The organism is Rhizobium sp. M10, from assembly GCF_002531955.1.
GTDB classification, from domain to species: domain Bacteria; phylum Pseudomonadota; class Alphaproteobacteria; order Rhizobiales; family Rhizobiaceae; genus Rhizobium; species Rhizobium etli_C.
In genome coordinates this window covers 1-57,671 of the sequence record NZ_NWTA01000017.1, presented here as the reverse complement: position 1 = coordinate 57,671, position 57,671 = coordinate 1, and the positions used below count along the sequence as shown (strand labels likewise).

Genomic DNA, 57,671 nt, shown 5'->3' with positions numbered 1-57,671 from the left:
TCGATAACCATCACGGGCTCGCCAGCAAGCTCCCTTTCTTGGAAAAATTCGAAGGTTGTCGGGTTTTCGATCAGCGGCTGAAACCGATAATTGCTGCAACCCTGAGCGTAGCACACGTTCTCCTCACCCAGGGCGTCCGCCAGCCCCTGCCACGGACTGACGACATAGTGGGGGTTCAACTGCGCCGAGCCGCCTCCCATAACCTGCGCGATCTTGGCATTGGGTCCAATGATGGCGACCGTACCTTGCTGAGCCAATGGCAGGATGCCGTCATTCTGTAGCAGAACTGCGCTTTCCGCTCCCGCGCGCCTGATGAGTGCCCTATGTTCCGGCCGATTAATGGCGTACTCCTTAAACTCGCGATGATCGTTGATTGCGCCGGTGCGTTCCATCAGGGTCAGGATATTGTGCACACAGGCGCGGACGGTCTCGACACTTACCTCGCCCGCGTCGATCGCCGCCAGAAGCTTGGAGCCGCGGTCGCGGGTCGGGCCCGGCATCTCCAGATCCAGCCCAGCATTCACGGTGGGTGCGGTCGAACGCGAGCCGAACCAGTCCGACATCACCACGCCGTTAAAACCCCAGTCACCGCGCAGTACCTCGTTCAACAGCCAATGGCTTTCCGCCGTGTAAGTACCGTTTAGTTTGTTATATGAAGACATCACGGCCCAGACCTTTGCCCGCTTCACCGCAGCCTCAAAGGGTATTAGGTAGACTTCGCGCAGAGTGCGTTCGTCGATATCTGAAGAGATGGTTGTACGTTCGATCTCGGACTCGTTGCCGGCGAAATGTTTTATCGTGGCACCCACTTTCTTGGACTGCAGACCTTCGATATAGCCGACGGCAAGTTCCGCCGTCAGTATCGGATCCTCAGAGAAACACTCAAAGTTGCGGCCGTTTGTGACGCTGCGCTGGATGTTAACGGTCGGCGCCAACGAGACATGGGCCCCTTTGGAAAGAACCTCGTCACCTAGCGCACTGCCGATTTCCCTGGCTAGGTCCGGGTTCCAACTCGCTCCGATGGCAATGCCTACCGGGAAAGCCGCTGCAGTCACACCCCCGACAAAAGACCCGGCCCCGCGGGCGCCGTTGGGGCCGTCCGTCAAGCGCAATCTCCCTATCCCTAGGCGGTCGATGGGCGGTAAAGACCAGAACGTATCGCCGGAAAGTAGCGAGACCTGCTCGGCCAAGGTCATATTATCGAGCAATGCTCTCGTATCAGTCATCTTCTCTGCTTCCTCAATCTCAACACTTACCGTTCCCAGATCGGGCATCTCGATATGCATATTGGGAAAGCTGGTGAGGTCGGCGTCATCCGTGGAGCCGTCCATCCATGAGAAGGAAGGCCCGTTTGTTCACCAAGGCGCCGTCACCACGACGACGACATGTTCGCAGCCTTCACATGGCCGAGATGCCGTCACCGCTTTCCACTGAAAACAAAGACATCGCGGTTTGATCGATGTCAGCGGTGAAAGTTGTGCCGGCTGCGGCAGCGCCGGTTCTGGAGTTATTCCTCCGCAAGTTCGCGAGGCAATTTGATAAACCTGAACATGCTTTATCAGACAATCTGTTGACAGACAATCTTCAGTCGCGCAGCCTCGTGTCGTCATTGATGATTCGATGCTTCCATCGGAAGCGGATCCCGATTGATGAAGCTTCTTCACCGCCTATGGACAAGGATGGACCACAATGGACAGGCTGTTGTCCCGTTTCCGGCTACAGACAAAAGTAATCATTTTCGTACTGCCTTTCATAATCAGTATTTGCGCGGTGGGGTTTTTGGGGCACTACGCCGCGGGTCTCCTACAAAGCCGCCTGGAAACCTCAAGCCAGGTGATGCAGGTGCTCTCGGGTTTCCGTGACGTCTCCGCCTCGATGAGAGAGTTTCTCGACGAGGCGTCGGAAGAAAGGCGCGATCGCGTGAAGGCTGACCTGCTCGCGCAGCAATCGCATCTGCAGGCTTTGGTGACGAATGCCGGAGCTACGGCGGAAAGCGAAGGCCTCCAGTCGGCAAACGCGATTATGCTGGACGTGGTGAACAATTTTGGTTCCCTCTGGAGCATCCATGAAAGCGAAGAGAAACTGATAAGCTCGATCGCCAATCATTCTGAATCGCTGGTTTGGTCGCAGAATGAAATGCTCAGGCTAGCAGACGAGTTAAGGAAGTCCGGCGAGCAGTCCGAGGGCATCGCCAAATCGATGTTGCGCGATGCCGACAGGGTGACAGGCTATGCAACCTTCTTCCTTGATCTTGCCGCGGGCTACCAATCCGCCGGAACGACCGAGCTGAAACTCAAATATTTGGGCGGCAAAGTGGGCGAGTTGCGTCGGAGCGCCCGAAATCTGCGGGCTTCCTTGCCATCGGACGCCACAAAACTGTCGAGCTCGGTCGATGGCGCGGTGAAAAGCGTAACACAACTTCTGTCGCAGGGCGCTTCATCGGACAACACCGTAGGCCTCGACACCGCAATGTCCGCGTTCAAGGAAATCTCCGTCGCGATTAACGCGGTAGCGAACCAGCAAACAAAGAAAGCAATCGTCGAGTTCGCAGGTCTCGACCAACATTTGGCGAAGATCAGCAGCGCCTTGGACGGCAGCCGAAGACTTTCGGACTCCAGCTATCTCATCAGGATAAACCTTGCGCGCTTCATAGCCGACCCTACCGAACAAAACCGTGCGCAGCTCGTCCAGAACTTTGACAGAACGAAGAAGGAGATATTGGACATCTGGAGTGCCGCTTCCGACCTCGACCTTTTCAAGGCAGTCCAGAATACGGTGCCGCCGGCGGTAGAGGGTATGACGCAGGACAGTGCGAAGCTCGTCGAGATCTCGGAAGTGAGGCGTGCGCAATATAGGCAAACGACAGACCAGTTGAACACCATATGGGGCCACCTCACGACGTTTGCCGACGCCCAGCGCGCAAGAGCCATTGAAGAGACGGCTTACGCGAATGGCATTGGCCTCATCACGACATTTGCTGGCGTCCTCGTCGCACTTCTCGCTGGCTTCGGGATGATTGCGACTTTCAAAAAACCTGTCGTCCAGTTGACCGACGACATGCGGCGTTTGGCGGAAGGGGACCTTGACATTGAGATCGGCGGTTCTGAGCGCGCTGATGAGCTCGGAGAAATGGCCCGGGCGCTCTGTGTCTTCAGGAAGAATGCCGCGAGGAAGATCGAGATCGAGAACGACGCGGATCGTCAACGATCGGCTTCCGAAGCTGAACGTCGGCACAACGAGGCGGAGAAAGCCGAGATCGACAAACAGATCGGCGACGCCGTCGACAGTCTTGCCGCTGGGCTGGAGAGGTTATCCAACGGTGATGTTTCGAGCACGATCGATCAACCGTTCTCCGGGCGGCTGGAACAATTGCGACGGGACTTCAACAATTCGTTGCTGCGTTTGCAGGCGACGATGTCGGAACTTCGCGGCAACATCGTGCTCATTCGGCAAAATGCAGACAACCTCAGCAGTGGCGCCGATGATCTCTCCCGCCGCAGCGAGCGTCAAGCCGCGTCGTTGGAGGAGACCGCGGCCGCTGTTCATCAACTCACCGCGACGGTGCGTTCCTCGACAGAGCAGGCACAAGCCGCAGCCCAGCTGGTAAAAGAAACCAAGCAGGCCGCGGATGCGTCTGCTTCAGTGGTCACGAACGCGGTTGACGCTATGGGACGAATAGAAGCGGCTTCCGGGCGCATTTCGCAAATCATCGGCGTCATCGACGAGATTGCCTTCCAGACCAATCTCCTGGCACTCAATGCCGGTGTCGAGGCCGCGAGAGCTGGAGAAGCGGGGCAGGGCTTCGCTGTCGTGGCCCAGGAAGTCAGGGAACTTGCCCAGCGGTCGGCTCTAGCCGCCCAGGAAATCAAGGAACTCATAGCAAGATCAAGCGAGGAAGTCGCCTCGGGATCGCGATTGGTGAACGAGGCGGGCAAGGTGCTGTTTGCGATATCGTCGAATGTTGCCGGAATTTCCGAAAGGGTTGAGCTTATCGCTGCGGCGAGCAGGGACCAGGCGGCTTCGCTTATCGAAGTGAACCAGGCCGTTGGCGAGATCGATGACAGCACCCAGCGAAACGCTGCCATCGCCGAGCAAGCCCACGCCGCCACCCAGGAACTCACAAAAGAGACCCAGCGGCTGATGCAGCAGATCGAACAGTTCAACATCGGCAGGCCAAGGGGTCACGTGCTTTCGATCGTTTCCTGACTTCGTAGACAATCACCACTATTGTGTTGACAGATTTTCATACAATCTGTCAAATGGTGCAGCCAATCTGGGAGGATAAGCGGCGTGCTCAATGACCAAGCGCATCAGACTAAGTTGCCCTATTTCTATCCGTTCAAGTTCGGAAGCGGCGAAATAACGGTACTTTCGGACGGACCGTTGGAATTGGGCGACCCACGGGAGAATTTCCTCGGGGTCGACGCAGCCACGGTGACGGAAATGCTCGACAGGAACTTCCTGTCCAGTTCGTCGGTGACCCTCGAGCAGAACATCCCGCTGGTCAAAATCAACGGAAAGACCATCCTGTTCGACACCGGGATGGGGACGTCGAAGATTTTCGGGCCGACGACCGGTCGCCTGCTGAAGAGCATGCAGGAGGCAGGGATCGACACTTTGGAAGTCGATGCCGTGGTGTTGTCCCACGCACACATCGACCACACCGGCGGACTTTGCGATCAGGACGGCAAGCTTAATTTTCCCAACGCGGAGATCTTCATAAGCGAAAGCGACTTCGATGACTGGACCGACGGAGGCAAGCTTGATGACGCTTTCAAGGCCCAGGTGGAAAATGCCCGGAGGAACCTTCTTCCACACCGTGATCGGATAACGCATTTCGTGGACGGTCAGGAGTTTCTGCCGGGCGTGCAGGCAGTGCACGCTCCAGGCCACACCTTGGGCCACTTCTGCTTCCTCATGCAGTCGGGCAACGATCGGCTCTGCTTCCTCGGCGATCTGACCCATCATCATATCCTGCTGATGGAACGCCCGTGGATGGAGTTCAAGTACGACACCGATCCCAAGCTCTCGGCGCGGTCGCGCACACGGGTGCTGGATATGCTCGCGACAGACCGCATACCAGTGATGTCCTATCACTTTGCGTGGCCCGGGCTCGGCAACGTCGCCCGGGAGGGGGAAGGCTTCCGCTACGTACCCGCCGCCATGCAGATGCTCTCGAGATAGGAATACGCGACAATGCAGATGAAATCAGTCATTCTCCGAGAGTCAGGGCTTCCCAAGCCGTATGCAAGTTCGCGGCCTCTCAGTGTCGAGACCGTCGACCTGGGGCCTCCGGGCAATCTTGAGGTCCTGGTCAAAATCAAGGCCGCTGGTGTGTGCCACTCCGACCTGTCGGCGATAAATGGCGACCGCCCCCGTCCATTGCCTGTCGCGTTGGGGCATGAAGCGTCCGGCATTGTCGAAGAAATCGGACCCGGTGTGGATACAGTGAAGGTTGGCGATCACGTCGTGATGTCGTTCCTGCCCATCTGCGGACACTGCGATTACTGCGCGGGAGGACGCGCAAGCCTCTGTGAGCCGGGCTATCGCGCAAACGCCGCCGGGACATTGTTGAACGGCAGCAAGCATATCCGTCTTCGGGGCTACGATATCAACCATCACAGCGGCGTATCGGCGTTTTCGGAATACGCGGTCGTGTCGGCGCACTCGGTCGTCAAGATCACCAAAGACGTGGACGTCACCATGGCGGCCTTGTTCGGATGCGCCGTGATGACAGGCGTCGGTGCCGTCGTAAATACATGTGGCGTGAAGCCGGGGCAGTCGGTCGCCGTCATCGGCCTGGGAGGCGTGGGGTTGTCGGCCGTCCTCGGAGCGGTGGCTAGCGGGGCAAGCGAGATCGTCGCCATCGATTTGATGCCGGAGAAGCTTGAGTTGGCTAAGGCGCTGGGCGCGACGCGTACCTTCCTGGCAACCACGCCTGATGTCATCGGCGAGGTCAAGGAAGCGACCCGCGGGGGAGTGGACTACGCCATCGAGATGGCAGGGTCGAGCAAAGCGTTCGAAACCGCGTATGGCATTACGCGGCGCGGCGGCACGACGGCCACAGCGGGTCTGGCGAACGTGAACACCAAATTCGAGATCTCGCCGCTTCCTCTTGTCGGGGAAGAACGCGTCATCAAAGGCAGCTACATGGGGTCCTGCGTACCTTCGCGCGATGTTCCCCGCTATATCGACCTGTTCCTCAAGGGTAGGTTGCCCGTGGAGAGACTGTTGTCCAGCACTGGCCCGCTTGAGGAAATCAACGAGGCCTTCGACCGGTTAGACCGTGGCGAGGTGATCCGGCATCTGCTGGTTCCTTGAGCCTGCGGAAGGAGCGAGAATTTGACCGACTGGAAAGTCCTGGCGATACATTACGGCACTGCGGTTCGGCCCGTTGGCGAACTCGGCCTGGAAGCAGGAGATCCCCACGACGCCCCGGGCAGGATCGAGTATTTCGTTTGGTTGATCCGCCATGGTGAACGTCTGATCCTGGTTGACACCGGGTTTAGCCCGCAGGAGGCTGAAAGGCGCGGGAGGACCATGTTGATCCATCCGGTCGAGGCGCTTCGCCAGCTCGGGATTTCCGCATCGTCCATTACCGACGTCGTCATCACGCATCTTCACTATGATCACGCGGGAAACCTTGCGGACTTCCCCGAAGCCCGGTTCCACTTGCAGGATCGGGAGATGGCCTACGGTACAGGACGATGCATGTGCCATGATCGTCTTCGGCGTCCCTTTGCAGTGGACGCCGTAGTCGATGCGGTCCGCCTGACGTTTTCCGGCAGGGTGTGCTTCCACGACGGGAACGGCGAGATTATGGAGGGGCTCACTATCCATCTCGTCGGCGGTCATTCTAGGGGCCTTCAGGTCGTGAGGCTGGACGATGGCAATGACGTCGTCGTTATCGCATCGGACGCACTCCATTTTCAACGCTATCTGGAGCATGACGACGTCTTTCCGCTTTTCGCCGATTACGCCGATGTACTGGAGGGATACCGAACTCTCCGTGAGCTTTCGGGACCGTCCGGAGTACTCGTTCCAGGCCACGATCCCGCAGTCCTGACGAGTTTCCCATCGCTGTCACCGGATCTCGCATTTGCAAAGGTTCTACGGTAATGGGGACGCATGGAATGTCCGGTAAGAGGCCAGGCTAGGGTGTTCTTCGCTTTCGTCAGACAATCGGGTTGTCTCATCGGGATAACCCACCATATAGTACCATGACTTGCGCGGCCGGTTCCGGCCTTGGTAAAACGGACTTTTGGATCCCATGGGTGATATGGATTTACAGATTGCACGGCAGAGTGCCACTTTGCGCACTCAGGTAGAAGATAAACTGCGGCAGGCGATATCCAGCGGCCGTTTCAAGCCGGGTCAGCGCCTCGTTGAGCGAGAACTCTGCGAGTCGATCGGTGTCGGACGAACATCAATCCGCGAGGCGCTTCGACAACTCGAGGCCGAGGGCCTCATTACCAGCTATCCGCACCGCGGCCCCGTCGTCAGCACTATCACTTACGAAGAAGCCGCTCAGCTTTACAGCGTCAGGGCTTTGCTCGAGAGCTATGCTGGAAAGGAATTCGCTGAAAACGGAACCGCCCAGGATATCCATACACTCAATGAGGCGGTTGCTGAGTTTGCGGAAGCCGCGGCAAACGGCGGCGGTAGCAGGCTCATCAAGGCGAAAACCGCGTTTTACGACTGCCTGATGCAAGGGAGCGGAAACGTCTTCGTCAAGCAAATGCTGACATCGCTCCACAATCGGGTGACGCTCCTGCGCATGACGTCGATGACGCAGCCGGGGCGCTTGAACCACAGTGTGGAAGAGATAAAGGAGATCGCTGCGGCCATTACCGACCGAAACGGACCGAAAGCCGCCGCAGCCTGCAAGTACCACATCGATATGGCGGCCAAGGTCGCGTTGGACTACCTGCGTAAAACCTCTGAAAACGACGGCGATTGAAGAAGCGGCATTAGCCGGTATTGACAGATTGTCTGATAATCTGCTTATTCGAAGTCATGGCGCTGCCGACGCGTGCGGCCTGGCGCTCGTTCGAACAGGGAGGTTGCTTTGGGCATTTTTAATGAATTGCGGTCCCGCATGTCGGAGGCTCTTGGGGATCAGGAATTGCCCCGGCTCACTCCGGACCTGACGATAAAGATCGCCTTCTACGTCGGCGATCAGGTGATCGCCCTCGATTTCGCTGAAGGCGGCGCGGAGATCTCGGGGGAAAGCAGTGACCCCCAGGTGACAGTGAGGGCCACCACGGACGCCTGGGATCAGGTTCTGATGACGCCGCCGCCGGCTACCTTTCACTCCTTCACGGCGTTGCAGCTTGCAAACCCTCTCTTCGAGATCGCCGGCTCACCGCTCGACCTCGCGAAAGCACGCCCGGCTCTCGAACGGGTGTTCGAGCTCGTCGTCACGTCCCCCGAGATGAAAGCGGAGCGTGCGCAACGCGACCTGCGTCAAATTCGGGGGCAGTATGCCGTCGTCAATATCGATGACGTCCCCCATGAAATATATTACGAAGAAGCAGGTGAGGGGGTGCCGGTCCTGTTTCTTCACACCGCCGGAGCAGATAGCCGCCAATTCATGCCTCAGCTGGCGGACACCGAGCTTGCGAAAAGCTACAGGCTGATCGCGGTTGACCTACCATTCCACGGTCGGTCCATGCCGCCGCTGACGTGGGACGGAGCACTCTACAAGCTCACGGCATCGCTCTACCTGAAATGGTGCACGGCCATTCTCGAACAGGTGGTTCGCGAAAAGGCGATTGTCGCGGGTGGGTCCATGGGCGCGGCAATGTCGCTGGTTCTCGCGGCGGAACGGCCGGAGCATATCCTCGGGATCGTGGCGATCGAGCCACCTTTCCGCTCCAAGGGACGACGGAACCCCTACCAGCACAACGTAAACGTACACGGCTCACTTCATAACTCGGCATATGTCAGAGGGATCATGAGCCCACTGAGCCCCGCGGGGGAGCGCAGGAGGTCAAGCTGGATCTATTCGCAGGGAGCACCCGGAGTTTACCCAGGCGATCTTTCCTTCTACAGCGACGAGTTCGACGGAGCAGTGACAGCTCCCCGCATTGACCCGTCACGCACCCCGGTGGCGCTGCTCTCGGGCGACTATGACTACTCAGCCACGCCGGCCGACGGTGCCAAGCTCGCCGAACTTATTCCAGGATGCCTCCACCTCGTTATGGGCGGACTAGGTCACTTTCCAATGTGCGAACACCCGAACTTCTTCCGGAGCTATCTTATCAAAGGGCTCGATTTCGTACGGCACGCCGCTCGCTGAGCGGTTGGATTGACTCTCGTCGCCCGGTGCAGCCGCCGGGCGATCGCATGCGAAAGCGGGCGGGCGCATACCGAGGCTTTGCAATTGGCGTCCCGGCGATGACACGGCCGGCATCGCAGGCGGCATCCCTCACGCGCTCCCGAGAAGTTCCGGTGTGGAATTGGGAAAATTCCCGCTATCTGGGGGAAGGATCAGGCGCGGCGATGCGCCTATAAAGCGCCGTAGCGACGTCTCATCGCAGGGTCTTGATCACGCAGCTTTGCGCGTGATCTCTATCTTTCCCCACCGCGGGTCTCTGTGTTTCCGACACGTAGTACCACAGTAAAAATGCCTCCCGTGGTCAAGTAGGAGGCACCCGCCAGCACCTATGTGCTTCAGCGCACCAAGTGGTTCCCGATCGACGATCCTCCGTCGACTGTGAGAATGCTTCCGGTCGCAAACCGCGAGCGGTCCGAAGCGAGAAAGAGCATCGCCTCGGCGATCTCTTCCGGGTTGCCCATCCGGTGCAAGGCTGCACGGGCGTTGAAGTCTTCCCGCAGGGCTTGTGGGTCCGCCGCTTCCGCAAAAATCTTGGTGAAATAGGGCGAGTCGATCGTCCCGGGGGCGACAGCGTTGACGCGGATCCCGTCTTTTGCGTGGTCCAGTGCCATGGCTCTCGTGAGTGCCGAGATCGCGCCTTTCGACGCTACGTAGGCCGTGCGGTTGGCGATGGCTGACACGGCGGTGTATGAGGTCGTGTTAATAATCGATCCGTTGCCCTGTTCCGCCATAATCGGAACCACGTATTTCGAGCAGAGGAAGATCCCCTTCACATTCACCGCCATGATCCGGTCCCAGTCGGATTCGGCGATGGTGGTGACGTTTCCCGTCATTCCGAACCCCGCGTTGTTGACGAGAACGTCAATACGCCCCCATTTTTCCTTAACTGACCTGACCAACGCCTCGACTTCGGCGGAGGAAGACACATCGGCTTTTAACGCGATCGCATCCGTCCCAATTTCTCGGGCGACGTCTCGTGCTGCATCGATGTTGACGTCGACGACGCCAACCTTAGCGCCCTGGCGCGCAAACAGTTCAGCTGTTGCGCGCCCGATCCCGCTGCCAGCCCCGGTCACCACACAGACTTTCGATTCCAGATCCATAATCGTCTCCTCTTTCAGTGCCCCGAGAAAACATTTTCGCAGACAATCTGTCAATGACCAATAAAACGTGTTGACAGATTGTCTGCCAATCTGCTTATCTTGGGTCACGAATGACTTGGGGGAGGTAACCATGGCTGGTGCTGAGATAGCAGCGCAAGCGGCGTTCAAGACCGCTTTACGCCGGTTCACATCGACAATTTGCCTGATCACAACGGAATGGGAAGGTGCCCGTTACGGCATGGCTGCAACCGCCGTCCAGTCGGTGACGGCTGACCCGCCGACCCTCCTGGTTTGCATCAACCAATCGGCTTCGATCAGCGGCCCGCTCAAGCTGGCGGGGAAATTCGCAGTCAACATGCTGCATCTTAGCCATGCGCCTTTGGTTCCGCTGTTCAGTGGAAAACTGAAGGGAGAGGAGAGGTTCGCTCATGGTGAGTGGATCGGGGCTGGCGGAGTTCCCGTCCTCGGCGACGCCCAGGCCGCATTCGTTTGCAGCCTCAACTCCGCAGTCTCCGTTGGCACCCATGACGTCGTTCTCGGGGAAGTCATCGAGGCCCGGTTTATCGAGAATATTGCCCCGCTCCTCTACGAGGACGGGAAATTGGTTAGATCGGCAGCGCTGATCGATGCTGCCGCCTGAAACGTTTGGCCGAGCATTCGGCCTATGACATCCACCAAATGCCTTTCGGCCGATAATGAGGAGTTTGATCCGTGACTATTGCCACCGATATGAAATCGCAAGTGAATGGGCGTCCCGTCAGTGAACGGTTCGAAAAGGGTCTGCAGACCCGTCGGGAGGTTCTCGGCGGTGCATATGTGGACGCTTCGGTAAACAAGGCGACCGAGTTCAACTGGCCGATGCAGGAGCTTGTCACCGAGTATTGCTGGAACGAGATCTGGAACAGGCCCGGCCTCGACCGCCGTTCGCGCAGCCTTCTCAATCTTGGCATGATTTCCGCCCTTAACCGCCCCCACGAGTTGAAGCTGCACGTTCGCGGCGCGATCAATAACGGCCTCAGCAAGGACGAGCTTCGCGAAGTTTTCCTTCAGGTCGCGATCTATTGCGGCGTGCCCGCGGCGATCGACAGCTTCCGCGTCGCGCAGGAAGTCTTCGAGGACATGGGTATCTAATCGGTGCCCGGCTTTCGGGCCGGGAACAGACTAACTCTGTGGAGGAGACTTCAATATGACGACCAGCGATGATTTCCGCGCCGCCGGAAACCCGATGTTTAACGGCAACAAGCTGAAGCTTGGCGTATTCGGAACGAATTGTTCCAGCGCTTGCGCCATCACCACCGCGGAATCAACGTTCGAACCGAGCTTCGAACACAATGTCGAAATTGCCAAAAAGCTCGAAGCGGCCGGCTGGGAATGCATGGTGCCGATCGCCCGATGGCGCGGTTTCGGCGGGCCGACGAACTTCAACGGCGTGAACATGGACACGTTCACGTGGGCCGCGGCCCTGGCTGCCGTGACCACGAAGCTGCAGTTTTTCTCGACGACGCATATCCCGACCCTGAACCCGATCGTCGCGACGAAGATGGCGACAACGATCGACAACATTTCGAAGGGCCGATACGGCCTGAACCTGGTGACGGGTTGGTTTACCCCGGAAATGGAGATGTTCGGCGTTCCGATGATGGAACACGACACCCGCTACGAATATGCCACGGAATGGATGGAAATCGTCGAATCCCTGTGGACGAAGAACGGCGTCACCTTTGACGGCCAGTTCCTCAAGGTGAAAGACGCGTTCAGCGAGCCGAAGCCCTACAACAAGGAGACGGGTCGCCCGGTCCTCATCTGCGCCGGTTCGTCGGGCAAGGGCCTGCACTTCACAGCCAAGTTCTGCGACTTCAACTTCGGCTTCATGCAGGACATGGAATCGGGCGCAGCCTGGGTGAAGAAGGTGAAGGAGCTGGCTCGCGAGGAATACAAGCGCGAACTCGGAACCTTCACCGCGTGCCCGGTCGTCGTTCGCGAGACCGAAAAGGAAGCCCGGGATTACTACGACTACTACGTGAACCAGAAGGGCGATTGGGAAGCCTGCGAAAACATCTGCGAGGTTCTTCAGGTTCAGTCACAGAACCACTCGGCAGAGATGTACCAGAAGTTCAAGGAGCGCTTTATCGCTGGCTGGGGCGGCTACCCGATCGTCGGAACGCCGGAACAGGTCGCCGACAAGCTCGTCGGATTGAGCAACACGGGCGTCGACGGCGCGCTTCTCACAATGGTCGACTACAACGAAGAGTTGCCGTTCTTCAACGACCGCGTCATGCCCCTGCTGAGACAGGCTGGCCTCAGGAACTGACCGTTCGGCGGGCGGCGCAAGCCGCCCGCCACCAATCCGAAATCGAAACACGTTTCACCAATTCCGTGGCTCGACGCCAACGGCGTCAACTGCTGTAGCGGATGCACAGAGGGGAGGAGACCCTACACATGCTAAAGAAGGTTTACACCGCATTGAGCGTGATCACCGGGCTAGGCCTGATGACCACCGCCGCATTCGCGGACGGCTTAGACTCGCTACCACCGGACCAGAAGCAGCTTTACGAGCTCGTGGACCCGGCAATTCCCCTCGGTGGTACGCCGCTCAAGGATTTTGTGGCGAAGCGGCCGCCGCCATGGAAAATCGGCTACGCATCCACTTATGCAGGCAACACGTGGCGTGCCCAGATCCTCACTGAATTGAACGAGGTTCTGCTTCCGAAATACAAGGAGGCTGGACTCGTATCTGAGCTTGTCGTCACGCAGTCCGACCTGAAGGACGCGACGCAAATCCAGCAGATGCGCCAGATGGTCGACGACGGCGTCGATGCTATCATCATCTGCTGCTCGAACGTGACGGCCATCAACCAGACCATCGAATACGCGCACTCCAAGGGCGTTCCGGTGTTCTCGTTCTCGGGTTACGTGACATCGCCCTACGCGATCAATGCGACCGAAAACAACACCCAGGGCGGTTATACGGCCGCGAAATGGCTGGCGGAGGAAATCGGCGGCAAGGGCAACGTGCTGACGGTTTCGGGCATCCCGGGCTTCGCATCATCCGACAGCTTCAATGTCGGTGCCAAGAAGGCGTTCGACGAGTACAAGGACATCACCGTCGTGGGCGATGTCGCCGGCAAGTGGACCGATCAGGTCGCCCAGGTCGAAGTCCAGAAATTCCTCGCGACCAACCCTACCGAAATCGCTGGTATCCTCGTCCAGTCGGCCTCGGAAAACGGTGTCGTCAACGCGGTCCAGCAGTCCGGGCGCGACATGATGCCAATCGTCCTCGGCGGCGAGGCGTCGGCGGCGTGCTACTGGCGCAACAATCCCGACTTCATCAGCCAGAGCTTCCATTTCTGGCCGCCGCGGGCTGACGCCCGCCTGGTGTGGGACGTGATGATGAGGACGCTCCAAGGCCAGGGGCCGAAGATCCAGTCGATCCTGCGACCGGCTCTTCCCTACACGATCGACGATGTGAAGGAAGCAATTCCGGAAGATTGCGATCCGAACTCCACGGCGTGGATCGAGCCCAAGGGCGATGCATGGTGGCCCGCGGACGTAGCAGCACAGTACTTCGAGCGCCCGGAAGATCCGCTGGCCTGGCGGCCGAAGAAGTAATCGACGACCTCCCAAGTTGTCCCGCGACCTCCGCGCCGGCTTCATCCGTCGGCGCGGAGGACCCACGATAAGGAACCAGAAGTTGGAATTCCACAAGATACAGCGTTTGCCCCCTTACGTCTTCGACCAGGTGAACCGTCTCAAGTCCAGCGCGCGCGCGGCCGGAGTCGACATCATCGATCTTGGAATGGGCAATCCCGATCTTCCCACGCCAAGCTGGGTTGTGGACAAGCTATGCGAAGCGGTGCAGCATCCGCGCACGCACCGCTATTCGGCTTCCAAGGGCATTATCGGGCTTCGCCGCGCCAAGGCTGCGTATTACGCCCGCCGGTTTAATGTGAAGCTTGATCCGGATACCCAGGTTGTTGCGACGCTCGGGTCCAAGGAGGGGTTTGCGAACATGGCACAGGCCATAACCGCCCCCGGGGATGTCATTCTCTGTCCGAACCCTTCCTATCCGATTCATACGTTCGGATTTCTCATGGCAGGGGCCGTGATAAGGTCGGTACCGGTCGAGCCGGATGAGACCTTCTTCCAAGCTCTCGAAATGGCGGTGCGGCATTCGGTACCGAAGCCTCTGGCGCTCATCATAAGCTACCCGTCAAACCCCACCGCTCGCGTCGCGACGCTCGATTTCTATAAGGACGTCATCGCCTTCGCGAAGAAGCACGATCTCATCGTTCTGTCGGATATCGCCTACGCTGAAATCTACTTCGACGGTCCCCCGCCGCCGTCTGTTCTCGAAGTCCCCGGCGCGATCGACGTGGCCGTCGAATTCTCCTCGATGTCGAAGACATTCTCGATGCCCGGTTGGCGCGTTGGGTTTGCGGTGGGTAACGAACGGCTCATCCGAGCGTTGACGCGCGTGAAATCGTACCTGGACTACGGAGCATTTACGCCGATACAGGTCGCCGCCGCTCATGCCCTAAACTCGGACGGGGAGGACGCCGCGCGGGCAAGAGACATCTACAGGACGCGCAGAGATACACTGGTGAAGACCTTTGCCGATACCGGCTTCGACGTTCCAGCTCCTGCGGCGACGATGTTCGCATGGGCGAAGATACCCCCGCATTTCCGACACCTTGGCTCGCTGGAGTTTTCGAAACTCGTGCTCGAGAAGGCACAGGTCGCGATTTCGCCGGGTATCGGTTTCGGTGAGATGGGTGACGAATACGTACGGCTGGCTTTCGTGGAGAATGAAGACAGGATCCGGCAGGCCGCACGGAACTTGAAGCGGTGGCTTTCTGCAAGCGCGCGACAGCCACAACTCGATAAAGCGATGAAAGGATTTTGAAGATGCCGATCCTCGGATCTTGCCAATGTAAAGCGGTACAGTATGAAGTGTCGGAACTGGACGGCCCGATGTGGAACTGCTTCTGCCAGACGTGCAGAAAGTCCCATGCGGCCGATCATAACACTGCCGCCAAGGTGAAGAGTGAGAACTTCAAGCTGATTTCCGGCGAGGACGTCCTTCACAGCTTTGAGTCGACCCCTGGAAAACTGAGGTGGTTCTGCTCACGGTGTGGTTCGCACGTTTATGCCGAACGGCCTGCCAACCCTGAGATGAAGGTGCTGCGGGCAGGCACTTTTGACACTGATCCTGGTTCGGTTCCTATGTCCAACGTCTGGCTGTCCCACGCCAGGCCGTGGCTTGCTCACGACCCCGCGAAGGAAAACTTCGAAGAGTTCCCGTGATCTCCACGGTTGCGCGCGCCAAGGGCCGATCGACGATGAGTTCGATCTGCCCGCTTCCCCAGCGGGGAAGGCTGGATGATCGAATGGCACTTGCCGCGTTCGACGCGCGGAGGTTGGGATGTTCCGTATGCCCCAATCAAAACGGTTGCCTCTTCGGATTACCGGACACCCTCAATAGTGCTTTGGTCCTGTCCTGATCGCGATGGCTGCCACATCGCTTCAGATCGGGCGGAACTCCGCTCGAGAACCTCCGACCGACGTCAGTTGTGTGACAACATGCTTTTGTAACTTTGAGGGCGTCGGAGCGACCAACCGGTTTCATCGAAATCAACCCGACATCCCGATATCGGCGTGGCGACACTATTGACAGATTAGCAGACAATCTGTCATTCTATAGTTCACCGAGCGAGTTCTCGGAGCGTTTAAAAGACGGCAGTTACAATTCAGCAAGGCCCGGACATCGGATGTCCTGGCACGATTTGCTGCTGCCTAGAGGGAGGATCGGCATGACGAATGACGTCGCCGTAAGCATGACGGCCGTTGCCAAATCGTTTGGTGAAACGAAGGCTTTGAAGAAATGCGATTTTGTGGCCAGGGCAGGAGAGGTGCACGCGATCGTTGGCGAGAATGGCAGCGGCAAGAGCACCATGGCGAAGATCATGTCCGGCGTTATCGCTGCCGATGCAGGATCTGTGCTGATCCTTGGCAAGTCCATCACCTCGCCAGTCGATGCCAAAGAGGTTGGTCTCGCTACGATCTTCCAGGAAGTCCTTGTCGCGGATGAGGCAAGTGTCCTCGACAACCTTTTCGTGGGAAGCGAGGACCTGTTCTCGCTTCGGAAATCCTCCAAGGAACGTGAAAGCGTTGCGCAAAGCCTTCTGGACCGCCTGGTGGGAAAGCATGTCGATCTCCGGCAGAACGTCGGTGATCTTCCGCTCAGCATCAAGCAATGGATCGTTATCGCCCGGGCCGTTCTGAGGAAACCCAAGGTCTTGATCCTGGACGAGTCCTCAGCTGCACTCGATCTCGACGCGACCGTCCGCCTCCACGAAGAGATCGATCGGCTCCGGTCCGAGGGTTGCGCGGTAATCATCGTCACGCACCGCATCGCCGAGCTGGTCCGTATCGCCGATCGGGCGACGATACTGAGAGACGGTTTCACTGTCGGTGTCCTTGAAAAATCCGAGATCACCGAGGCCAACCTCCTGCGCATGATGACCCCTCAAGACCGCCAAATTTCCGCCGCTGCTTCAACGTCTGCACCGGGCCTGTCGGGTGATCGAAAGGAGGCTCTTTCCGTCCATGGCGCGCGCCCCCAGGAGGCATCGCAACCGTTCGACTTCGTCCTTCCGCAGGGATCTATCGTGGGCGTTGCGGGACTGGACGGCCAGGGCCAGGACGCCTTCGTGCGACTGGTCGCAAGGATTATCTCGCCGTTCGGAGGGGAGGTCCGGATCCTGAATAGGGAAAGCACCGGTCTCGTCAAAGTCAGCACGCTCGACGACGCCGCGAATAAGGGCATTGTGTACGTATCCGGAGACCGGAAGCGGGAAGGAATTTTCCCGCAGCAGAGCATTTTCGAGAACCTCGCCATCGGTATCTATCAGAAGAACCTGGGGCCGTTCGGTGTCATCAGGCGGAAAAAGCTGAAGCAGACGTTTGCCCGGGAGGTCGAGCGGCTCCGCGTCAAGATCGGCCACCCGGACAACCGGATTACGTCCCTTTCCGGTGGTAACCAGCAGAAGGTCCTGATCGGCCGCGCCTTCGCCAATGATCCCAGAGTGATCGTTCTTAACGACCCTGCTCGGGGCGTGGACCTCAACACCAAACGCGACCTGTATCGCGAGCTTCGGCTGTTTGCCGAAGGTGGCGGCTCGGTAATCTACCTTTCGAGCGAGATCGAGGAGTTTCTTGGTTTCGCCGATCGCGTCGATGTCTTTCACAAAGGGAGCATCCATCGCTCCCTCGACGGCCCCGACATCAACGAAGAAACCATTCTCGCTGCAATGTTCGGCCGCTCGGTTGCCGACACCATGGAATTCTCCAAAGAGAGAAAGGCACACTGATGTCGCAACGTTTTGGATTTCCTGCGCTCGACAGGTCGCTGACCGTACCGTTCGTTCTTTTCGGAGTGTTGCTCGTCGCTGCAGCCTTGCTGTCGCCGCGGCTGTTCACCGCAACCGGAATAGGCGGAGCAATCATCGTCGCAGCACCTTTGATCCTCACAACGCTCGCCCTGACACCGATCGTGATGGCAGGACGCGGTTCGGTTGATCTTTCCGTTGGCCCCTTGATGGGTTTCGTGAACGTCACCCTGATCGGCTGGCTCTCGGCAAGTGGTTACACGTCGCCACTCGCGGTGGTTTGCTGGGTGGTAGCAGTCGGCGCGCTGTACCAGTTGCTGCAGGCGCTCATCATCATCTACGTCCGGGTTGCCCCCATCATCGTCACGCTTTCCAGCTTCCTCGTCCTTTCAGGCGTGAACCTCATGGTCATGTCAAGGCCCGGCGGCGTCGCGCCGGACTGGATGATGACGTGGGGAGCAGGAACCACGATCTTATCTCCGGTGCTGATTATCGTCCTGGCGGCGTTCGCTCTTTGGGCCGTTATGCGCCGGACCACCTTTTACTCCCACCTCCGCATGACAGGCGCCGACGAACGGATGGCCTACACGAGCGGAGTGAAAGTCGACACCGTACGCATCTGCGCCCATCTCCTCGGCGGCGTCTTCGTTGGCCTTGCCGCGCTCAGCTATACGGCATTGATCTCTTCGGGCGATCCTACCCAGGGAAGCAGCTACACGCTCCAGGCAGTTACCGCCCTGGTACTCGGTGGCGCAAACCTGGCTGGCGGGAGAGGGGGGGCTTTGGGGTCGACGCTTGGTGCGCTGAACATGTTCCTCATCTCGTACCTGCTTTCCGCCTTCAGTTTCGGAAGCGTGACAGGGTTCGTGACGCAAATGGCTTTCGGCCTGATCCTCGTGGCATCGCTCCTCGTCAACGTATTCATGACGGCCCGGCGCCCGGCTTTCTAGGGAGGACTTGTAATGACTTTACTCGCAACGGAACAGACGATGAGCCAAACAGGACGATCGGTAAAACTGCAGCGCAGCATCGTGATTGGCTTTGGTCTGCTTGCCGCACTTCTCGTGCTGGGTACGATCCTTGTTCCGGGGTTCATCTCCCCCCGTAACGCGCGTTCGATATTGCTGCTTGCCGCTTTCCTGGGGCTTGCATCGTTGGGACAGACGCTATGTGCCATGGTCGGCGCGCTTGATCTCTCCATTCCCTATGTCATCGGGGGAGCGAACATTCTCTTCCCAAGCCTGTTGGTCACCGGCATGCCTGCCTGGCTGGCCGCAATAGTGGTCGTTATCCTGGGAGCAGCAATCGGGGTCGCGAACGGCTTTTTGAGCTTCAGGCTGCAGGGCCAGGCTCTCATCATGTCCCTGGGGGTCGGCTTCGCATTTGTCGGTGCGGTACAGCTGTACACCTCCATCGGTTCCGACTACGGCGGCACGGTTTTCGCGCCCGTACCGAACTGGCTCCGGAATTTCGCCGCGTTCAACGGGAAGACCTTCGGGCTTTCCCTGCCGCCGGTGGTGCTGGTTTGGCTGCTCATAACGCTTGCGACCATCTGGGCTCTGTACAACACCTGGTTTGGCCGCTCCATCTACGCGGTGGGGGGCAGCAGGACTGCAGCGGCACGGCTTGGCATTTCCGAAACCAAGGTCTGGACCAGCATTCACGGTATCAGTGGAGCGATGTCGGCACTGACGGGCGTATTGCTGCTCGGGTTTTCCGGCGGCGGATTCGTTGGCGTCGGAGATCCATATCTCTTCACCACCGTTGCGGCCGTTGTGATCGGCGGCACCTCGTTGCTTGGAGGCGCAGGCGGATACGGGGCAACCGTTCTCGGCGTACTCGTATTGACGGTAATGACGTCCCTGCTGGTTGGGCTGGGCCTGAGTTTTGCCGCGCAACAGGCGATCGTGGGTCTGCTGATCGTGCCGATGGTGGCCGTCTACGCTCGTACCCCGCATATCCGCAACCAGATCTGATCGAAAGGCCGGCAAATTGAAGATTGTCGCGATAACTGGCAATGTCTCGCGCCCCTCGAAGACGCGGGCGCTCGGGGAATACGCACTCTCGAGCGTCTCGCCCGGTCACCCACGGTATCTGTTTGACCTGGTCGATGTTCTCCCGGTGTTGGGAACCACCCTGTGGCGTTCTGAGGCTCCTGTTGGACTCGCGAACGTTCTTGACGCAATCCAGTCTTCAGATGTCCTCATCGTGGGCACGCCGGTCTTCAAGTCCTCGATGACCGGCCTTCTCAAGCATCTTTTCGACCTCTTCGAAATGACAGCCCTGCAGGGGAAACCCGTGTTGATATTCGCAACGGGTAAAGCCGAAGCCCATGGTCAGCACGTCGAGGCTCACCTGCGCTCATTGATGGGCTTCTTCAAAGCCGAGGTTCGCGGTGAATTCATCTATGCGATGGACGGCGACTTTCCAGATTCGGCACCGTCTGCGGAACTCCGGGCGCGGGTCGACCGCGAACTCGCACGCACTCTGGGCCATGTTTAGTTCAAGGAGAAGACCATGAAGTTTGCTTCCATCGAGAGCGCGGTTAAAGCAATCGCCGCCGGAGAGATGATCATCGTCGTGGACGACGAAAACCGGGAAAACGAAGGCGACATCCTGGTTGCCGCGGACAAGGTGACGAACGATCATGTTGCCTTCATGATGCGTTATGCGCGCGGCCTGATCTGCGTTCCGATGACCGGGGACCGGCTAGACGAACTGGATATCCCCCTCATGGTGGAGCGTAACTCGGATTCCATGCAGACAGCGTTCACTGTCTCGGTGGACCTGATGCAAGGCGTATCGACCGGGATTTCCGCAGAAGACCGCGCCAAGACCATCAGGGCGCTCGCCGACGCATCGACGATGCCGGAGGACCTGTCCCGGCCAGGCCACATACTGCCTCTGAGGGCAAACCCATCTGGTGTTCTCGGACGCCCCGGCCATACGGAAGCCGCGGTGGATTTGGCTCGGCTGGCCGGGCTCGAGCCAGCGGGTGTCATCTGCGAAATCGCCAACGACGACGGCACTATGGCGCGTCTTCCGGAGCTCAGTGAATTCGCCGAGCGACATGGCCTCCTCATGGTGACCATCGAAGCCCTGATCGAATATTGCCGCGAGATCGACGAAAGCGGCCTTCGTGTCGATCACGCAGCCGCGGCGATGGCGATGTCCAATGTTTCGTATCTGACGAGCAGACGTTCCACCTGCCCGCAGAGGGAGAGCGGAACTCCTGCGTTGGTGGCCTCCGATACACCAGAAGAAAAGCGCGTTTTGAAGGTGCCGACGGGGGGAACGGACCTTGGGTTCGCTGTCCGATGATTGGGCATGACAAACCGTGATCCACTTTATCGCCGCCACCGCTTTCCTACTGAAATTATTGCCCAGGCGGTGTGGCTTTCTTTCCGTTTCGCTTTTGCGCCTGCGGATGGTCAAGGACATCTGGCCGGTCCTGCATTGTCTCGCACTAGACGATCCGCCTGTGGGCAGAGAAATTTGGTCGTACCTTCGCCATCAACAAGCTTCGATCCTACGATGCTGCAAACCGAGTGTTCATGCCGGGTGTAGCGCTTCGGCTCCATCCATGACGGGATTGCCCACCTGTTCCACAACCGCCCCTCGATGGCGATAGGCGGACCTCATGCTCGGATACCGTTTCGTGAAGGAAGTGATGAATGGAGAGTTTGAGAGTGTCCCCCTCTAAGATTGACCATTTCTCGCTCAAAGGCACCTGCAGCGAGGAACTCGCGGAAGCGCTTTCCAGGCTTTCCCCGCAATCACCAGTGCATATAGAGGGCGCTAAGACGATCGCCTACGATATACATGCGATCGCCAATGGCCCGATTGCAGTTATTGCCGCGCACTACGAGGGCGACCTCACGGTCCAGCACCGGGGACCGGCGGAGGCAAACATAGTCATGCTTCCACTATATGGCCAATCGGTCGTTACCGTGGACGGCAGACAAATCCCGTCAGAGGGAAGGCGTGGCGTTTTCGTGAACAGCATGTCGGCGAGTACAATCCAGTTCATTGGGCCCACGAAACATTTAGGTCTTAGGATCGCCCACGATGAACTGACGCGCCGCTTAGGACGTCGGCTCAATACGCCAATAAGAGGCAGCCTTAATTTTTCGCCAGAAATCGACCTGTCGGTCGGGTTCGGCTCTCTTTTGGTGCAACTTGTACCAGTGCTGTATGCTGGATTACGAGACGGAATCCTCCAACAATCACCGATAGCACTTAGTCACCTCACCGAAACGACGATGGAGCTTTTGATCGAAGCTGCGCAGCATCGCTACTCACCTGAGTTATGCCGCGCTGCTGAACCACCCTTACCCAAGGCCGTTAAGCGGGCGGTCGACTATATGCGTGCCAATATTGCTCGGCCGCTATCTCTTGAGGAAATCGCAACGGCTTGTGGCGTAAGCCGACGCACTCTTCAGAACGGTTTTCGCAACTTCCGAAATACGACCCCTCTGGCATTTCTGCAGCACCTACGGTTGGAATCAGTGCATCAGGAACTGATGACAGGCGAGCCTAGCCTCTCGGTCACGCAGGTCGCTCTGAAATGGGGCTTCGTAAATAAAGGCAGGTTTTCTGCGGACTATCGCAAGCGCTATGGAGTACTTCCCTCGGAAACATTGCGTATATCATAGGCGCTCGGGGGATCATTGTCTCGCACCAGTCGATCCGCCTGTGGGCAGGGAAATTGGTCGTACCTTTTGCCAACGACATTCGCCGCCGCAGTTCCGGTCGGATCGGCGACAAGTGGCATCTGGATGAGGCCGTTGTTTCGATCCGTGGCAAGAAGCATTGGCTCTGGCGTGCCGTAGATCAGGATTTGTTCTGGAGGTGCTCAGACATAGCCACCGCCATACCAAGGCGGCCATGCGGGCCGCACATCAGCCCGCTGCTGATGCTTGTTTCCATTCCAATCGTGATTGTTTCCGTGGCGCTGCTGATTGTGCGCGTGAAGCATGCGCTCGAGGCCGAAGCATAAACCTCACGGAATTTGATGTTTCGATGTGAGGGACGAGGCGGCCCGTCAATTTCACGCCATTGGGCGCAAAATAAAATCCACTTTTATCCAATAATTCAAAAGACTTATCTAAAATCAGGTAATCAACATTATGGAACAATCGCCCTCGGGCAATTCCAAATACCGTCAATGCGCATGCTAAAATCGCTTTAAGTTCGGTCACAGCGAGCTATTTCGATTTTTCGAAAAGCGTCGTCGAGGGTCTCCACTCCGAGCAGCAACAAGGCATCGTTCAAGCAGCGCTCGATATCGTCTACTCTCCTGCCCTCTATTTGGGAAATCACAGCAATCGTCTTCCCTCGTGCCAGCCATCGCAAGGATGCCATCTGGAGAGGACAAAGGTTCCATGTTGTCATTGTCGAACTACCATCTCGTACTCGATCGAGGCGTTAGGAATTTAGTTGATACTCATAGACGGGAAGGCCAAAATTCCTTGCTTGAACTCAACTGACCACCGGCCAATCGGCTCTGGGTTGCGCTTCAGAGCGGTCGTGATCGGCAGACGGGGCATTGACTTTGACCGCCGGCTGTACAAGCTGGGTTCTAAGCTGAAGAATATCGTTTGCAGCCCCTGCGGCTAGACCTCGTCCTTAAGCGTCTCCTTCTGGGTAATGAGGCGAGCAGAGTGGTGGCCGGAGGTAAATGCCCAAAGCCAGCTTAGCGCGACCGCCATACGGCTCCTTGTTCCGATCAAAAAGTAGATGTGGGCAAGGCCCCAGATCCACCAGGCGATGGTGCCCTTGAGCCGCAGCCTGCCGAAATCGATCACCGCGGAGCTTGGTCCTATGGTCGCAAGATTGCCAAGATGCCTGTACTTGAAGGCAGGCGGCGCTGAGCGCTGGTTGAGGCGGGCCTTGATCATTTGGGCGACGTATTTTCCCTGCTGCTTTGCGGCGGGCGCGATACCAGGAACCAGCATTCCGTCGCCGGTCTTAACGCTAGCGGTATCGCCGACAACGAAGATGTCCGGGTGTTCGAAGACCGTGAGGTCGGGCTGCACGATAGCACGCCCCGCTCGATCGGTCTCCGCCCCCACCCACACGGCTGCCTTGGATGCTTGCACGCCCGCCGCCCATATGACCGTGCGGCTCGGGACAAACTCGTCCCCAATCAATATGCCTTCCTCGGTGCAGTCGGTCACGGGCCTTCCCGTGCGAACCTCGACGCCCATCGACGCAAGGGATCGCTCGGCGTATTGCGATAACGCCTCATGAAAAACAGGCAGAATACGAGGCCCTGCCTCTACAAGAAGAATGCGCGCCGAAGTCGTATCGATGTTTCTGAATTCCTCGACAAGCGTCCTTCGAGCCAGTTCGGCGATGATCCCGGCCATTTCGACGCCTGTCGGCCCGGCGCCGATTATCGAGAAGGTCAGCAGGCCCGCCCGCGCTTGGGGATCGGTTTCCAGCTCCGCTTTTTCGAACGCCAGGAGAAGGCGACGGCGGATCGTGGTGGCGTCTTCCAACGCCTTCAGTCCGGGCGCGAAGGGCTCCCATTCATCCCGGCCGAAATACGCGTGACGGGCCCCCGTTGCGAGAACAAGGGTATCGTAGGGAATGGCATGGCCGCCCTTGAGCGAGACGAGCCGCTTCTCGACATCGACGCCCACGACCTCGCCAAGAAGCGTCGTGACATCTTTCCTTCCACGAAATACTGCGCGAATGGGCCAGGCAATCTCGGAGGTCGCCAGGACGGTCGTGGCGACCTGATAGAGCAGCGGCTGGAACAGGTGATGATTGCGTCTGTCGATGATCGTGATCGAGAGGTTTGGACATTTGAGATCCTTGGCCAATTGGAGGCCGGCGAAACCACCTCCCACGATGACAACTCGATGCTCCATTTCGTCCTCCCGCGAGCCTTTGGAAAAAACCCGCCTCGGATCAAGCGCGTCTTCCGGTGTTGCACAATCGCAAGCTCAGTCGCTGATGCGACTGCTCACAATGATGGAAGGGGGGCTTACCAGCAACGGTAGCAACGGTTCGAGAACACGCTTGACGTTCGGAGATTCTCCGTGACGCGCGGCTGCCTCCTCGTTTGCCCAACCATCGAGAATGAAGAACGTATTCGGCTCGTCGGAGCGCTGGTAGAGATTGTAGTAGAGGCAGCCCTCTTCCTCGCGGGCAGGGCCGACAAACTCCTGGAGCAGTGTGTTGACACGGTCCCGGTTACGCGTCGATGTTTTAAACTCAACAATGAGATGCTGTTCGTCGGACTTGCTCGATGGCATGTGGGAAGCTCCTAATTGAAGACGATGACGGGCTTGATCACGCGGCCAGCTTCGGCATCGGCGATGGCCTCGTTGATTTTCTCGAACGGATACTTTGTGACCAGCTTCTGGAACGGGAATAGGCCGGCCTGGTTCAGCTCGACCAGTTGGGGAATGAAGAGCTGGGGGATCTGGTCTCCGAGAATGGCACCCTGAATTTTCCGGTTGAAGACCATGAGGTCCAGCGGGATTGGAATATCCTTGCCGAGCGCGTCGAGCCCGAGGAGGACGGCATGGCCCCCTGCCCGCGTGCATTTGATCGTATTCAGGATGACGGGAATGATACCCACGGCATCGATCGCAAAATCGGCACCGCCGCCCGTCAAGGCGTGGATCTGCTCCACGACGTCTGGGTCCCTGCCGTTGATAGCATGGGTCGCGCCCAACGTCTTGGCCATCGCCAAACGCTGCTCGTTCAGGTCGATGATGATGATCTTGCTGCACCGCCGGACCTTGGCGGCCATCACCGCAGCCATGCCCACTGCTCCGGCGCCGAACACGGCAATGGTTTGTCCGATCTCCGGCTTCATGGCGTTGATGACGGTACCTGCCCCCGTTGCCATGCCGCAACCGAGCGGGGCCGCATTCGTCAGGTCGAAATCCTTGGGAAGCTGCGCGGCGTTGTTCTCAGTCGCCAGGATGTGGGTCGCGAAGGATGACTGGCCGACAAAGTTGCTGCCGATGCCGACTTCATCACAAAGCAAGGCCTTTTTGCCGTTCGGACGAAGCCCCGTCAGATTGTACTGGGTGTAGTTCTGGCAGTTCATCGGGTGAGAGCGCCGGCAATCGCCGCAGAAGCCACATGAACTCTGGCTGAGCGCAACGTGGTCGCCCACCCTTAAACCCTGGACGTCCGCCCCGATGGCTTCGACGATGCCAACACCTTCATGTCCCGGTATGACCGGGGCGGGAGGCCCAAAAATCCCATCACGGAGCAACAGGTCCGTATGGCAGATGCCCGTCGCGACCGTTCGCACAAGAATTTCATTGCCTTCGGGATCCGCCAGCTCAAGTTCACGAAACTCCAGCGGAGCTTTCGGTTTTACGGCCACAGCCGCCGTTATCTTCACCATGCTTTTCTCCTGCATTCTCCCGCGTTGACACCGGGAATGACCTGTATGGCATCCTGTGCGGGCTAGACGCGACCGACGCGTGCGCCGTAAATGATCGCCGCAAGAGCGATGATCCCGCCCTGGACGATAAGCTTGCCGGGCTCCTGGATGCCGAACACGGTCAACATCGCAAATAGGAAACTGAAGGCGACGACCGCCACGAAAGGCCCCGCGACGCCGCCGCGGTCGACGCCGAACGTCACCCCACCGAGAATCGTCGCGGCGAGAGCGTTCATGAAGGTGTCGAAGCCGGGCTTGATCGTTCCAACGGCCAGCGCAGACACCTGAACCAGGGCGGCGATGCCCGTCAGCGTGCCCGCCAGCGTATGCGAGACAAAAATCGTTCGAGCCAGAGGTATGCCTGTTATCTCCGCCGCCCTCGGATTGTCGCCGACAGCGCGGAAGTAGCGCCCGAGGATCAGGAAGCGGAACGCTAGTGCGACGACCACGGAAATCCCGATCCAGACGATAACGGAGTAAGACAGGCCGTAGATGTTCCCGCTCGTCAGGACGCGAAGCCAGCTTGGTGTCGAACCCGGTGCACGGCCGGAACTCATGAACTGGACGATCCCGATGAGGATCGCCGATACGCTCAGCGTCGCGATGACCGCGGAGGCGCGGACATAGGCCACGAGGGCGCCGTTGATCAGACCGACGGCAAGGCCGATGACGATCGTCATCAGGACCGTGACGAAGGGCGGGTAACTGTTGAGGAGCCCGGAGCTGGCGAGATAGATCGAAAAAGCAAACACGCCACTGACCGAGAGATCAATCGAACGCACCCGCATGACAAGAGATTGCGCCAGCACCGCGATCCCGAGCGGCGCTGACTGTTTCAGGATCACGAACCAATAGTTCGGATTGATCAGCGTCGCACTTACCGCGGGGGCCAAAGCGATCAGGATTGCGAGCACGTAATATGCCGGGGGCAAGCCGAGCACCCAGGAAAGTGTGCGCTTGGCGGTGAGAGTGCGGGATGGCGTCTCAATTTTCGCATCTGCTGTGGTCATCGAGAGGTCCATCTCTTTCAAAGTCCGATCGTTTTGCGACGCTGCGAAACGACGAGTGCCAGCAGCAGAAGGCCCTTCACGACCGACTGGAGGAATGCCGAGACGTTGGCGAGGTTCATCACGTTGTTGACGATGCCGAGGATAGCCGCGCCGGCGACAGTGCCGAGGATGCTACCGATACCGCCAGCTAGGTGAACACCCCCGAGCGCTGCTGCGGTAACGGATTCAATTCCGAAGGTGGCACCCCCCTTGGGATCGCCTGAGGCAAGGCGGCCCGCGAGGAACATCCCGGCAGCACAAGCAAATAGCGCCGACAGGATGTAGGCTTTGATGACTGTGCGCTCGACCGGGACGCCATTCATGCGGGCATTGAAATCGTTACCCCCCGAAGCGAACAGGTAAAGGCCAAACGGCCTGCGATAAAGCATCCAGGCAGCAACGACGGTGGCGGCGATCAGCCAGAGCAGCGAGTTCGGCACGGGCCCGACCGAACCCGCGACTGACGCCGACAGCCAATCAGGCACCTTCCCGCCGGGGATCGGGAGAATGATAAGCGCCAGTCCCTGGCCGATCCCCATGGTTGCCAGGGTCATGATGATCGGGTGGACGTTAAGCCTGGCTACGCCGTATCCGTTGGCCAGTCCGAATGCGATCGCAACCGCAATGCAAAGCACGACACGGACAACCTCTGGCATGTCGAGTGTCATGATCGTGGTCGTCACGCTGATGATCGAACCAACGGAAACGTCCAGGCCGCCCGTCAGGATCACAAAGGTCTGGCCGAGCGCAGAAATGACAAGAACAGTAGATTGGGCCAGCAGGTTCGACAGATTCTCCGGCGCCAGAAATTCTGGAAGCAGGATGACCGAGGCGACCACCAGCACGAATAGCGTCCCGATCGACAGCCGGATCGCACCCGCCCGGTAAGGAGTCTTCAGGAAGTTTGCGATGGTATTCATGTATCCTCCTCAATGAACAGCGGCGCGCGGATCGTGCGCGAAGTTCGAACCTAGTGCGGTTCCCAGGATGGTTTCCTCTGTGGCATCGAGCGCGGGCATCTGCCCGACGATCTTTTTGTCGTGAACGACCAGGATGTTGTCACACAGCCCGATCAGTTCGGCGTGCTCGCGCGACGAGACGATCACTGCACCGCCACGATCGGCAAAATCGCGAAGCAGCTTGTAGATTTCCGCTTTCGCGCCGACATCGACGCCCCGTGTCGGCTCCTCGATGACAAGGATATCGACCCCCGAAAGCAGCCAGCGGCACAGAAGCACCTTTTGCTGGTTTCCGCCCGAAAGTTTGCCGACGGGCGAGGCGGGGTCGGCAGCCGCAACACGGAGCGACTTTATGACATCGTGAACCCTGGAGATGGAACGCCATGCAACGCTCGCCATGTTCCGGTTCAATTGCTTGCCAAGTGCGATGTTGTCGTAGATCGGAAGCCGAAGAAACAGGCCTTCCTGCTTGCGGTCTTCAGGAATGAAACCAATGCCCGCTGAGATGGCACTCGAAAAGCCTGAGGATACGTTCACATCGATCATGCTGTCGTCGCGGCGACGCTGGACGCTCGCAGCTGCGGCGGGTTCGACCCCGACGACCGCACGCATGATTTCACGCTGCCCCTGGCCCTCCAGCCCGGCGAGCCCGATGATCTCGCCCGTGCGTACGGAAAAACCGACTGGCGGGCCATGGTCATTGAGACGAAGCCCTGCCACGACGAGCATCGGCGATCCAATGGCCTGTGCCCTCGGCGGAAAGAAACTCTGAAGTTCGCGTCCAACCATGGTTGCCACGAGCGTTTGGAGATTAAAGTCGCCTGCCCTGGCTGTCTTTACCCAAGCCCCGTCCTTCATGACGGTGATGGTGTCGCACAGTTCGAACACCTCGTTCATCCGATGCGAGATGTAGACGACAGCCTTGTTTTGCGCCTTCAGATCGCGGATGACCTTGAAGAGATGAGCGACGTCCGTTGAGTTTAGTGCCGCGGTCGGTTCATCGAAAATGAAGACATCGGCATTGGATGTCAGGCCTTTGGCGATTTCCACTGCCTGCTGCTGGGCAACCGTCAGCGTTTCCACAATCGCCATCGCGTCCAGTTGAGGGAAAACGTCGGCAAGCAGCTTGCGGGATCGCTCGACGACCTCGGCGGTGTCTATCGACCCATCGGCACGCCGCGGTTCGTGTCCGAGAAACATGTTTTCGGCGACCGTGAGATTGGGGATCAGGGTGAACTCCTGAAACACTGTTGACACCCCGGCGAGACGCGCTTCCTTGGGGGACCGGAAGGTCACCTCTTCTCCTCGCAGACGGATGCGTCCAGCGGTCTGTTGATAGACGCCGGCCAGAATTCGCATCAGCGTGGATTTTCCTGCCCCGTTCTCGCCCATCAACGCGTGGACGGAGCCGCGTTCAAGCGAAAATTGAACATTCGACAGGACTTTGGTCGCACCAAAGGACTTGTTGATGCTGACCATCTCGACAAGCATACTCATGAACACTTCCATCTGCGAGGGTGAAGAGGGCGCGCTTTGTCCGCGCCCTCCATGCGTCAGGCCTTGAAGTACTCGAGCAGCTTCTCATTCGGCATTTCTGTCGGAGCCCAGTAAGCGTCCGTGAGATCGGAGCGGTAAAACTGTGCAAGATTTTCGTCGACGATCGGCTTGGGCCGGTTGGTCCAGTTGCGCTGGATCGGCTTGCCTTCGAGAAGCGCGAAGGACGCACGCAGGGCTGCCGTCGAAAGAGCCGGAGGGCAAATGGGCCCAATCGAAGAGAGCTTTTCATCATTCCAACGACGCATCCATCCGTTCAGGGCTTCTCCCGTGATCGGTGGAATGGTGGAAGCCCCGGCTTCCTGCAGCGCGTCCAGGACCCCGAGCGACATATTTGCGCCGTCAGTCCAGACCCCGGCGACATCGGGATCAGAGAGATAGAGGCTTTCGGCGATCTTCTTTGAGTCCTCGTAGGACCAGCTGCCGTGCTGGGTTGAGGTGATTTGGAGACCGGACTTGCTGAAGACTTCCATCGCCCCGGCGTAACGATCAGCATCAATCGGATGCCCGGCGACGCCGCGCAGCACCCACACTTTTCCCTTGTTGCCTAGTTTGTCGACCAGGAACTGAGCCATCACCCGACCGAAGTAGAAGTCGTCGCCCTGGACCTGCACCGTGAAATCCTCGGTGTCGACGCGACCGAGATAGACGACCGTCGGAATGCCGGCGGCCTTTGCCTTCCTGATGCCTTCCACGGCCGAGCCTGTTGTAAGCGGCGCAATGATGATTGCATCGACTTTTTGTGCGATCAGATCTTCGATGTCGGCGACCTGTTTTGAGGCGTTGAGGTCGGCGCTTCGGAATTGATAGTCTGCGACACGGGCCTTGTTCCTGCTAATCTCGTATTCGGCTTCGAACGCGGTCTGATAGGTGTGCGTTGAACCGGCCAGGCCATAGTGGCTGTGACCGATCTTCCAGGGACCTGCCTTGGCGAACTTACCAGCTTCGACGACGGGGTTTTCCCCTTCGGACGGCCAAGTGTCGGGCAGCAGGGCGATAGTATCGTCTGCCCGCAGGATGCCCGGTATTCCGAACGCGCCCGCTGCAATCAAGGCACTGCCCGTCTGCAGGAATGTACGTCTTTTCATCAGAATTCTCCTCCTCTTGCCACCCAACGCGGCCATTTTGTCTGCGACCTGGAGCGCCGTTATCTTCCAGCCATCGCCGAATTCTCCCCAAACGGCAGATCGCATCATTATGAATAAGCAGACAATCTGTCAATAAAGTATCTTGAATTTCGGATTTTCGACGTGTCGTCTGTGTTATCACGCTGATTTAGTTATTCTTTTATTGCGGCTCGGTTCGATATAGCAATAAGACAAAGCAACCGTCCGTCACCTCACCCCACGAGCGCGCAACAGGAAACAGAGGAGACCGCGCCTCGCCGGCGAGGTTCATGAAAAGGAAGTTTGGCGCCATTATCGCTACCATTGCCCGGAAAATGAGGCTGCGAGGCGCAGGAAATACGGGCACTACCGTCAGCCGGAGCGTTCGATGAACGTCACGTCAGACTCAGTCAATCTGTCAAGCAAATTCCAGTTTTAAGACAGCCAACAATTCGGGCCAAGATCTAGATCGGCCGCATACCCTGAGGAAGCAATTGATATTACATCGCTTTGTTTCTTTACATGTCCGTGTAGCGCGTTGGCATTGGCCTCAGCGAGCATTTTCGTTCACTGAAGATAATTGACTGATTGTCTGCTAACGCCTACAAGTGTCACCCACCGGCCGAGCGCGCACTTAAGGAGTCATTTTATGAAAGAAGCATACGCTGCAATTTCGCGCGAAAAGGCAAAGCCTCTTGTTCTGGAGTGCATCGGGATCGATCAACCTCGCCCCGACGAAATCCTCGTCCGGATCGTGGCGAGCGGTGTCTGCCACACCGACATGGTTGTTCGCGACCAAGGATATGACGTACCCCAGCCCGTGGTTCTCGGCCATGAAGGCTCCGGCGTCGTGGAAGTGGTCGGGGCCGATGTAAAAGGGCTTTCGCCCGGTGACCACGTGGCTCTAAGCTACGCATATTGCGGGAAATGCGAGAAGTGCCGGGGAGGCACGCCTTTTTATTGTGAAGACTTTTTCGGCAGAAATTTCCGTGGCACCCGGCCGGATGGCAGTTGCCCGCTACATGATTCACACGGTACCCAGATCAGCGGGTGCTTCTTCGAGCAGTCTTCTTTCGCCACCTACGCCATCGCCAGCGAGCGCAATGCGGTCAAGGTTTCCAAAGATGTTCCGCTCGAACTCATGGGACCGCTGGGCTGCGGGCTGCAAACGGGCGCCGGAGCGGTTCTCAACTGCCTCAAGCCCCAACCGGGATCTTCCATTGCAGTGTTCGGCGCGGGTGCGGTCGGCATGGCAGCCATAATGGCGGCGAAGATCGCCGGATGCTCGACCATCATCGTGATCGACCTTAACGATGAACGTCTCGAACTGGCGATTGAACTGGGTGCAACCCACATCATAAACGCCCGCAATGGGGATAGCGTCAAGGCAATCAGGGAAATTATTCCCGAAGGCGCAGACTTCAGTCTCGAATGCACGAGCTCGCCGAAGGTGTTTCGCCAGGCGGTCGATTGCCTCGGCACCCCAGGAACCTGTGGACTGGTCGGATCGTCCGCGCTCGGAACGGAAGGGATCGTCGATATCGGCAACTTTCTGTTCGGCCGTACGCTCGTCGGTGTGGTCGAAGGCCAGAGCATTCCCTCCAAATTCATACCCGAGCTCATCGAATACTGGCAGCAGGGACGGTTCCCGTTCGACAAGCTCGTCCAGTTCTACGATCTCAACCAGATCAACGAGGCAATGGCCGATTCCGAGAGCGGCAAGGTCATCAAGCCAATCCTGCGCATGAAGCACTAAGCTCTCGTCACGAAGATTGTCCAGAAGTCAGCCTCCCAAGGCAACGTCCGGCGGGCCGTGGTCGTCACGGTCTCGCCCGGACACTCTGGAACGCAGTTGTGAGGCGCAACACCGTTTCATCATTGCAACGCGACCAAGTCGCGGTAACGATAGTGGGCTCTTCCAGGTCAAAATATTAGTCTGCGACGGCGCAATTTCTCGGCGATCTGTGACCGCCGCATCAGGGCCTTGCGGCAGTTGCCGGCCGCAAGCCATTGCAGAATCTGCAAATGTGAAGTGAGGTTCAACTGATGCTGCCCTTGAGTCATAAGAGCACTGGGGCCGGCAGGCACGAGCGTCCCGACACGTGCGCCTTGCGTCAAGGTGCCACCAGGAAAATGCCAGACAACCGGTGATGATCTTGCCAGCGAGTGGCCGGTGGCGCGCTGTCCTCGTCCCGTCGAAAAATACCTACGAAACTATCGAGATGGGTCATCAGACGTTGCGTCAACGCGAGCCTTAGGCAGACAGACCCAGCACAAAGGTGAGTCTAGCGCCTGCCTCTCTCCGCACGTTCCGACGTTCCATTGCCGTTCTGCCCTCCACGTTCGCCTGGGCAGCGTGATCGGCCGGGTCCTGCTCGCGGTCGACCGCCTCTTTTTGAAGGCTGTCGGCGCGGTCTTGACCAAGAGTTTCCCCGCCTACTGCAGAATGTGTCATCGGGCCTCCGTGACCAGCTCAAACATTGCGGGTGGCGAGCGTTAAGACGCGCCACCAACCGTTGGACTACGACTGTATGCCGCCCATGCAGACGTATTTCATCGAAAGGAAGTCATCCATGCCGTATTTTGAGCCCTCGCGGCCGAACCCCGACTGCTTGACGCCGCCGAACGGTGCGACCTCCGTCGAGATCAGGCCGGTGTTGACGCCGACCATCCCGTACTCCAGGGCCTCCGTAACCTTCCAGACATTTCGAAGGTCGTTGGCGTAGAAGTAGGCAGCGAGACCGAACTCGGTGTCGTTGGCCAGTTCAATGACCTCGTCTGTCGTTTCGAACCTGAAGACCGGGGCGAGCGGCGCAAAGGTCTCCTCTCGTGCGACCTTCATTTCCTTTGTGGCTTCCGAGAGAAGCGTCGGCTGGACGAAGGTTCCACCACGCTCGTCCCTTGCGCCGCCGACAACGACCTTCGCACCCTTACCGACAGCGTCATCGATGTGGCTGTAGAGCTTCGCTACTGCATCCTCGTTGATCAGCGGACCGATGGTGGCTCCATCCTCGAACCCGTCAAGGACCTTGAGCGCGGAAACCCGCGCCGCCAGTTTTTCAATGAAGCGGTCGTAAACCCCGCTCTGGACGTAGAGACGGTTGGCGCAAACGCAGGTCTGGCCGGCATTGCGGAACTTGGACAGCATCGCTCCTTCCACGGCCTCGTCGAGGTCGGCATCGTCGAAGACGATGAAGGGAGCGTTGCCGCCGAGTTCGAGGCTGAGCTTCATGATCTTTTGTGCGCCCTGCGCCATCAGGATGCGCCCGACCTCGGTAGACCCTGTGAAGGTCAGCTTCTTGACGACGGGGTTCGAGCAGACTTCTTCACCGAACATCCGGGCGTTGTCTGTCGGCAGGACGCTGAACAGGCCGCCGGGTATTCCCGCACGCTCAGCGAGGATGGCAAGAGCAAGGGCCGACAATGGGGTTTCGGCGGCCGGCTTGAAGATGATGGCGCAGCCGGATGCCAGCGCCGGGGCGATCTTGCGGCAGACCATGGCGGAAGGAAAGTTCCAGGGCGCGATGGCCGCCACCACGCCGACGGGCTGTTTGATGACTATTAGGCGCTTGTCGGCCTGATGCCCCGGAATGGTGTCCCCGTAAACACGCTTGGCTTCTTCCCCGAACCATTCAATGTAGGAAGCGCCGTAGGCGATCTCGCCGCGTGCCTCGGCCAGAGGCTTGCCCATCTCGGACGTCAGGATGATCGCGAGGTCCTCGGTGTTGGCCGTGACGAGGTCGAAGAACTTCCGCATGACGCCGGCACGTTCCTTGCCCGATCGTGCGGCCCACTTTTTCTGGGCGAGTTTGGCGACGTCGATGGCTTCGCGGACGTCCTGGAGTCCTGCGCTCGGGAGGCTCGCAATCACGTCCCCAGTCGAGGGATTGTGGACCTGGATCGTCTTGCCGCTCGCGCCCTCTCTTCGCCAGTCGCCTCCTACCAGCATTTCCTCGCGTACCAGGGAGGGGTCTTTCAGGCGATCCAGTAGAGCGGTGGAGATAGCCATTGATATTCCTTTCGATGCAACGTTCAAATTTGATTACGGATGTGTGGTGAGCGGGCGTAGATCGCGACCATGGGGACGATCAGCAGCCCTACGACGGCCTGTTGTGCCGGGAAACTGAGCCCCAGGCCGACGAGAAGCGAGGTCAGGACAGTAAGCACGAGGACGCCGAGGACCGTCGCTCCATACCCGCCGGCACCACCTAGAAGAGATGTTCCGCCGATAACGACCGCCGCCACGGTGGTGAACAGATAGGGATCACCGACCCCGACGAAACCGCCGCCGGAGAAACCGAGGAGCAGCATTCCGGTGAGTGCCGACATCGCCCCGCTGACGCTGTGGATCACTGTCCAGATCTTGAATTCCGAGATTCCGAGGCGGGCGGCGGCCGTGCGGCTCCCGCCAACAGCATAGAGGCTCCGGCCAAACCAGGTGTTGTGCATTATCCAGCCCAGGGCGACGGCGATGAAAGCCCATATGACGATAACCGGTGGAAACGGCAGACCGAAGAACTTGCCGTTGAACGCCGAAAGGTTGCGAAGCCATCCGGGGACGGGCGCAAAGACGGTACCGCCGAACTGCGATCCGAGCGAGGTGTAGATCTGGACCGCCCCGACGGCCGCGAAACCCAGGCCGAGCGACATGATCAGCGCCTGACCCTGCAGCCGGAAGCTGAGGGCGCCGTTGCAAGCCCCGACCAAAGTGCCAAGGACGAGCACGACGATCATGGCGACGGGCGCCGGAAGACCCGCCACCATGAGGCTTGGAAGCAGGATATTGGCGCCACCGATGATGTATGGGATGGAAAGATCCAGCGCTCCAACGAGCGCGCAGAGCGTCTGCCCGACAGACGCCAGCCCCAGGAAGGCGGCGAGCAGGAGGATCGATCGCGCGTTCTGCGGCGACACGAAGCCCGGCACGAGCAGCGCTCCAAGAATGAGCAGACATGCAAGGAGACAAAAGCCGATCGAAATACTCTTGTGCTTGCGCAAAGGGCTGGCGCCACGGGCCGCGCCGATTTCTGTGTTCAAGACAGTGGAGATCATTTCCTTACTCCCTCATGCGACAGTGCGGCGGCTGATGACGAAGACGTTCACGAGAAGTGATCCAACGAGGATCAGGCCAAAGGCCATTTGCGTAACGAAGCCCGAAACCGTACCGAAGTTGAAAGTGGACAGAAGATACGAGATGAGGAACATGTTGATCGCGCCGAGCGTCGAGCCGAGCGCACCGCCGCGCCCCCCGGAGAGACTGGCGCCGCCAAGGACCAGCGCCGTGACCGCTTGCAGCGTGTAGGTGCTGCCCTGGGTCGGGTCGCCGGATGAGATCAGCGCGGTGTAGCTCAATGCGGCGAGCCCAGCAAAAACGCCGCCGACCATATGGGCGATGATGCGCACGACGTCGACCTGCACACCGCTGGTATAGGCCATCCGCTCGTCAGCGCCTGTCATCCGCAGGTTGCGGTAAAACATCGTGCCCCTCAGGACGCCCCAGATTGCGAAAGCGCCGAGCAGAAGCAACAGGACAGGCGAAAATACGCTCGTTCCCGCGCCCCAGCTTAGCATCCAGTCTGGAGCGACACCGCCGGGACGCGACATGACCATCAGGTTGACGCCCGACAGAACGAGGAAACCGGAGAGCGTGACGATGATGGGCGCGACGCGCACGTAGATGATCACGAGCGCTTGCACCAACTGGAACGCCGCTCCCAATCCCACCGCCCAGGCAATGATGGCCACAGGGTGCGTGATGCCGTTGCCGACCAGCCACGTAATGAGCGTGACGTTGATGAAGCCCATCAGCGGTCCGACGGAAAGGTCCACGGCTCCGCGGCCCGCCATGACGATCGGTGTTATCGCGAGCGCGGTGAGGATCAGCGGCGTTGCAACCAGAATGGCTCCGGCCAGACCATTGTTCGTGAACAGACCTTGGCCACGGAAGGCGACGGCGCAAAGGAGGACAAGGAAAAGCCCGGCCGGAACGTACAGAGAGCGGTCCTGCGTGACTTGACGGAAAGCGGTTGCAGACATCATGCGGTCCTTTCCAGATCGAAATCAACGGAAGCGTCCCGGGCTTTCCCGAACATAGCGGCGAGGATTGGTGCCTCGGCGATTTCCTCGCCGGTCAGGGATCGAAACAACGTTCCCCCGAAGAACACGTCGACGCGATCGGCAAACCCGATGAACTCCTCGATCTCAGTCGACAGGTAGATGACACTGCCGCCTTTTTCAGCAAACAGGCGGAGTTCGCGGTAGAGGTCGCGCTTGGTGCCGAGATCGACGCCGCGGGCGGGGTCATTCAGGAGGATGACTTGGGGATCGTTTGCGAAGGCGCGCCCGATGAGCACCTTCTGTTGGTTGCCACCCGACAGTGAGGTGATCCTGTTCGACGGGCTGCCGATCTTGATGCGCAGACGATCCACTTCGCGCTTGAACATCGGTTTCAGCGTGGGCTTGCGGATTACACCCAGGGGGCCGAGCTTCTTCCTGTAGACACCGATGGCGAGGTTTTCGAAGATGCTTTGTTGCGGGAAAATACCCTCGCGCTTGCGGTCCCCGGAGACGTAGGAAACACCGAGGTTTGCAGCATCGTCGAGCGATCGCAGCGGGACCATCTTGTCCGTATCCACCGAGCGGACCTTCACCTCGCCACCGAACGGCTGGATGATGCCGGCCAAGGCGCGGATAAAAGCGTCCTGCCCCTGCCCATCAAGCCCGGCTACGCCGACGATGCTCCCCTTGGGAAGGTCGAAATCGAACAGGCGCGCCGACCGGTGCGCGGCGAGACCTGTCGCAGTTAGTATTAGAGGGGCCGAGAGCGCCTTCATTCGGGAGGCGTATTCTGTCGCATCGCTGGCGCGCCGATCTGCCGGCGTCATCATGGACAGCAGGTTTTCCTCGGTAATCTCGTCCTTTCCGAGCGTACCGACAGTTATCCCATCACGCAGGATCGTCGCACGGTCGGCGATACGCACGAGTTCGGCGATCCGGTGGGTGACGATGAGGATCGTCGCGCCCTCGGCACGAAGGCGGTCGATTTCCGCATGGAGCCGGAGGGTCGAGTCGAGGTCGAGCGCGGCCGAAGATTCGTCGAGAATCAGCACCTGCGGCTTGCGAAGGATAGCCCGGGCGATGACGATCCACTGTTTGATGCTGAGTGGGAGGCTGCCTGCCAGCTGATCGAGGTCTACGGATTTTCCGACGAGCCGCGCCACGATTTCAGCCGCTTCTGTCCGCCGATCGCCGGTCGACTGCGAACGAAAGACACCGTCACGACCGACATAGAGGTTCTCGAACACGCTGGCCTCGTCGGCAACCAGTACTTCCTGGAAGATGGTGGTCAGGCCGACCCGCTTGGCGTCGACGGGCGAGGCAACCTTTTCACCCAGGATCGTGACTTTGCCTGCGTCCGGGTGCAAAACGCCCGACATGATCTTGGCCATCGTGCTCTTGCCGCTGCCGTTCTCGCCGACGATGGCGTGCACCTCTCCGGCGCGGGCCTCGAAGTCGCACTTCTTGAGTGCCCTCGTCTCCCCGAACGCCTTGGCGACATCTATCATTCTGACTGTTATCTCGCTGCCCATCGCAGACCTCCCACCCGCAACGTCCGCCAAGGCGGCTTTTACGATCATCCAAGGTCCCGCCCGGCGGTTAAGCCACCGGGCGGATCCGGCTTACTGGGCTACCGGCTTCCAGGGATCGGCAGGACGCTCGAAGTACTGGTCGGCAATCGCACTTGGGAACCATCCGTCCGCCTTCGGTTCGACGAAATCAGTCGAGTTCAAATCGCAATCCTCGGGGATCGCAGCGCGAACGTCATCGATTGTGAACGGCAGGACTGGGCGCAGGAAGGACTGCACCTTTGGCCCCTGCCCTTCGAGCGTGCGAAGCATGATCTCCCACATCTGCTGCATCTCGCGGCGCGGCGGCCAGATATGGAAGCCGGCATCGATCCATTCCGGATTCTTGCGCCAGTAACATGCCGCCGAAGCCTCGCCGCCCAGCGTAATCGGCACCATGTCGCGGCCCGACTGGAGCATGGCGTTCAACACGCCGTTCTCCTGCGCGCCCTGTGTCAGAATACCGTCAATCTGGATGGGGTTCGTCGCCAAAAATTTCTGCACCTCGACCTGTGCTACCTGGTCGGTCCACTTGCCAGCCACTTCGCCGACAATCTTGATGTCGGGATACTTTGCCAGCGCGTCTTTGGCGGCCTTGTCGAAGCTGTCGGATGAGGCGAAGCCAGGGATGCCCGACACGAGAAGCACGTTGCCTTTCTTGCCGATCTTGTCTGCGAGCCAGATCGCCATCTCGCCGCCGCCCTGCGCGTGATTGGCAGCGCCGTTGATCGCGTAAGGCGACGTCACGTATCCCGAAAACGAGAAGACAGGAACGCCTGCCTTATAGGCGTACTCAATCGTCTGATTGAGAGCGGTGACGTTCGAGCAGCAGATGATGATGGCATCAACACCATCATCAACCATCTGGCGCATCTGCTGAATCTGGACGGCGTCCTTGAGGTCGGACTGAGTGACCACGACTTCAGATACGAGCCCCGCTTTTTTGGAGCGCGGCAAGAGGTCATTCATGACGGCATCGAGGGCCGCTGCGCGCCACGTATTGCCGGCATAGCTACTGGCGTAGCCGATCTTCCAGGGCGGTCCCTTCTTCGGTTTGAAGTCCTTGTAGGCACTCGCTCCGAGCGGAACCTGCGGGTCGACGACCTCGTAGATTTTCTTCTCGTTGGCGGGGAGCTGGTCGACGCCGTCAGCCCAGGCCGTGGTCGTCAGGGCGCTGACCGCGATCAGCGCCCCCATGGTTCCGGTTAAACTCCGTCTCATTGGATGCTCCTCCCAAGAGATTGTTTCAGGCGACTTTCGCCCTGGTTGCGGATGCCTGCCGGATTTCCTCGAGGATCGGCAGCAGGTATTTTCTGAACTCGGTGTAGTCTTCGGTGACCGGGAAATGACCGAGCTTCTCCATCGTCCAGAACTTGCTGCCCTTGACGAGATCGGCGGCGATCTTGGTGTCGGCCGGGGAGGTATTCGGATCGTATTCGCCCGTCAGGAAGTACAGCATGCACTTCGACGTATCGATCTTGCTCGCCTCTTCGGGTGAGACATTGTGGTCGTAGTAGTAGTAATAGAGGTCACCTGCGAAGACGCCCGGACCGCCGCAGCTATATTCCCACTGGATTTCGCGGACATTGGCTTCTGGTGAGTAGGGCGAGATATTGAGCATCATGGCCGCGCCGATGGAGGTGCGGTTCACGTTTGGGTTGTCGAATTCTTTCCTAATGCCTGCCATGCCGACATCGACATATTCGGCAGCCGAGCGCAGTGCCCCTTCGACGGAGATAGTAGCGCGGAAGTTGTCGGGGTAATTCGACGCCAGATCGATAGCAAGATGTCCGCCCATCGAGCTACCCATATAAACGGGGCGGTCCAGACCAAGGGCTTTAGAGAGTTCCAGTTGGAAATCCATCATGAACTTCTTGGTCATGTTGTACTCTTTCTCCCACCAGCGAACGCCGTGTGGAGGAAGAGACTTCCCGTGATAGGGCAAGTCGAACGCGATAACGCGGAAGTTCTTGGTCACGTCTTCGTCGCAGAGCGTGTGGCGGTACTGGCGGCCGTCGGAGCCCGCCGTGTGACCGACAAGCAAGGGAATGCCCTCTCCGGCTTCCTCGTAATAGACGCGATATTCGATGCCTTCGATCGTCAGGTAGACGTAACGGCCCGTGATTGGATCATGCCTGGTCATGCTGCTACTCCTTCCGGGCGGGCTTCGCGCATCAGGTTCGTCATGCGATTGAGCGCAGGGAGATACGCGAAGGTTTCGTTATTGTTGCTAAGGAACAGACCGTGTTTGATGTTTGACGACTGCAGGCACTGATAAAACGGCCGCGGCTTCTTCTGGAGAAGCGCGTCCCACTGTTCACCCGTGCCCCGGATGACGATCTTGCACTTCTCGTCGTCGTAGGCGGCTTCTTCGACCTTCACCATCTTGCCGTCTTCGAAGTGGAGTGCGACGCTGCGGCTAGGAAAATCGCATTTGATAATGCCGTTGAGATAACGGGTTTCGCGCTTGAACTCGAAGTCCTCCAGCGCCAGTTTTTTGAACTTCTCGAGATCGATGGCCAAGTTCGGCTCCTCCCTGGTTAAAACGGCGCGGCCGATCCACGCCTTTCAAAATTTTCCGCCACGCCCAGCGGCGGCGGCTTCAGATGCCCATTTCGTTGAAGACCTCCTGGGCGTTTCGGAAGCTATCGATGCCCGCCGGTACGCCGGCGTAGATCGCGACCTGCAGGAAAATCTCCTGGATTTCCTCCTTGGTGAGGCCGTTGTTGATCGCGCCGCGCACGTGGCCCTTGAGCTCATGCGGACGATTGAGAACGGAGATCATGCCAAGGTTCAGAATGGACCGCGCGCGCCTGTCGAGGCCTGGTCGATTCCAGATCTCGTTCCAGCAATACTCAGTGACGAGCTGCTGCATAGGCCAGGTGAAGTCGGTCGCCTTACCGAGTGCTGCGTCGACATAGGCATCGCCCATGACTTCACGACGCGTCGCCAGCCCTTGAGCGAACTGTTTCGAAGGGACAGGCCGCTCCTTGCCGTGTGTTTTCACTTTCGTTTCTTTCGTGGCGGTCATTCGACAACGCTCCTAGCTTTACTGTCTACGGCAAGATCAACTGATTATCAGACAATCTGTCTGTTTCGCCCGAATTCGCGAGTTTCCGAGGCTAATTGTGATCTTCGACGTATCGGATGATGCGGGTGTGGTCCTCGGATGGGCCTAGCGCCTTCTGTGCAGCATCCCAGGCGTCTGCCGTGCTGGCGAGAGCATCGAGGCGAAGACCAAGCGTCTTGGCGAGATCGGCGGCGATGCGGATATCCTTGGCCATCAGGCCAATGGCAAATCCCGACCCGAACGTCTCAGAGAGGATGAACTGCTTCATCTTCACTTCGGTGGCGTTGTTCTTTCCAGACGACGAGTTGAGAATATCGACGATCGTCGCCGGCTCCAGGCCGAAGGCACGTCCAAGAAGGACACCCTCGATCGCCGCCAGCACACCTGCACCGGATACGAAGTTGTTAATCGCTTTCATCGCGTGACCCGAGCCAACTGGCCCCGTCCGGAACACCTGTTGTCCCACTGCCTTCAGCAGCGGCTCGGCCTCCTCGATATCAGCATCCTCCCCACCGGCCATGATTGTCAAGGTGCCGGAAACGGCGCGCTTGACGCCTCCGGAGACCGGGGCGTCAACCAGCCGAAGGCCACGAGAAGCAAGTTCGAGACCGAGTTCCCTTGTGTCGTTTGGAGCAGACGAACTCATGTCTATGACGACGGCATTCTGCTTCAGGCCGCCACAGGCGTTTTCGCCCAGCAGCGCCTCGCGCACGATCTTGCCGTTCGGAAGCATGGTGATCACGAAACTGGCCCCGACCATGGCGTCAGAAATCGTTTCGGCGGCTCGCCCGCCCGCATCAGCGAGCTTTATCTTGGCGTCTTCCGAGAGGTCGAAACCGACGACATCGAAGCCCGCCGAAATGAGATGTTGAGCCATAGGCTGGCCCATCGCGCCCAGCCCTATAAAGGCCACGCGCGTTGCGTTGAGTGTCGATGACATTTTTTCCTCCGGACGCGTGCGAGCAATGAAACCCGCCTTCCTTCAGAGAGGATTAAAAAGATTATCAGACAATCTGTCAATCGAAATTTTAAGTTTCTGGCGCTGCGTTCTTCCGGAGGTATTCAAGTGCGACCTTGGCAGCCTGGTCGATATGGAATTTGCAGGCCGCCGCCGCCAACGGCCCGTTGCGATTCTGGATTGCGTTCGCAATATCCCTAATTTCGGCAATGCTATGCGCAAGCCGTCCCGGTTGCGTCATGGTTGTCATTCGAAGGAGATTTATCCGATTATGCAGAGCTGTCAGCATTTGCCTTACGAACACGTTTTTGCTGCCGTCCATCAAACAGTTGTAAAACGCGTTTTTCGCATCTATGAGGCGCGCACCGACGCCACTTTCGGCAGCGGCTTCGAATTCGACCACCGCGGCTAGAAGTGTCGCTATGTCGGCGGCAGTGCCATGCTCAGCGAACTGCTGGCCCGCGAATCCTTCAAGAAGAGCCCGAACGGTATAGAGTTGCTGCGCTTCCTCGTAGGTGATCGTACTGACGACCGGTCCCTTATGGGGATAGCTTGTGATAATGCCTTCAGCTTCGAGCTGTCGCATTGCCTCGCGAACCGAGGTCCTGCCGACGCCCAGCATTTCGCAAAGTTCTCGCTCTACCAGTCGCTGGCCGGGCTTAAATCGCCCACTGGCTATCGCCTGACGTAGAGTCTCCTCAACTTTTACGCGCAACGTCGCACTTTGTCTGGATATCTGTAGGTCCGTCTGCATCGCCCGCCAACACCTGTAATCGGCTCACGCCGCGCTAAATCATTCTCTACATATGGAGGCATTCGCTCTTAATATCAATCCAGATTGTCTGAGAGCTGCCAGCCTCAATTGATCTCTTCGCGACAGCTTTGCCTGCTCGTCGTGTCTGACAGCCATAGACTTGCGGGCTCTTAAGTCGCGGATAGCGCCGCCCGAAGCGCGATCTGACACGGTCCTACAGCTATGGCCTTGAAGTCGTCAGCGCATAGACTGGTGAGAAGGACAGAAGACGGCGCATATCGTGCTCGGTGGCCGCTCGCCTCGCAATCGCAAAAACTTCAAAAAATCTCGAGGCATGGCTAAGAGAAGGTTGGGCATCACGCATATTGCTGTCTCGGCGTTTTAAAGAACGCCGGACGATCTTGCTGCCCGTCAGAGGTTCGATCAGCCTCGCGCCCGCATTTCAGCCGAGGCAGTGTCTTCAAGCCATACGTTTTCCAGCCATTGCTTGAACGCGTTGACCTTTTCTGATCTGAGCCGCGAGCGGACATATGTGAGCGTGTGGCAACGAAGGTTGGGGCCTGTCATCCCGAACGGAAGGACGAGGTTACCTCTTTCCACATCCCGTTCAAGAAGCCGGTAGCTCTCCAGGCACACGCCGCGTCCTTCGACAGCGGTCGCGATCGCCATAAACGCATCGCGAAATCGAGCGCCGCGATTGACGTCAATCGCCAAGCCGTGGTCCTTCGCCCATTGTTGCCAGCTGTAAAGCGTCTGCTCCGACTTGATCAAGGTGTGGCCCACCAGATCCGATGGCTTGCGTATGGGCCGCTCGCCATTCGCCACCTCGGGAGAGCAGGCTACGACGATTGTCTCAAGGGGGAACTCCTCCGCCGCGATAGAGCCCAGTCGAGGAGCGCTGCCGTAGCAGATATCGACATCGACCGAGCCATCGGACAATTTTGCAGGATCCGATGTAGACAGAAGCCTGATTTCGATCGAGGGATACAATTCTTCGAACCGAGGCAATCTTGGCATAAGCCATAGCGAAGCCAGACTTGAAGCACAGCCGACGCTCAGGACGTCGACGCTGTTGCGCCGGCACACCTCATCGGTCGCCTGCTCAATCATCGAAAGCGCTTCTGAAAGATCACGGTGGTATCGCTCGCCAATCTCGGTGAGCGACACGTTCCTTCCAATGCGGTGAAAGAGTTTTTCCCCAAGGTCGTCTTCCATCAGCCTGATTTGGTGGCTGATCGCCGAGGGAGTAAGCTGCAGCTGGGCAGCAGCCTCGAGAAATGAACCCTTTCTGCCGGCTGCGACGAACGACTGTATTGCACGAATGGATGGAAGTGACGTCATCACGTTCTCGATCCATAGACATCTGATCTAAGAGCACAGCGGGTCATAGCAATGCTACCTTGCGCGCGGCACGGTGGCCAAACTCGGACCGAATACTCTCACCTGCAGCAATCCGCTTGATGTCTCCGAGAACTTGCGAGAAGTCTGCGAGGCTCGAGGTGCCAAAGCCCATATAGACCTGCTTGAACAGCTGATAGAGGGTCTCATAACGTCCGCGCGTGCTCGGATCAGGCTCAAACTTTCTGTAGCCCACGCACATGGCTGCCTGAGCGCTCTCGATTGATCCATGATCTTTGGATGCAAGAGCGGCGAATATTCCCGAACCGAGACCGGTCGGAATACCGTCGGGGACCAATATGGGCTTGCCTATAACATTGGCGTAGATCTGGTTGAGGATGTCGTTCCTTTGCGGGATACCTCCTCCATTAATGACGCGGTTGACTGGAACGCCGTGCTGCTCCATCCGCTCCAGGACAACCCGTGTGTGGAAAGCCGTACCTTCAATCGCGGCATACAGTTCGTCCTGCGCTGTATGGCCGAGATGCCAGCCAAGCGTCATTCCACCAAGGTCGGAGCGGACGAGAACCGTCCGGTCCCCGTTGTCCCAGGGGAGACGCATCAGACCGGTCTTTCCGCCTTCGATGCTTTCCAGGCCTTCAGCGAGCCTGGACACCGTCGTGCCGGCACGTCGTGCTATTGCGTCGAACAGGTCGCCTGTCGCAGACAGGCCTGCCTCAACTCCCACAAGGTCTGGATGTGCACTCCCTGGGACGACGCCGCAAACACCGGGGATTAGCTTCACACGTTCACTAACGGCAATGATACAGGTCGACGTACCGATCACATTGACGACGTCCCCCAGACGGCAGCCAGCGCCAATTGCATCCCAATGGGCATCAAACGCACCCGTGGGAACTGGTATCCCGGCGGTCAGGCCGAGTCGTTCGCCCCAGTATGTGCTGAGCCCACCTGCGATCGAAGCAGAGGTCTGATATGTTCCGCCAATCTTCTCGCGCACGCCGTCGAAAAGCGGATCGACGCGGGACAAGAAAGCCTGCGAGGGCAAGCCACCCCATTTCGGGTTCCACATCCACTTGTGTCCCATGGCGCAGACGCTGCGCACCATGCGAGCCGTGTCGGTCACTCCGGTGAGGACCGCGGCTGCCATGTCGCAATGTTCCACGGCGGTCCCAAAGCGCTCGCGCTGGTCGGGGTTGTGGCGCATCCAGTGGAGAAGCTTGGCAAAGCCCCACTCGTGGGAATAGGTTCCGCCGCACCATTCAATTGCTTCAATGTGCATGTCGTGCGCCATCGCCGTTATCTCTTCGGCTTCCGCTTTGGCGCGGTGGTCACACCAGAGGTAGTAGTCCCCCAAAGGCTGCATATTTTTGTCGACAGGCAACACCGAGGACCCCGTCGTGTCGACCGCAATCGCACGGATCTCCTTGGAATCTACGCCGCATTCGTCGATCACTCGATGCATCGCCAGCACAAGCGCTTCCATATGATCTACGTGGGACTGCGTTGCCAGGTCGGGATCGGAACGACGCCGCTCGAGAGGATATTCCGCGACGCAGGTTCCAAGGGAACCCTTCTCGGAATCAGCTAGCGTTACCCGCACGCTCAAGGTTCCGAAATCAACTCCTGCTACAATCGACATGATAATCCTACTTGGAACTGTCTGGCTGGCCGTAGGTCGCCGACTGGCCGTGCTTGCGTTGATAGTGGAGGTCCAGCAAAGCGTCGGAAATTTCTGGATCGTCCTGGTTCAGTTGCCGGGCGTGGAAGGCAATCTTGGCGACAGCCTCGAGCATCTCCGCGTTATGAACGGCGTCGGCTGCGTCCTTGCCCCAGGAGAAGGGGCCGTGATCGTTAACCAGGGCTGCGGGGACGGAGAGCGGCGCATTGTTTCCGAGTGCCTCGACGATGACCTTGCCCGTGTTGCGGACGTAACCGTCTATGATTTCGTCGTCGCGCAGCTTGCGAGTAACGGGGATCGTTCCGTTGAAATAGTCGGCATGGGTCGTTCCCATGGCAGGGATACCCCGGCCGGATTGGGCCCACACCGTCGCGAAGAACGAGTGCGTGTGGACCACGGCACCGATAGACTTGAAGCTTTTGTAGAGTTCCAGGTGCGTATCGAGATCAGACGATGGTCGCAGCGTGCCCTCTAGGATATTGCCATCGAGGTCGGTTACAACGATATCTGCGACCTGCATTGCCTTATAGGAAACGCCACTCGGTTTGATGGCGACAACACCCTTTGCGCGGTCGATAGCGCTGACGTTACCGAACGTCGAGATGACGAGACCGCGGTCGTAGAGCGCGGCATTTGCGTCAAGAACGGACTTGCGGAGCTCGATATATTTCATTATCGCCTCCTCAGGCCTTTTGACGGCGACTGAAACGATCGGCTGCCACGGCGATCAGTATGATCGTGCCGATGACGACTTGGTGCCAGAAGGTGTTCACGTTGAGCAGGTTGAGCGCGTTGCGGACGACCGCCATCAAAACGGCACCCACGGCAGTTCCAAACAGAGTGGCGCGTCCGCCAGACAAACCCGTTCCGCCGATTACGACGGCAGCTATGACATCCAGCTCGTACCCCTGGCCGGCTTCAGGCATGGCGGCTTCAAGGCGCGAGGTGAGCAGAATGCCCGCGAAGGCCGAGAGGACCCCGACCAGCACGTAAACGGCGATCTTGACCTTGTCCGTGGGGATGCCGACCAGCCGGGCAGCGTCCGGATTGCTGCCGATCGAGAGAACGAAACGGCCGAAACGCGTGTAATAGAGAAGGTAGAAGGCGATCGCGAAGACGATGGCGGTCAGAATGACCGGAACAGGAACACCGCCGGCATAGCTCTGGCCGATCATTCGGAAGGCGGGGTCGGAGGCTCCGACGATCGGAATACCCTGAGTGTAGACCATCACGATACCGCGGCTGATGACCATGATGGCCATTGTGGCGATAAAGTCCGTGATCCCGACCTTGGTGATCAGGATTCCGTTCACCAGTCCGATCACCGCACCGACCGCAATCCCGCCTGCGCATGCCAGAGGAACGGGATAGCCAAGCACAATCAGGTTTGCGGTCACAAGACCGCTCAGCGCGAGTGTCGAACCGACGGAGAGGTCGATGCCCCGCATCCCGATCACAAAGGTCGCTCCAAACGCGATCACGGCAATGGGGACCGCCTGACGAAGAACGTCAGTCAAGTTGCCAAAGGTGAAAAACCGCGGAGCGGCAAAGCCGAGCGCCACCAGAAGAACGACGAAGGCCAGATAAACGCCGGCATTGCCGCCGTTGAGTGCGAGCGTAAGGGGCGAGCGCGGGCGTGTAGCTGCAATATCAGCCATGGGTACCTCCCTGAAGATGATGGCCTTGCGGCGGCCTTACCGAATGAAGAGCGAGTGTTTCTTCCTTGGAGGTCGCAGCATCGACGACCGCCGAGATTCGTCCTTCGAACATGACCGCGACCCGGTGACACAATCCAAGCAGTTCCGCGTTGTCGGCGGACACCACGATGACAGCACAGCCGTCTTTCGCGGCAGCCTGGATGAGGGTGTAGACCTCGGCCTTGGCACGCACGTCGACGCCACGCGTTGGCTCCTCAAGCATGAGCACCTTTGGCTGGGTGAGCAGCCAGCGAGCAAGCATGACTTTTTGCTGGTTACCGCCGCTCAGCGATGTGATGTCGGCACCGGGGCCGTCGCATTTCACGCCGAGCTTGGCGATGTAGCCGGAGGCAATCTCGCGCTCCTTTTTCGGCATCAACGTGATTTTGCCGAGCGTTCGAAGGTTGGCGATAGAGAGGTTCCAGCCGACATTGTGTTGTGGAAAAATCCCCTCGGTTTTACGTTCGGCGGGCAAGAAGGCGACGTGTTGACGAATAGCGTCCGTCGGGTCCGAAATCGCCGCTTGCTTTCCGTCGATCAGAATCGAGCCGGTCTCATGCGGGATCTGCCCGAAGATCGCCCGCAGGAGCGCGCTCTTGCCTGATCCTTCGAGACCCGTGACGCCGAGGATTTCACCCTGGGCTACCGAGAAGGTGATGTCTTCGAAGACACCCCTTTTCGTCAAACCGCGAACGTCCAACGAGGGTTCGGACCTTGCCGGGACGCGGGGAGGAAACTGTTTTGCGAGAGAGCCGCCGATCATCGCACTGACGACCTTGTCTACGTCGAGCTCCGATACGGGCAGGTCTGCGACCGCGCTGCCATCGCGCAAGACCATCACGCGGCTGACGATGCCGAGGAGTTCCTGGATCCGGTGAGATACATATATGAGAGCTTTACCGGACTGCTGAAGCTTCTTGATGATGGCGAACAGCTGTTTGCGTTCGACCTCCTCGAGCGCTTCGGTCGGCTCGTCCATGATGATGATGTCGGCGTTGCTGCTAATGGCTTTGGCGATCTCGATCATCTGCCGATGCGAGAGGCTAAGCTCTCGAACTGGCCTGTCGAGAGGTACGTCCACGCCTAACTCGCCCTTCAGGATACGCGAGGCGGCTGCCCGCATGGCCGAATGGTCAAGCGGTGATGCACTTGCACGCCCGTGGCGCAGCTCCCTGCCCGCGAATATGTTTTCGGCGGCGTCAAAGTCCGGAAACAGGCTCAGCTCCTGGTAGATGATCGCGATGCCGGCCCTGGACCCGTCTTTGGGATTGTTCAGATCGACCACCTTACCTCTGACAGCAATGGTGCCTTCGTCGCGTGCATATGCACCAGAGAGGATTTTCATGAGCGTCGACTTGCCAGCGCCGTTCTCGCCGACCAGGCCGAGAACCTCGCCGGGATTGAGTACGAGCTCGATGCCATCAAGCGCCTTCGTGTTGCCGAAGCGTTTGGCAATGCCTTTCATCTCGAGCAGCGGAGCGTTTGTCATTCAGGTCGCCCTTTTTGAGTGGGCGGCCCCGCGCGAGGCGGGGCCGCGTACTGTCACATCTACTTCTGCTGGACGTAGACGTAGTCGTTCTGATCGAAGGTCTTGATGTTCTTCGCATCGTAGGTTTTGGGCGCCACGAAGATCTTCTTCGGCAGGGCGGTGCCCTTCATCACGAACTCATCCACCGCTCGAATGATGTTGCGACCTTCTTCCTTGGCCCCGGTGTCGACCGTTGCTGCAAAGTCGCCGGTGAGGATCGCGTCGTTGGCTTCCTTCATATTTTCGTAGCCGACGATTGCCACCTTGCCGTTCAGCCCCTTAGCCTTGAGAGCCTGCAGACCGCCAAGGGCCATCTCGTCGTAGAGCGCGACGAGGACTTCGATATCGGGGTTGGCGGTGAACATGTTTTCAGTCACCGACAAGCCTTGGGCACGCACCCAGCCAGCCGGCTGCTGAGCGACGATTTTGAAGTTGGGGTGCTTCGAGATGACCTCGTTGAAACCCTTCATGCGCTGGCTCGTATGCGGACCGGGCAGGCCCTCCAGGATCCCGAGCTTGACTTCCTTGTCGCCATAGGTGTCAACCAGCCATTGCGCCTGCGCACGACCACCGTCACTCTGGTCGTAGCCGATATCGCTGACATAATATGGGTTATCCGCGACGGGTGAATTGAAGAGGAAGATCGGAATGCCCGCCTCGGTGGCGCGCCGGATGGAGGGCAGCAACGCGCCTTCGTTGTATAAGGCAACGGCGATCGCATCCACACCGTCGTTAATCCAGGCTTCCATGGTCCTGATCTGGTCGTCCGTGGCAGACTGGCTGCTCGGAGCTTGCACGAGAAGCTGGATAGTGCCGTCGCCACCGCGCTTGTCGATTTCTTCTTTCACGCCAGCCAGAACACGCTGATAGTAGGTGTCCATCGCCGTCGGCAGGAAGCCGACCTTGAGCGGGCGGTTATCCTTCTTAGCGGGTTTGACTTCCTGGCCTGTGGGCTTGATGTCCTTGTCCATCAAGATGCCAGGAAACACCTTCGAATAATCCAACTGCTGTGCAAGCGCTGGGCTGAAGGAAAGCGAAGCGGTGAGCCCGAGAGCAGCACCGAAGATTAACGTCCGTCTGAAAATTGTCACATGATCCTCCCTGGTGGTGACAAGACAAAGTTTTCCCAACCGCGGAACGGGTCCGCGGCGAAGCTTGGCAATCTGAGATTCAAATCTTCGGCTTACAGTCCCGGTGCGATCGTGAAGACCATCCGGATTGGGTTGGAGCCGTAGTTTAGGCACTGGTAGCTGATGCCGCCGGGCAGGAAGAAAGACTCGCCGTCACGGATGTGAAAGGTTTCGTCGGTATCCGCCAAATAGAAGGTCGCGGGGCCTTGCAGGACGTAGAAGACTGCGTCCCCTTCATGGCTGTCGGGCTCGCTCGCGCGCGGTCCAACGCCACCCACAGGGATAGTCAGTTCTCCGACGTGCATGTAATCGTTGCTGACGCAGAACTGGATAAGAACGGGATGATCGCGGCCGGAGACCATGTTCAGACGATCGCTTTTAGCGACCTTCACCAGGTCGCCCCTCTTGCGCGCCTGTGCGCCGTCTACCGGATAGGTTCCGAGTTTCTCAAGGCTCATCACGCTCTCCCTTCGTGCTTATAGAGGCGCGTCGGCCCGTCATAACCGGTCGGAGGGCCATTCTCGTCCCAGATACGCGGTGCGATGCAAAACAGGATAACTGCAGCCTTGTCGCTAAAGTTATAGCCGCGATGCGGAGCGCCCTTGGGGATAAGCACCGCGTCACCGGGTCCGAGCTCTTCGGTCTGCCCGGTTCCGGGGTTTAGGAGATGTACAACACCTTCGAGGACATAGTACACCTCGTCACCCGCGTGAATGTCGGCCGGGTCGAAGTTGCTTCCCGGCGCGAGCTGATAGATGCCAGTGGTCTGCTGGTCCGTGCTGGCGAGCAGGTAGTTGAGGTCGCTCGAATACGGCTTCGTCCCCGTATAGATGAACATCTTGTAGCTATCGCGCGTCAGATGGACCGGCTTCTTTTCGCTGGGCGGATGTGGGAAATTGCCGAAGTAGCTTGGCAGTTTTGGCATTTTAGTACCTAGGTCCGGAGTTCGCGGAGCAGCGACTTGAGAAGCCGCCAGGTCGAATTGACTGTCGTGTGGTTGAGGCGCTCGCGCGTGGTGTGGACGTCGAACGCTTCCGGCCCGATCGACAGCATGTCAATGTCAGGAACCTTCTTTCGGAAAAGGCCGAGCTCGAGACTGGAGTGAGAGACTTCCACATGTGGCTGCTCACCGAACTCGCGCTCGTAAGCGGCTTTGGCGGCGTTGAGCATTCGCGAATGAGGATTGTATGGCCATTCCGGGCAATCCGCGAATGTCTCCACGCCCGCGCCGTTGCCGATGAGTTCTGATAGCTGCCGGATTTTGTCGACGATGTTGTAGCGACGGGAGCTGACGGCGCTTGGGACCGTATTGACGATTTCGATGGCCTCTTCATCGCTTGAAAGCAACGCCACGGTGTTGGAGCTCTCGACGAGGCCCTCGACCTGAAGGCTCTTGCTCTGGACGCCGTTGGGAAGCAGGTTCAGGGCATCGACCAGCGCCCGGGCGGACTGAGCCGAGAAGACTTCTGTAATTTGTCTCCCGGACTCGCTGACTGTGACCTTGAGGTTAGGATCGCTTGCTTTGTACTCAAGCGCAATCGAAGCCGCTTCCGCTTCAATTCGCTGTCTGAGATCGGCGATCCGCGAGGCATCGATCGAAATGATCGCCTCCGCCTCACCCGGGATAACGTAACGGTTCACGCCACCCTTGACTTCGGCTACGCTGGCCCCAGCATCCCGGATGGCAATCCGGAGCAGCCGTCCGAGCTGGACGATCGCGTTAGCGCGTTCAAGATGGATGTCGAATTCGGAATGACCGCTGCTCAGGCCGGAGATCCGCAGCGAAAGGGCGGCCTGCCCCGAAACGCGCGGTTCCCACTGAACCGGAATCTTGAAGCGCACTGAAATATCGCCAGCGCAGCCTGCGAAAAGCGACTTGGGATCGTGCCAGTTCATGTCGAGAAGGCGCTTACCGCTAAGCTTTGTGCCGTCGAAGTGTTGTGCGCCGCCCTTGCCGACTTCTTCTTGAACCGTCAGGACGACTTCAAGCGGCGGATGCGGGATATCGTCGGATGCCAGCAACGACATTGCGAAAGCCACACCAACTGTGTTGTCCGCCCCAAGGGTTGTCCCCGTCCCATGGATGAAATCGCCGATAACCTGAAGTTTGATGCCTTCGTTCTCAAAGTCGTGGTCAACACCCTCGTCGCTCTCGCAGACGATGTCGGTATGCCCGTGAAGAATGACGGTCGGCGAGTTTTCGTAGCCGGGTGTGCCCGGCTTCTTGATGAGGAGATTGTAGATCTCGTCCTGGTAAACCTCGCAGCCGCGTGCCCGGGCAAAATCGGCGATGTGATCGCTGACCTGCTTCTCGTTGTAAGAACCGCGCGGGATCGCACTTAGCTCTTCGAAAAAGCCAAAGAAGATCGCCGGTTCGAGACCAGCAAGAATAGAATTGTCGCGTTTATCTACAGTTTTTCCAGCGGGGAAACTCATTCGGCCCTCCTCCTAATACGGCATCTGCGCAATACTTCTTCCCTCGCCGAACATAGTCCGGCGACCTCGTAAACCGTATTGCATCTCATCTTACGCGCTAAGGCGATCCAGGTTCAGATGCCCTCCACGCATCGAACCATCTCTGCTTTCAGCTCCTATTTCAAACGCAATATTTCATAAAATAGATGAGCTTTTTTCATCTGAATTCGTTATGGTATAAGCTAACGCATCCATTGAAGCGCAGGCCGAGACCTCTACGAGTTTCGGATACCATGTAGGCATCTGCGTAATTTGGAGCTGGCTCGCGAGGTCCCTTCAATCGTCCTGAAGCGGCGCCTTAAGGTGGTCGAGAAACGTCCGGAGCGCGGACGGCACCTGTCGGTGCGAAACGTAGTATGCATGAAAACCCGGCCCAGTAGACGACCAGTCCGGCAGCACCACTTCGAGCAGACCAGCCGCGAGTTTGTCCTCGACGCGTGCGCGCAGGCAGTAAAAGAGACCGCCCCCCTCCTGCGCCATGCGGATGGATAGTTCTGAATCCCCGAGCGTGAGCAGTCCGGGAACGTCAAGCGCAACCATGCGATCGCCGTCGCCAAGTTCCCATTTGCAGACGTGGTCCGTACCGGTTCGGATCCGGATGCACTCGTGCGTCAAGAGATCTTCCGGCCGCTCGGGCCGCCCTCGTTCGTTGAGATAGGTTGGAGAACCGACCACGACCCATTCAAGTTCGGACGTCAGACGCGACGCGATCATCCCCTCGGGAACTGTTCCCCCATAACGGATGCCCGCGTCAAAACCTTCGGCGACCATATCGATAAAGCGATCCTCGACGCTGACTTCGATCTCGACATCGGGGTAGTTGCGGCGAAAACTGTGCAGTCGAGGTGCGATCAACAGCTCGGCGGCGTCACGCAGCGTGGTCACTCTCACCCTGCCCGTAGGCCCGCTCCTGAAACTATCCAGGAGATCCATCGCAGCTTGGATGCCGAGGAAATGCGGCTCCAGTTCGGCAAGCAGTACTTCGCCGGCGGCGGTGAGACTGATGCTCCTGCTTGTCCGATGAAACAGACGGACGCCGAGACGGGCCTCCAAACCCCTAATCGAGTGGCTGAGAGCGGAGCCGGAAACGCCGCGAAGCGCGGCGGCCTTTCGGAACCCCCCCGCCCGCGCGATCGCGACGAAAGTTTCAAGGTCGGCCAGATCGGCCCGCGTCGATACCATGAGTGATGGATACTCGCACTTGTACTGAATAAGATCGTCCTTGCCGACGCCGACCTTGCTTCAGGCGGCTGGCGTCTTCAATCCTAATTCAACTAACCCTGTCTTTGGTATGTGATGAGCACGGAAGCAGTCAAAAATTTGATCTTAGTTGATTCATGTTGGATCCTGGGAGCGACGACGGGAGATGGGCCGGGTCGCTGAATAATGCGAACCTCCGGGATTAGATGGTCATGCAATGAAGATCCTCTTGTCCACAGCCACGAGAAACGGCACCGGTCGGAACGAATACCACCTCCGCGCGGGCGGCCTGGCAGTCCCGGAGGTTCAAGTTCTGAGCTTTCGAAAACGCCGGCTACCAGTCCTGCCGGGTTGGATGGACGACAATGTCGTTGATCGTGATCTCCGGGGGCTGATCTAGGGCATAGACCACGGCTTCACCCACCGACGACGGCGGAATACCCTGCTTGTTGAGCTCTCCGGCGATCTTTCTGCCCGTCTCGTCATGAACCTTATCGGCCCAGCCGGTATCGATCACGCCAGGGCTGATCATCGACACCTGGATCCCACTTCCCACGCCCACCTCCTTTCTGAGGCTTTCGGTGATACCGCGTATGAAGAACTTCGTGGCTCCGTAAACGCCTGCCGCCTCGCCGACATGAACGCCGGCGATAGAGCTCATATTCAGGATGCGGCCGGACCGGCGCTCCAACATCGACGGCAGAACGGCGGCAATCGCATGCAGATAGCCACGTAGGTTGGTATCGATCATCTTGTTCCAATCGCCGACCGCGGCATCCTTCCAATAGGAAAAGAGCATGAGGCCCGCATTGTTGACTAATATATCGACCGGGCCGTACGTCGTCGTGGCGAATGCGACGAGGGCCTTGGTACTCTCAAAATCCGTGACATCGGCAACCTTGTAGCTGGCAATACCTCCCGAACCGGCGATGTCTTCGACAATCTGACTGAGGCGTTCCTCATTGCGGCCGGCAAGGACAACGCGCGCACCTTTTTCCGCCAATCCTCTGGCGGTCGCTGCTCCAATGCCCGAGGAAGCTCCCGTGACGATTGCGACCTTGTCTTTCAGATGTGCCATGATGTGCTCCTTCACTGCGGTTGGGTCAGTTCGGCTTGCCGGGCGGCTTTAACAGGCTCTGGGGTTGTCCGGTTTTCCAACACCTGCCGCTTGGTTTTCTGGTCTCCGCCGACGACATGGTCGATGTCGTTCATGAGGGCCTCGAAGCCCTGCTTGGCGACGAGCGTCTTGTCGTTTTTCTGCTGGCCACCGAGCTTCGTATCGCCCATCCCAGCGTTCGCGTGGAAGTCGCTGTTGGTGGCGCCCGGAAGGAGTGCCGTCACCGTGACCCCGGTCGAGCGCAACTCCTCGCGCAGAGATTCCGCGAACATGTAACCGAATGCCTTCGACGGGCCGTAGACGGTTTCGTATGGCGTGGGCAGGGTCGCCGAAACCGAGGATGTGATGAGGATCCTGCCGCGGCCGTTCTTGCCATATGTTGGACGACGCGTTTGGCCATATGGACGGTCCCAGTGACATTGATTGCAAGCAGGCGAAACTCATCCTCGAGATCGTTATCGATGAAGGCGCCGCCGATACCGATACCAACGTTCAGAGCCGCGGCTTCCAGTGGGCGCCCCAGCCCCTGCGTGAAAGTCCAGAACCCCTCAACGCCATCGTATGTCGAGGCATCCGCTTTGAACGGATACGCTTCGGCGTCAAGGCTTCGTAGTGCATCGGCGGCCTCGTTTACCTTGTCGCTTAAGCCTGAAATAGCAACGTCAAATCCATTCTTGGCGAATTGTTTGGCAAGCTCGAAGCCTATTCCAGATGAGCCGCCCGTGACCATTGCGAGTGGTTTATTACCAGTCATGATTTCACTCCTTTGGTTTTATCAGCACCACGATCGCCTCGAGGCGCTGGTGACCTAATGCCCGTGGAGCCGGTTGGTTACATGAGCAAAATCGATCGGGGCGGTGAGCAAAAATCAACCACCGATCTGGCAGATACCAGGAGTGAGGGACCTTTTGGTCGCGTCCGCAGCCAAATTGACGAGGCATTCCCGACGTCACGAAGGCACCCAAGAGTGAACACCCCTCATCGGTGCGTGCGATCCAGCTCACTTCAAGTGGTCGGCGGAGTGGCCTATGTTGTTAGGAGGATGAGCTGTCGTTCGCAGCCAGCAGATATGGTCCGACCACACAAGCGCCCGCGTAGCGCTGGTGCGCTTCTTGCGCTGGTGCCTTCGGCCGAGAAAATCCACCGCGACGGCGTGTCCGGCACACCTTCCAGCGGTGACGTCCAATGACGGGAAAGACAAAGATGAGCGAGAGAATGAACAGTATCGTTGCTCCTGGCCGCGTTGCGGTCATCACGGGAGCTGCGAAGGGCATCGGCTTGGCAATCGCAAGGGCTCTCGCGGCCCGCGGCATGAAGCTCGCATTGTTGGATCTCGACACCCACGCACTTGATGATGTTACCTCGACACTCGATACGGACACTCTGGTTGTGAGCGGCGACGTCTCGGATCTATCGACACTGACGAGGTTGCAGGACGAAACGCTCTCTCGGTTTGGCGACGTGGCCATCCTTGTAAACAACGCGGGCATTACGCAAGGAGCCGGCCCCTGGGATGATCCTGTAAAGTGGCGACGCCAGATCGATGTAAACTTCGGAGGTGTTCTAGCCGCACAACACGTCTTCGTGCCCTACCTGATCAAGGCAGCCCGACCATCGGCGGTCGTCAACCTCGGCTCCAAGGAAGGAATTACAACTCCTCCAGGCAATGCCGCCTATTCGGTGGCAAAGGCAGCTGTCAAGGTGCTGACCGAACAGCTGTCGCACGAGCTTTTGAAGGAGACGGGAGGTCGTGTATCGGCTCATCTCCTCGTCCCTGGCTACACGTGGACACCCATGAACATCGCACTCAAGCCGAAGGGCGCTGCCAGGCCCGATGAGGCATGGACCGCAGAGCAGCTGGTGGAATACTTCCTGGCCCGTCTGCTCGACGAGGACTTTTACATCATTTGTCCTGATAACGCGGTCACGTCTGCGATCGATGCCAGACGGATCCGCTGGGCGGCCGACGACATGATCCTGAACCGGCCGGCGCTTTCACGCTGGCACCCCGACTGGATGGATAAATTTGCAGCCTGGTTGAAGGTAGGCCACTGACGGTGGAATGATTTGTAGAGGAGCGTAGTCCAATGCCTAGACCCTATGTAATCTGTCACATGATGTCGCCGCTGGATGGCCGATTGATCGTCAATGATTGGGCCGAG

The 57,671-nt window shown here is 58.6% G+C and carries 51 protein-coding genes and 3 pseudogenes (1 of these 54 running past the window's edge); 22 read left to right on the top strand and 32 right to left on the bottom strand.

Annotation, left to right across the window (positions count from 1 at the left end; translation table 11 throughout):
• Positions 1–1,226, bottom strand: partial view of a glycoside hydrolase family 3 C-terminal domain-containing protein gene (locus CO671_RS22790; RefSeq protein WP_097607898.1) — the 5' portion only. 1,219 nt of this gene lie to the left of the window's left edge; 1,226 of the gene's 2,445 nt are visible here — the first part of the coding sequence; its start codon is at positions 1,224–1,226; the stop codon falls past the left edge of the window.
• A gap of 463 nt (positions 1,227–1,689) precedes the next feature.
• Between CO671_RS22790 and CO671_RS22785 the strand changes: the two genes are divergently transcribed.
• The 6 genes from CO671_RS22785 to CO671_RS22760 all read left to right on the top strand — a co-directional run bounded on the left by CO671_RS22785 (position 1,690) and on the right by CO671_RS22760 (position 9,301).
• On the top strand, positions 1,690–4,206 hold the full coding sequence (locus CO671_RS22785; RefSeq protein WP_097607832.1) for a HAMP domain-containing methyl-accepting chemotaxis protein: 2,517 nt from the start codon (positions 1,690–1,692) through the stop codon (positions 4,204–4,206).
• 84 nt (positions 4,207–4,290) lie between these two features.
• Positions 4,291–5,184: an MBL fold metallo-hydrolase gene (locus CO671_RS22780; RefSeq protein WP_097607831.1), complete on the top strand. Its 894-nt coding sequence runs from the start codon at positions 4,291–4,293 to the stop codon at positions 5,182–5,184.
• A 12-nt stretch (positions 5,185–5,196) separates the two neighbouring features.
• Positions 5,197–6,321 carry a zinc-dependent alcohol dehydrogenase family protein gene (locus tag CO671_RS22775; RefSeq protein ID WP_097607830.1) on the top strand — a complete coding sequence of 375 codons (1,125 nt, stop codon included), beginning with the start codon at positions 5,197–5,199 and terminating at the stop codon, positions 6,319–6,321.
• Between the two features lie 21 nt (positions 6,322–6,342).
• Positions 6,343–7,119: an N-acyl homoserine lactonase family protein gene (locus CO671_RS22770; RefSeq protein WP_097607829.1), complete on the top strand. Its 777-nt coding sequence runs from the start codon at positions 6,343–6,345 to the stop codon at positions 7,117–7,119.
• 151 nt (positions 7,120–7,270) lie between these two features.
• A complete protein-coding gene (locus CO671_RS22765) occupies positions 7,271–7,960 on the top strand; it encodes a GntR family transcriptional regulator (protein ID WP_088692725.1) in 690 nt (229 codons plus the stop codon).
• Between the two features lie 108 nt (positions 7,961–8,068).
• Complete coding sequence (locus tag CO671_RS22760; RefSeq protein WP_097607828.1) at positions 8,069–9,301, top strand: alpha/beta hydrolase; 1,233 nt, start codon at positions 8,069–8,071, stop codon at positions 9,299–9,301.
• A gap of 374 nt (positions 9,302–9,675) precedes the next feature.
• Here the strand turns inward: CO671_RS22760 and CO671_RS22755 are convergent, their stop codons facing one another.
• Positions 9,676–10,443, bottom strand: a complete 768-nt coding sequence (locus tag CO671_RS22755) for an SDR family oxidoreductase (RefSeq protein WP_004130089.1) — start codon at positions 10,441–10,443, stop codon at positions 9,676–9,678.
• A gap of 130 nt (positions 10,444–10,573) precedes the next feature.
• Between CO671_RS22755 and CO671_RS22750 the strand changes: the two genes are divergently transcribed.
• The 14 genes and pseudogenes from CO671_RS22750 to CO671_RS22685 form a co-directional block, all read left to right on the top strand.
• Positions 10,574–11,083, top strand: coding sequence for a flavin reductase family protein (locus tag CO671_RS22750; protein WP_013984728.1), 510 nt, complete (start codon positions 10,574–10,576; stop codon positions 11,081–11,083).
• Positions 11,084–11,172: 89 nt separating this feature from the next.
• Positions 11,173–11,574 (top strand): carboxymuconolactone decarboxylase family protein, encoded by a 402-nt coding sequence (locus CO671_RS22745; protein WP_018328914.1) that lies wholly within the window; start codon positions 11,173–11,175, stop codon positions 11,572–11,574.
• 55 nt (positions 11,575–11,629) lie between these two features.
• Complete coding sequence (locus CO671_RS22740; protein WP_097607827.1) at positions 11,630–12,754, top strand: LLM class flavin-dependent oxidoreductase; 1,125 nt, start codon at positions 11,630–11,632, stop codon at positions 12,752–12,754.
• 128 nt (positions 12,755–12,882) lie between these two features.
• The gene (locus tag CO671_RS22735) at positions 12,883–14,052 is read left to right on the top strand and encodes an ABC transporter substrate-binding protein (RefSeq protein WP_013984725.1); all 1,170 of its coding nucleotides are present in this window, start codon (positions 12,883–12,885) and stop codon (positions 14,050–14,052) included.
• 82 nt (positions 14,053–14,134) lie between these two features.
• Entirely contained in the window at positions 14,135–15,346 is a 1,212-nt protein-coding gene (locus tag CO671_RS22730; RefSeq protein WP_097607826.1) for an LL-diaminopimelate aminotransferase, read from the top strand.
• A gap of 2 nt (positions 15,347–15,348) precedes the next feature.
• Complete coding sequence (locus tag CO671_RS22725; protein ID WP_028753485.1) at positions 15,349–15,747, top strand: GFA family protein; 399 nt, start codon at positions 15,349–15,351, stop codon at positions 15,745–15,747.
• A 506-nt stretch (positions 15,748–16,253) separates the two neighbouring features.
• Positions 16,254–17,813 (top strand): sugar ABC transporter ATP-binding protein, encoded by a 1,560-nt coding sequence (locus tag CO671_RS22720; RefSeq protein WP_097607825.1) that lies wholly within the window; start codon positions 16,254–16,256, stop codon positions 17,811–17,813.
• Complete coding sequence (locus CO671_RS22715) at positions 17,813–18,781, top strand: ABC transporter permease (protein WP_015341907.1); 969 nt, start codon at positions 17,813–17,815, stop codon at positions 18,779–18,781. Before CO671_RS22720 ends, CO671_RS22715 begins: the two co-directional genes overlap by 1 nt.
• A 12-nt stretch (positions 18,782–18,793) precedes the next feature.
• Entirely contained in the window at positions 18,794–19,807 is a 1,014-nt protein-coding gene (locus CO671_RS22710; protein WP_015341906.1) for an ABC transporter permease, read from the top strand.
• Between the two features lie 16 nt (positions 19,808–19,823).
• Positions 19,824–20,333 carry an NADPH-dependent FMN reductase gene (locus tag CO671_RS22705; protein WP_097607824.1) on the top strand — a complete coding sequence of 170 codons (510 nt, stop codon included), beginning with the start codon at positions 19,824–19,826 and terminating at the stop codon, positions 20,331–20,333.
• A gap of 15 nt (positions 20,334–20,348) precedes the next feature.
• Complete coding sequence (ribB, locus tag CO671_RS22700; RefSeq protein WP_097607823.1) at positions 20,349–21,152, top strand: 3,4-dihydroxy-2-butanone-4-phosphate synthase; 804 nt, start codon at positions 20,349–20,351, stop codon at positions 21,150–21,152.
• A 6-nt stretch (positions 21,153–21,158) separates the two neighbouring features.
• A pseudogene (locus CO671_RS33820) lies at positions 21,159–21,242 on the top strand (IS6 family transposase); the annotation flags it as partial.
• Positions 21,243–21,505: 263 nt separating this feature from the next.
• Entirely contained in the window at positions 21,506–22,486 is a 981-nt protein-coding gene (locus CO671_RS22690) for an AraC family transcriptional regulator (RefSeq protein ID WP_245425017.1), read from the top strand.
• Positions 22,480–22,724 (top strand): annotated as a pseudogene (locus CO671_RS22685) (DDE-type integrase/transposase/recombinase); the annotation flags it as partial. The gene CO671_RS22690 and the pseudogene CO671_RS22685, both read left to right, overlap by 7 nt.
• 8 nt (positions 22,725–22,732) lie before the next feature.
• On the opposite strand, the gene CO671_RS33815 reads toward CO671_RS22685, so the two are convergent.
• The 8 genes from CO671_RS33815 to CO671_RS22645 all read right to left on the bottom strand — a co-directional run bounded on the left by CO671_RS33815 (position 22,733) and on the right by CO671_RS22645 (position 30,897).
• Positions 22,733–23,032 (bottom strand): hypothetical protein, encoded by a 300-nt coding sequence (locus tag CO671_RS33815; RefSeq protein WP_170965032.1) that lies wholly within the window; start codon positions 23,030–23,032, stop codon positions 22,733–22,735.
• Positions 23,033–23,446: 414 nt separating this feature from the next.
• Positions 23,447–24,709 carry an NAD(P)/FAD-dependent oxidoreductase gene (locus tag CO671_RS22675; protein WP_097607821.1) on the bottom strand — a complete coding sequence of 421 codons (1,263 nt, stop codon included), beginning with the start codon at positions 24,707–24,709 and terminating at the stop codon, positions 23,447–23,449.
• 75 nt (positions 24,710–24,784) lie between these two features.
• Positions 24,785–25,096, bottom strand: a complete 312-nt coding sequence (locus CO671_RS22670) for a putative quinol monooxygenase (protein ID WP_015341900.1) — start codon at positions 25,094–25,096, stop codon at positions 24,785–24,787.
• An 11-nt stretch (positions 25,097–25,107) separates the two neighbouring features.
• The gene (locus tag CO671_RS22665) at positions 25,108–26,208 is read right to left on the bottom strand and encodes an NAD(P)-dependent alcohol dehydrogenase (protein ID WP_097607820.1); all 1,101 of its coding nucleotides are present in this window, start codon (positions 26,206–26,208) and stop codon (positions 25,108–25,110) included.
• Between the two features lie 62 nt (positions 26,209–26,270).
• Complete coding sequence (locus CO671_RS22660) at positions 26,271–27,269, bottom strand: ABC transporter permease (RefSeq protein ID WP_004129662.1); 999 nt, start codon at positions 27,267–27,269, stop codon at positions 26,271–26,273.
• A gap of 5 nt (positions 27,270–27,274) precedes the next feature.
• The gene (locus CO671_RS22655; RefSeq protein WP_004129665.1) at positions 27,275–28,216 is read right to left on the bottom strand and encodes an ABC transporter permease; all 942 of its coding nucleotides are present in this window, start codon (positions 28,214–28,216) and stop codon (positions 27,275–27,277) included.
• Positions 28,217–28,225: 9 nt separating this feature from the next.
• A complete protein-coding gene (locus CO671_RS22650) occupies positions 28,226–29,752 on the bottom strand; it encodes a sugar ABC transporter ATP-binding protein (protein ID WP_170965031.1) in 1,527 nt (508 codons plus the stop codon).
• Between the two features lie 56 nt (positions 29,753–29,808).
• A complete protein-coding gene (locus CO671_RS22645) occupies positions 29,809–30,897 on the bottom strand; it encodes an ABC transporter substrate-binding protein (protein WP_004129668.1) in 1,089 nt (362 codons plus the stop codon).
• A gap of 667 nt (positions 30,898–31,564) precedes the next feature.
• Here CO671_RS22645 and CO671_RS22640 point away from each other — a divergent pair.
• Complete coding sequence (locus CO671_RS22640) at positions 31,565–32,671, top strand: NAD(P)-dependent alcohol dehydrogenase (RefSeq protein ID WP_097607818.1); 1,107 nt, start codon at positions 31,565–31,567, stop codon at positions 32,669–32,671.
• A 765-nt stretch (positions 32,672–33,436) separates the two neighbouring features.
• Here the strand turns inward: CO671_RS22640 and CO671_RS22630 are convergent.
• The 22 genes and pseudogenes from CO671_RS22630 to CO671_RS22525 form a co-directional block, all read right to left on the bottom strand.
• Complete coding sequence (locus tag CO671_RS22630) at positions 33,437–34,924, bottom strand: NAD-dependent succinate-semialdehyde dehydrogenase (RefSeq protein ID WP_097607817.1); 1,488 nt, start codon at positions 34,922–34,924, stop codon at positions 33,437–33,439.
• Positions 34,925–34,947: 23 nt separating this feature from the next.
• Complete coding sequence (locus CO671_RS22625) at positions 34,948–35,967, bottom strand: ABC transporter permease (protein WP_004129685.1); 1,020 nt, start codon at positions 35,965–35,967, stop codon at positions 34,948–34,950.
• A 12-nt stretch (positions 35,968–35,979) separates the two neighbouring features.
• On the bottom strand, positions 35,980–36,954 hold the full coding sequence (locus CO671_RS22620) for an ABC transporter permease (RefSeq protein WP_004129689.1): 975 nt from the start codon (positions 36,952–36,954) through the stop codon (positions 35,980–35,982).
• On the bottom strand, positions 36,951–38,504 hold the full coding sequence (locus CO671_RS22615) for a sugar ABC transporter ATP-binding protein (protein WP_097607816.1): 1,554 nt from the start codon (positions 38,502–38,504) through the stop codon (positions 36,951–36,953). Before CO671_RS22615 ends, CO671_RS22620 begins: the two co-directional genes overlap by 4 nt.
• Before the next feature lie 90 nt (positions 38,505–38,594).
• A complete protein-coding gene (locus CO671_RS22610; RefSeq protein ID WP_244441498.1) occupies positions 38,595–39,737 on the bottom strand; it encodes an ABC transporter substrate-binding protein in 1,143 nt (380 codons plus the stop codon).
• 49 nt (positions 39,738–39,786) lie between these two features.
• Positions 39,787–40,683 (bottom strand): alpha/beta hydrolase, encoded by an 897-nt coding sequence (locus CO671_RS22605; RefSeq protein WP_004129697.1) that lies wholly within the window; start codon positions 40,681–40,683, stop codon positions 39,787–39,789.
• Positions 40,680–41,063 (bottom strand): hypothetical protein, encoded by a 384-nt coding sequence (locus CO671_RS22600; protein WP_004129699.1) that lies wholly within the window; start codon positions 41,061–41,063, stop codon positions 40,680–40,682. The genes CO671_RS22605 and CO671_RS22600 overlap by 4 nt, the downstream gene beginning before the upstream one ends.
• Before the next feature lie 79 nt (positions 41,064–41,142).
• Positions 41,143–41,571 (bottom strand): carboxymuconolactone decarboxylase family protein, encoded by a 429-nt coding sequence (locus CO671_RS22595; RefSeq protein WP_004129705.1) that lies wholly within the window; start codon positions 41,569–41,571, stop codon positions 41,143–41,145.
• A 91-nt stretch (positions 41,572–41,662) separates the two neighbouring features.
• Entirely contained in the window at positions 41,663–42,550 is an 888-nt protein-coding gene (locus tag CO671_RS22590; protein WP_097607815.1) for an NAD(P)-dependent oxidoreductase, read from the bottom strand.
• Between the two features lie 88 nt (positions 42,551–42,638).
• Positions 42,639–43,322, bottom strand: a complete 684-nt coding sequence (locus CO671_RS22585; protein WP_015341888.1) for a GntR family transcriptional regulator — start codon at positions 43,320–43,322, stop codon at positions 42,639–42,641.
• Positions 43,323–43,745: 423 nt separating this feature from the next.
• Positions 43,746–44,663, bottom strand: coding sequence for a LysR substrate-binding domain-containing protein (locus tag CO671_RS22580; protein ID WP_013984691.1), 918 nt, complete (start codon positions 44,661–44,663; stop codon positions 43,746–43,748).
• Between the two features lie 43 nt (positions 44,664–44,706).
• Complete coding sequence (locus CO671_RS22575) at positions 44,707–46,323, bottom strand: ribulokinase (protein WP_097607814.1); 1,617 nt, start codon at positions 46,321–46,323, stop codon at positions 44,707–44,709.
• Between the two features lie 7 nt (positions 46,324–46,330).
• Positions 46,331–47,035 (bottom strand): L-ribulose-5-phosphate 4-epimerase AraD, encoded by a 705-nt coding sequence (araD, locus tag CO671_RS22570; protein ID WP_028753495.1) that lies wholly within the window; start codon positions 47,033–47,035, stop codon positions 46,331–46,333.
• A 10-nt stretch (positions 47,036–47,045) separates the two neighbouring features.
• The gene (gene rbsC, locus CO671_RS22565) at positions 47,046–48,020 is read right to left on the bottom strand and encodes a ribose ABC transporter permease (RefSeq protein ID WP_028753496.1); all 975 of its coding nucleotides are present in this window, start codon (positions 48,018–48,020) and stop codon (positions 47,046–47,048) included.
• Entirely contained in the window at positions 48,013–49,548 is a 1,536-nt protein-coding gene (locus tag CO671_RS22560; RefSeq protein ID WP_097607813.1) for a sugar ABC transporter ATP-binding protein, read from the bottom strand. The genes rbsC and CO671_RS22560 overlap by 8 nt, the downstream gene beginning before the upstream one ends.
• Positions 49,549–49,607: 59 nt before the next feature.
• Entirely contained in the window at positions 49,608–50,678 is a 1,071-nt protein-coding gene (locus tag CO671_RS22555; RefSeq protein ID WP_004129729.1) for a sugar ABC transporter substrate-binding protein, read from the bottom strand.
• A gap of 92 nt (positions 50,679–50,770) precedes the next feature.
• Complete coding sequence (locus CO671_RS22550) at positions 50,771–51,175, bottom strand: cupin domain-containing protein (RefSeq protein WP_028753499.1); 405 nt, start codon at positions 51,173–51,175, stop codon at positions 50,771–50,773.
• The gene (locus CO671_RS22545) at positions 51,175–51,642 is read right to left on the bottom strand and encodes a cupin domain-containing protein (RefSeq protein WP_028753500.1); all 468 of its coding nucleotides are present in this window, start codon (positions 51,640–51,642) and stop codon (positions 51,175–51,177) included. Before CO671_RS22545 ends, CO671_RS22550 begins: the two co-directional genes overlap by 1 nt.
• A gap of 8 nt (positions 51,643–51,650) precedes the next feature.
• Positions 51,651–53,153 (bottom strand): aminoacyl-histidine dipeptidase, encoded by a 1,503-nt coding sequence (locus CO671_RS22540; protein WP_097607812.1) that lies wholly within the window; start codon positions 53,151–53,153, stop codon positions 51,651–51,653.
• A gap of 315 nt (positions 53,154–53,468) precedes the next feature.
• Positions 53,469–54,374 carry a LysR family transcriptional regulator gene (locus CO671_RS22535; protein ID WP_097607811.1) on the bottom strand — a complete coding sequence of 302 codons (906 nt, stop codon included), beginning with the start codon at positions 54,372–54,374 and terminating at the stop codon, positions 53,469–53,471.
• 352 nt (positions 54,375–54,726) lie between these two features.
• Positions 54,727–55,470 carry an SDR family oxidoreductase gene (locus CO671_RS22530; RefSeq protein WP_028753503.1) on the bottom strand — a complete coding sequence of 248 codons (744 nt, stop codon included), beginning with the start codon at positions 55,468–55,470 and terminating at the stop codon, positions 54,727–54,729.
• 11 nt (positions 55,471–55,481) lie between these two features.
• Positions 55,482–56,263: pseudogene (locus tag CO671_RS22525) on the bottom strand (SDR family NAD(P)-dependent oxidoreductase).
• 449 nt (positions 56,264–56,712) lie between these two features.
• On the opposite strand from CO671_RS22525, the gene CO671_RS22520 reads away from it, so the two are divergent.
• Positions 56,713–57,564: an SDR family NAD(P)-dependent oxidoreductase gene (locus CO671_RS22520; RefSeq protein WP_028003123.1), complete on the top strand. Its 852-nt coding sequence runs from the start codon at positions 56,713–56,715 to the stop codon at positions 57,562–57,564.
• Positions 57,565–57,671: the final 107 nt, after the last annotated feature.

What these genes read in the sequence shown, in the direction of transcription:
- CO671_RS22785 (WP_097607832.1), top strand. Translation starts at nt 1,690, where the DNA reads ATGGACAGGCTGTTGTCCCGTTTCCGGCTACAGACAAAAGTAATCATT.
- CO671_RS22775 (WP_097607830.1), top strand. Translation starts at nt 5,197, where the DNA reads ATGCAGATGAAATCAGTCATTCTCCGAGAGTCAGGGCTTCCCAAGCCG.
- CO671_RS22765 (WP_088692725.1), top strand. Translation starts at nt 7,271, where the DNA reads ATGGGTGATATGGATTTACAGATTGCACGGCAGAGTGCCACTTTGCGC.
- CO671_RS22755 (WP_004130089.1), bottom strand. Translation starts at nt 10,443, where the DNA reads ATGGATCTGGAATCGAAAGTCTGTGTGGTGACCGGGGCTGGCAGCGGG.
- CO671_RS22750 (WP_013984728.1), top strand. Translation starts at nt 10,574, where the DNA reads ATGGCTGGTGCTGAGATAGCAGCGCAAGCGGCGTTCAAGACCGCTTTA.
- CO671_RS22745 (WP_018328914.1), top strand. Translation starts at nt 11,173, where the DNA reads ATGAAATCGCAAGTGAATGGGCGTCCCGTCAGTGAACGGTTCGAAAAG.
- CO671_RS22740 (WP_097607827.1), top strand. Translation starts at nt 11,630, where the DNA reads ATGACGACCAGCGATGATTTCCGCGCCGCCGGAAACCCGATGTTTAAC.
- CO671_RS22735 (WP_013984725.1), top strand. Translation starts at nt 12,883, where the DNA reads ATGCTAAAGAAGGTTTACACCGCATTGAGCGTGATCACCGGGCTAGGC.
- CO671_RS22725 (WP_028753485.1), top strand. Translation starts at nt 15,349, where the DNA reads ATGCCGATCCTCGGATCTTGCCAATGTAAAGCGGTACAGTATGAAGTG.
- CO671_RS22720 (WP_097607825.1), top strand. Translation starts at nt 16,254, where the DNA reads ATGACGAATGACGTCGCCGTAAGCATGACGGCCGTTGCCAAATCGTTT.
- CO671_RS22715 (WP_015341907.1), top strand. Translation starts at nt 17,813, where the DNA reads ATGTCGCAACGTTTTGGATTTCCTGCGCTCGACAGGTCGCTGACCGTA.
- CO671_RS22710 (WP_015341906.1), top strand. Translation starts at nt 18,794, where the DNA reads ATGACTTTACTCGCAACGGAACAGACGATGAGCCAAACAGGACGATCG.
- ribB (WP_097607823.1), top strand. Translation starts at nt 20,349, where the DNA reads ATGAAGTTTGCTTCCATCGAGAGCGCGGTTAAAGCAATCGCCGCCGGA.
- CO671_RS22690 (WP_245425017.1), top strand. Translation starts at nt 21,506, where the DNA reads ATGGAGAGTTTGAGAGTGTCCCCCTCTAAGATTGACCATTTCTCGCTC.
- CO671_RS22675 (WP_097607821.1), bottom strand. Translation starts at nt 24,709, where the DNA reads ATGGAGCATCGAGTTGTCATCGTGGGAGGTGGTTTCGCCGGCCTCCAA.
- CO671_RS22670 (WP_015341900.1), bottom strand. Translation starts at nt 25,096, where the DNA reads ATGCCATCGAGCAAGTCCGACGAACAGCATCTCATTGTTGAGTTTAAA.
- CO671_RS22665 (WP_097607820.1), bottom strand. Translation starts at nt 26,208, where the DNA reads ATGGTGAAGATAACGGCGGCTGTGGCCGTAAAACCGAAAGCTCCGCTG.
- CO671_RS22660 (WP_004129662.1), bottom strand. Translation starts at nt 27,269, where the DNA reads ATGGACCTCTCGATGACCACAGCAGATGCGAAAATTGAGACGCCATCC.
- CO671_RS22655 (WP_004129665.1), bottom strand. Translation starts at nt 28,216, where the DNA reads ATGAATACCATCGCAAACTTCCTGAAGACTCCTTACCGGGCGGGTGCG.
- CO671_RS22650 (WP_170965031.1), bottom strand. Translation starts at nt 29,752, where the DNA reads ATGAGTATGCTTGTCGAGATGGTCAGCATCAACAAGTCCTTTGGTGCG.
- CO671_RS22645 (WP_004129668.1), bottom strand. Translation starts at nt 30,897, where the DNA reads ATGAAAAGACGTACATTCCTGCAGACGGGCAGTGCCTTGATTGCAGCG.
- CO671_RS22640 (WP_097607818.1), top strand. Translation starts at nt 31,565, where the DNA reads ATGAAAGAAGCATACGCTGCAATTTCGCGCGAAAAGGCAAAGCCTCTT.
- CO671_RS22630 (WP_097607817.1), bottom strand. Translation starts at nt 34,924, where the DNA reads ATGGCTATCTCCACCGCTCTACTGGATCGCCTGAAAGACCCCTCCCTG.
- CO671_RS22625 (WP_004129685.1), bottom strand. Translation starts at nt 35,967, where the DNA reads ATGATCTCCACTGTCTTGAACACAGAAATCGGCGCGGCCCGTGGCGCC.
- CO671_RS22620 (WP_004129689.1), bottom strand. Translation starts at nt 36,954, where the DNA reads ATGATGTCTGCAACCGCTTTCCGTCAAGTCACGCAGGACCGCTCTCTG.
- CO671_RS22615 (WP_097607816.1), bottom strand. Translation starts at nt 38,504, where the DNA reads ATGGGCAGCGAGATAACAGTCAGAATGATAGATGTCGCCAAGGCGTTC.
- CO671_RS22610 (WP_244441498.1), bottom strand. Translation starts at nt 39,737, where the DNA reads ATGGGGGCGCTGATCGCGGTCAGCGCCCTGACGACCACGGCCTGGGCT.
- CO671_RS22605 (WP_004129697.1), bottom strand. Translation starts at nt 40,683, where the DNA reads ATGACCAGGCATGATCCAATCACGGGCCGTTACGTCTACCTGACGATC.
- CO671_RS22595 (WP_004129705.1), bottom strand. Translation starts at nt 41,571, where the DNA reads ATGACCGCCACGAAAGAAACGAAAGTGAAAACACACGGCAAGGAGCGG.
- CO671_RS22590 (WP_097607815.1), bottom strand. Translation starts at nt 42,550, where the DNA reads ATGTCATCGACACTCAACGCAACGCGCGTGGCCTTTATAGGGCTGGGC.
- CO671_RS22585 (WP_015341888.1), bottom strand. Translation starts at nt 43,322, where the DNA reads ATGCAGACGGACCTACAGATATCCAGACAAAGTGCGACGTTGCGCGTA.
- CO671_RS22580 (WP_013984691.1), bottom strand. Translation starts at nt 44,663, where the DNA reads ATGACGTCACTTCCATCCATTCGTGCAATACAGTCGTTCGTCGCAGCC.
- CO671_RS22575 (WP_097607814.1), bottom strand. Translation starts at nt 46,323, where the DNA reads ATGTCGATTGTAGCAGGAGTTGATTTCGGAACCTTGAGCGTGCGGGTA.
- araD (WP_028753495.1), bottom strand. Translation starts at nt 47,035, where the DNA reads ATGAAATATATCGAGCTCCGCAAGTCCGTTCTTGACGCAAATGCCGCG.
- rbsC (WP_028753496.1), bottom strand. Translation starts at nt 48,020, where the DNA reads ATGGCTGATATTGCAGCTACACGCCCGCGCTCGCCCCTTACGCTCGCA.
- CO671_RS22560 (WP_097607813.1), bottom strand. Translation starts at nt 49,548, where the DNA reads ATGACAAACGCTCCGCTGCTCGAGATGAAAGGCATTGCCAAACGCTTC.
- CO671_RS22550 (WP_028753499.1), bottom strand. Translation starts at nt 51,175, where the DNA reads ATGAGCCTTGAGAAACTCGGAACCTATCCGGTAGACGGCGCACAGGCG.
- CO671_RS22545 (WP_028753500.1), bottom strand. Translation starts at nt 51,642, where the DNA reads ATGCCAAAACTGCCAAGCTACTTCGGCAATTTCCCACATCCGCCCAGC.
- CO671_RS22540 (WP_097607812.1), bottom strand. Translation starts at nt 53,153, where the DNA reads ATGAGTTTCCCCGCTGGAAAAACTGTAGATAAACGCGACAATTCTATT.
- CO671_RS22535 (WP_097607811.1), bottom strand. Translation starts at nt 54,374, where the DNA reads ATGGTATCGACGCGGGCCGATCTGGCCGACCTTGAAACTTTCGTCGCG.
- CO671_RS22530 (WP_028753503.1), bottom strand. Translation starts at nt 55,470, where the DNA reads ATGGCACATCTGAAAGACAAGGTCGCAATCGTCACGGGAGCTTCCTCG.
- CO671_RS22520 (WP_028003123.1), top strand. Translation starts at nt 56,713, where the DNA reads ATGAGCGAGAGAATGAACAGTATCGTTGCTCCTGGCCGCGTTGCGGTC.